Source organism: Streptosporangium sp. NPDC051022 (assembly GCF_040683035.1).
In the GTDB taxonomy this organism is placed as follows: Bacteria; Actinomycetota; Actinomycetes; order Streptosporangiales; family Streptosporangiaceae; genus Streptosporangium.
This window is the reverse complement of sequence record NZ_JBFBCF010000007.1, coordinates 1-57,268: the sequence shown is the minus strand read 5'-3', so window position 1 is coordinate 57,268 and position 57,268 is coordinate 1. Positions and strand designations below refer to the sequence as shown.

Sequence of the window (57,268 nt, the reverse complement as noted above, 5' to 3'; positions counted from 1 at the left end):
GACCCGCCTCCAGATCGCCCTGTCGTCGTGGCCGAGCACCAGCGCGAGGGCGAACAGCTTGGAGATGCTCTCGATGGTGAACGGTGTCGTGGACTCGCCGCCCCCGTGGACCTCGCCGTCGACCGTGGCCACGGCGAACCCGAACTGGGCGGGGTCCACCTCGCCGAGGCTGGGGATGTAGTCGGCGACCTTCCCCGCGCCGATGTGCGGCCGTACGGCGATCATGACCTTGTCGACGACGTCCCGGTAGTTCGTTGCGGACATGGCCTCTCCCTGGGAACGTGCGCGCGGCGCCCCGTCGGTGTCCGTCAGTGGTGGAAACCGGGCTGCTGCCTCGCCCCGCCCCCGCCGCCGCGGCCGAGCCGGTCGATGGATCGGCGGATGTCCTCGGCGAGCAGCCCCATCTCGTCGCGGCCGATGCCGTGCCGGATCAGCACCCGCTGGACGACGGTTTCCTGCCGGTCGGGGGGCAGCGGGTAGGAGGGCACCTGCCAGCCGCGTGCGCGCAGCTGCTCGGTGAGGTCGTAGAGGGTGAAGCCGGCGTTCTTGTCGGCCAGGGTGTAGGACACCCCGGGCAGGGCGCCCTTGCCGTCGTACAGCAGCTCGAACGGTCCCATCTTCTCGATCTGGGCGGCCAGGAACCGGGCGGTGTCGATGCAGGACTGCTGGACCCTGCGGTAGCCCTCCCGGCCCAGCCGCAGCAGCCAGTAGTACTGGGCGATGACCTCGCCGCCGGGGCGGGAGAAGTTGAGCGCGAAGGTCGGCATCTCGCCGCCCAGGTAGTCGACGTCGAAGATCAGCTCCTTGGGCAGCAGGTCGGCCGAGCGCCACACCACCCATCCGACGCCCAGCGGTGCCAGGCCGTACTTGTGGCCCGAGGTGTTGATGGAGGCCACCCGCTCAAGACGGAAGTCCCACTCCAGGTCCGGCTGGACGAACGGGGCGATGAACCCGCCGCTGGCGGCGTCGACGTGAATCGGGACGTCCAGTCCGGTCTCGGCGTGGATGTCGTCCAGTTCCCCGGCGATGGCCTGGACCGGCTCGAAGTCGCAGGTGTAGGTGACGCCGAGGATCGACACCACGCCGATGGTGTTCTCGTCGACGTACTGGCGCAGCTGGTGCGGGCGCAGCCCGGTCGCGTCCGGCTCCAGGGGCACCTGCCGCAGCTCCACGTCGAAGTAGCGGGCGAACTTCTCCCAGCACACCTGTACGGGGCCGCACACCAGGTTGGGGCGGTCGGTCGGCTTGCCGTCCATCTGCCTGCGCCGCCGCCACCGCCACTTGAGCGCCAGCCCGCCGAGCATCGCGGCCTCGCTCGATCCGGTGGTCGAGCAGCCCATCGTGTCCCGGCCGGACGGGGAGTTCCACAGCTTCGCCAGGATGTGCACGCAGCGTGACTCGATCTCCGCGGTCTGGGGATACTCGTCCTTGTCGATCATGTTCTTGTTGAGCGACCTGTCCATCAGCCGATGGACCTCCTCGTCGCTCCACGTGGTGCAGAACGTCGCCAGGTTCTGCGCGGCGTTGCCGTCCAGCAGCAACTCCGACCGGAGCAGGTCGTAGACCACGCGCGGATCGGACTGCGCGTCCGGGATGTTGTACTTCGGGAGCACCCTCTCGCTCAGCGGTGACGTGTACAGGTCACCGAACTCGGTGACCTCCTTGCTCGTGACCTTGTGCAAAGCCATGGAGATCTCCTGCTCACCGATCGGGAGGGCCGACGGCTACATACCCGGCTGCCAAATACCAGAAGGCCCACAAAAGCCAATAAAACGGTCAATCGGTTCTGGTTGCCCGCTCTCCGTAACGGCCCGGTGAAATCTCCGCCGCCTGACAGGTGAGATCCCGCCTCCGGGGCGGGCGTCAGTCGGACGGCCCGCGCAGGGCGCGCAGCAGCGGCGTCTCCAGGTGGTGGAGAGCCGCCCGCGCCCGCTCCGCGTCCCGCTCCTCCTGCGGCAGCCGGTGCATGAGCCGGAAGACGAGCAGCCCGGCCGCGACCATGAGCAGGCCCAGCGCCACCGGCCGCCAGCCGAGTGAGGGGAACTGCGCCAGGCAGGACAGGGTCCCGATCACCGGGATGGCGACCCCGCCGGGAAGCTGTGTCCCCTCGCCGGGCCAGCCGCGCAGGGCCAGTACTCCCGCCGCCATGTTGACCACGACCATGGAGACCAGCGCCCCGACGTTGGCCAGCCCGACGATCGTGGTGATGTCCGAGGTGAGGATGAGCACCACCGTCACGGCCCCGATGAACAGGACGCTGATCAGGGGGTGGCCGCGCCGGGTGGCGCGGCCCGCGATCGGCGGCACGTCCCCCCGCGCCACCATGCGAAGCATGATCTCGCTGGCCCCGAGCATGTTGGCGTTCGCCCCCGACAGGGTGGACAGGCAGGCGGCGAAGGCGATCATGTAGCCGCCCCATGCGCCCATCAGCGCCTCCGCGGCCTGGCCGACCCCCGCGGCGCCGAACGTGCGGATGTCGCTGGCCAGCATCGCCAGCACCACCCCGATGTAGAGGGCCGCCGAGAACAGCACCGAGCCCATCACCGCGATCGGCACGGTCCGCCGCGGGTTTCGCACCGAGCTCGCCATGTTGGTGACCACGTTGAAACCGGTGTAGGCGGTGAACAGCAGCGCGCTCGCGCTCAGCACCCCGCCGGTTCCGTGCGGGGCGAAGGGGGTGAACCGGATGGAGGTGAAGCTCGCCACTCCCCAGGCCACGAAGACGAGCAGCAGTGCGATCTTCAGGGCGACGACCAGCGTCTCCGTTCTTGCGACCAGGTCGGCGGGGCCGAGGTTCAGCCAGGTGATGAGCACGCCCGCGAGCAGCGCGGCGACGGTCACGCCCAGATTCGGCAGGAAGTAGTGCCGGAGGTATTCGCCAAAGGAGACCAGCAGGAAGGCGATGATCGTCAGGCCGTTGAGATAGAACCCCCACATCACCACATAGCGCCACAGCGGGCTGAGGAGGTCGCCGACCGGGCCGTAGCCAGACTCCCCGGGGCCGGCCCTGGAGGAGATGGCGACGAAGGACAGCGCGGACAGCAGCATCACCGTGCCGGCCACCAGATAGCTCACCAGGGCGGCGGGCCCCGCCTCGTTCAGCGCGGTTCCGGAGAGTGTGAACACCCCGCCGCCCACCATCGTGCCCACGGCGAACGCCAGACAGGGCACCAGCCCGATTCCCTGGGAACCCTTCACGGCATCTCCTCACGCCCTGGAAGAGAGATCTTCCCCGGGCCGGGTGATTCGAGGGTCAAGCGACTGCTCGGATTGCGCGGTGTGGTGTGCTGTCCCAGCCATGGCAGGAATCCAGTGATTAATGGCTGAAATATGGATTGTCCGGCCATTTGTGGCGTGATTACGTAGTCGGTGTCGAACCTTTGATCGGCGGCCGTCCGATCTCCGGGCTCGCGTCGACGCCCACGGGAGGCGTGGCGGAGGTCCGTGGGACGGTCATCACGGGGCCATGTTCTTCACTCGCCGGAGGTTTTCGCGCCTTCGGGCCCCGCCATGGCGGGCGCGTGTTCACACGGACGCTGTTCCGGCACTCCTGAAAGACACCGTGAAGGATAAGATCATGAAAATGGCGCAGGATGGTCATGGCGGGGGTGACGGTCCTCTTTCCCCGTTTTTCCGGGAAACGGGCACCGTTGTGGCGGCCGTGTCATGATCTGCGCGAAAAACGTCCACGACGCCGCGGACGGGTGTTGACCTCCACCGGCAGGGGTGGGGGAGTCGGGGACGATGAGAGCCGCCTCGGAGGCGGTGGAAAACGAACGGGACACCACTCCGGTATATCGTCGGGCCGAAAAGTGTCACGGTGAGGCGGGAAAGTCCGTTCTCAAAATAGAGACGATGTGTTCTCGGGGGCTCTCCGTATTCTGCCGAAAACCGGCGAAGAACGCCGCTCCGGACGGAAGGAAACGCGGCCGGGACGGTTCCGGCTGCTGAGGAAGTGGCCATGAGATTCTTGGTGGGGCTGCTGGCGGCCGCGCTTGTCGCGGCTGTTTCGGCTCTGTCACCGGTGTCCGTGGCGCAGGCCGCGCTGTGCCGGCACCGTACGGGGGTCAATCACGACGGTGGCATATTTCCGGATCCGTCTACATGGTGTACGACCGCACCACCGGGACGTCCACCCGAGGTGACGGGCACCGGCGGTTCCGGTCCGCCTCGCCGGTGAAGCCGCTCATCGCCCTCGACTACCTCGAAGGCCGTGGCCCCGGGACGACCGTTCCGCCCGCGAGACCGTCCGGGCGCTTCCCCTCCGCATCTCGGAAGCGCCCGGATGCTCCACCCGGCGGAGGGAGCGCGGGGATTGACGCGGTGAGGGCGGAGAGTCGTCTCGTTATGCTCGGGGCATGTCACACGCCCACGAACCGGCCGGTCCCGTCACCGCGGACGACGTCCGGCATGCCGTCCGGCTGGCGGTCGCCACCCTGCGCGGAGCGGCCGAGGCGGACTGGGACGCCAGGGCCGGATCGCTGGAGTGGAGCTGCTGGGAGACCGTCGAGCACCTCGCCGACGACCTGTTCTCCTACGCGGCCCAGTTCGCTCCCGAGACACCCCCGCTGGACGATCACGTCCCGTTCGCATGGGTCCGCCGGAAGCCGGACGGCCCGGCGAACGTGATCTTCGCGGAGCGCCGTCTCGGTCCCGCCGGGCTGCTGAGCGTGCTGGAGGCCAGTGGAGCCCTGCTGGTCGCCATGGTCCGTACGGCTCCGCCGGACGTCCGCGCGTTCCACGTCTTCGGGGTGGCGGACCCCGAGGGGTTCGCGGCCATGGGCGTGGTGGAGATCCTGGTTCACACGCACGACGTCGCCGAGGGACTCGGCCTGGCCTGGGAACCCCCCGCCGACCTGTGCGCCCGTGTCCTGACCCGGCTGTTCCCCGACGCCCCCGCCGGCACCGCCCCCTGGCCCGCCCTCCTGTGGTCCACCGGCCGCGCGGCCCTTCCCGGCCGCCCCCGCCTCACCACCTGGCGCTGGCACGGCGCCCCGAGGCCGGTCGGTACGCCGTAGGCGTCGGCCAGGCGGAGGAGAACGGCGGTCGCCGGTGGATCGTCGTGGCCGCGGTGTTCCTTGGCGTGCAGTTCCTGGTCGCGGGGTGCGGGTTGTTCTACGGGACGTCGCGTGTTGATCCGGCCGTCCTCGACGAGGTGCGTGGCATCGGCAGGGTGCTGGGGGAGGCCACCGTCGAGGGCGACTACGGAGCGGGGGCCGAGGTCACGGACATGCTTGTCATCGACGTCGGAGGCGCGAACGGTCAGGAGGCGGCCGACAGGGCCGATGCTCTCCTGCTCGAACGTGAATGGACGGTTGTCGCGCGGATGCCCCCTCACGGGACGCAGATGAGGTCGACCATATGGGATGGCGTTTATCTGGACTTTCATCCGTTCTATCCCGAGGAGGACAAGAGTTATCCGGATGAGATCGCGAAGGTGATCGAGGCATCGGCCAAGCCGGAAACGCTTCTGATCGTGAGTCTTGACCAGACCTGACGGTGACGCGGGTCGTCCGAGAGGTCATCGGGCCCGAGAAGGCGGAAAGCGTGCGCCGCTTCGGCTCTGTCCGGCCTCGCCTTTCAGGGCAGGGTTCCGGGGACGAGGCGATATCGCGGAATGTGGCCGCCGTGCCACACAGCGCTCAACTTACTTTGTAAAGGCGGCCGTCGGCGGGCATCCCGCGGCCCGGCCCGTTCCCCGTTTCCGGCGGCATCGCCGAAAGGCGACTGTCACCGATCGGTTCGGGCTGGATGGGGTGGGAAAAGGGGAGGTGATCTGTTTTGACTCCGCCGGGTGAAGGGATGTGACAGATGGTAATGGGGTGATGTGCTTCAAAGGGCCGTCCGGGGTTCGGTATCGTCGTTCTCAGGTCGAGAGGCGCTGCAACGGGTTCAGGCCCGCCACGCTCGGCCTCCCGATGACCATCAAGGGCGCCTCCCAGAGCGGGAGGTGGTCTGATGAACAAGTCGTTCGGTCCCAAAGCGCAGGCGCTGCGGGAGCTTCTGGACCGGCGCGTCGTGGTTCTGGACGGGGCGTGGGGCTCTCTGCTCCAGGGCGCCTCGCTGACCCCCGCCGACTACCGCGGCGACCGCTTCGGCGATCACCCGTGGGACGTGACCGGTGACCCCGACCTGCTGAACCTGACCCGGCCGGATCTCGTGCTGGACGTGCACCGGCGCTATCTGGCGGCGGGCGCGGACATCACCACGACCAACACCTTCACCGCGACCAGCGTCGGGCAGGCTGACTACGGGCTGCAGGCGTACGTGCGGGAGATGAACCTGCGCGGCGCCCAGCTCGCGCGGCAGGCCGCCGACGAGGCGGGCGGGCGGTTCGTGGCGGGCTCGGTCGGACCGCTGAACGTCACGCTGTCGCTGTCGCCGAAGGTGGAGGACCCTTCCTACCGCGCGGTCTCGTTCGACGAGGTCCGCGAGGCGTACGCCGAGCAGATCGAGGGGCTGGCCGCGGGCGGGGTCGACCTGCTGCTGATCGAGACGATCTTCGACACGCTCAACGCGAAGGCCGCGATCGCCGCCGCCCGCGAGGTCGCCCCCGACCTGCCGCTGTGGATCTCGGTGACCATCGTCGACCTGAGCGGACGGACCCTTTCCGGGCAGACCGTCCAGGCGTTCTGGAGCTCGATCGAACACGCCGATCCGCTGGTGGTCGGTGTGAACTGCTCGCTGGGCGCCGAGGAGATGCGCCCGCACCTGGCCGAGCTGTCGCGTCTGGCCGACACCTACACGGCCTGCCACCCCAACGCGGGGCTGCCGAACGCCTTCGGGGGCTACGACCAGACTCCCGAGGAGACGGCGCACCTGCTCGGCGAGTTCGCCGCCTCGGGGATGGCCAACATCGTCGGCGGATGCTGCGGGACCACGCCCGAGCACACCGCGCGGATCGCGGCCGCCGTGTCCGGGCTCGCGCCGCGCGCGATCCCGGCGCCGCCGGCGGCCACGCGCTTCAGCGGCCTGGAGCCCTTCGAGATCGGCCCGGACACCGGCTTCGTGATGATCGGGGAGCGCACCAACGTCACGGGCTCGGCCCGGTTCCGGCGGCTGGTCGAGGCCGACGACCACCAGGGCGCCGTGGACGTCGCGCTGGAGCAGGTGCGCGGCGGGGCCAACATCCTGGACGTCAACATGGACGCCGACCTGCTCGACAGCGAGCGGGCGATGACCACCTTCCTGAACCTGATCGCGACCGAGCCCGAGGTCGCCCGCATCCCGATCATGATCGACAGCTCGCGGTGGAGCGTGCTGGAGGCGGGCCTCAAGTGTGTGCAGGGCAAGGGCGTGGTCAACTCCATCAGCCTCAAGGAGGGTGAGGGGCCGTTCCTGGAGCAGGCCCGGCGGATCAGGACGTACGGCGCCGGCGTGGTCGTCATGGCCTTCGACGAGCAGGGACAGGCCGACACCACCGAGCGCAAGGTGGAGATCTGCGCCCGCGCCTACGACCTGCTCACCCAGAAGGCCGGCTTCGTCCCCGAGGACATCGTCTTCGACCCGAACGTGCTCGCGGTCGCCACCGGCATCGCCGAGCACAACGGCTACGCCAAGGCGTTCATCGAGGCGCTGCCGCTCATCAAGCGGCGCTGCCCGGGCGCCCGCACCAGCGGCGGCATCTCCAACCTGTCGTTCTCCTTCCGCGGCAACGACGTCGTGCGGGAGGCCATGCACTCGGCGTTCCTGTTCCACGCCGTACGCGCCGGGCTCGACATGGGCATCGTCAACGCCGGGCAGCTCGCCGTCTACCAGGACATCCCGGCGGACCTGCTGGAGCTCGTCGAGGACGTGCTCTTCGACCGGCGTGACGACGCCACCGACCGGCTCGTCGCCTTCGCCGAGACGGTCAGCGGCTCGGGCACCCGCCGTACGGTCGACCTGTCCTGGCGCGACGCGCCGGTGGAGAAGCGTCTCGCGCACGCGCTCGTGCACGGCATCGTCGACTTCATCGAGGCCGACACCGAGGAGGCCCGGCAGCGGGCGGTCCGTCCCCTCGACGTGATCGAGGGGTCGCTGATGGACGGCATGAAGATCGTGGGCGACCTGTTCGGCTCGGGGAAGATGTTCCTGCCGCAGGTGGTCAAGAGCGCGCGGGTGATGAAGCGGTCCGTCGCCTACCTCGAGCCCTACATCGAGGCGGAGAAGGCGGAGAAGGGGGCGGAGGCCGGGACCTCTCGCGGCAACGGCAAGGTGGTGCTCGCGACCGTCAAGGGAGACGTGCACGACATCGGCAAGAACATCGTGGGCGTGGTCCTGGGCTGCAACAACTACGAGGTCGTCGACCTCGGCGTCATGGTCCCCGCCGCCACCGTGCTGGACACCGCCCTCGCCGAGGGCGCCGACGCGGTGGGCCTGTCGGGGCTGATCACCCCGTCGCTGGACGAGATGGTCGCCGTCGCCGCCGAGATGCAGCGACGCGGGCTGAAGCTGCCCCTGCTGATCGGTGGCGCCACCACCTCGCGGCAGCACACCGCCGTGCGGATCGCGCCCGCCTACGACGGCACCGTGGTCCACGTGCTGGACGCCTCCCGCGTCGTCGGCGTGGTCTCGGACCTGATGGACGACGGCCGGGCCGGGGAGCTGGACGCGGCCAACCGGATCGAGCAGCAGCGCCTGCGCGAGCAGCACGAGAACAAGCAGCGCAGCCCCCTGCTGACCATCGCCCAGGCCCGCGCCAACCCCGAGCGGGTCTCCTTCGACGGCCTGCCCGTTCCCGCCTTCACCGGTGTGCGCGTCATCGAGCCGGATCTGGCCGACCTCCGCGCGATGATCGACTGGCAGTTCTTCTTCCTCGCCTGGGAGCTGAAGGGCAAGTATCCGGCGATCCTGGACCAGCCGGAGGCCCGCGAGCTGTTCGACGAGGCGAACGTCCTGCTCGACGAGATCATCTCCGGTGACCGCTTCCAGGTCCGCGGCGCTTACGGCTTCTGGCCCGCCCGCTCCGACGGCGACGACATCCTGATCGAGCCCGGGCCGGGCACCGCCACCCTGCGCATGCCGATGCTGCGGCAGCAGACGGTCAAGCCCGAGGGGCGTCCCAACCGGTGTCTGGCCGACTACCTGGCCCCCGGGGGCGACCACCTCGGCGGCTTCGCCGTGTCCGTGCACGGCGCGGGGAAGCTCGCCGCCGACTTCGAGGCGCGTCACGACGACTACCGGGCCATCATGGTCAAGGCGCTGGCCGACCGTTTCGCCGAGGCCTTCGCCGAGTACATCCACCTGCAGGCCAGGCGTGACTGGTACGAGCCGGACATCGACCCGGCTCTGGAGGACCTGCACGCCGAGCGGTTCCGGGGCATCCGGCCGGCCCTCGGCTACCCGGCCAGCCCCGACCACAGCCTGAAGCGGGATCTGTTCGAGCTCCTGGACGCCGAGAAGCTCGGCATGACCCTGACGGAGTCCTTCGCGATGACCCCCGCCGCCAGCGTCAGCGGGCTGCTCTTCGCCCACCAGGACTCGCGGTACTTCACCGTCGGGCGCGTCGGCAGGGACCAGGCCGTGGACTACGCGCGGCGGCGGGGGCTCGGCCTTCCCCAGGTCGAGCAGTGGCTGCGCCCCAACCTCGCCTACGACCCCGAGTGACGATCGCGCCGCGGATCACGCCGGTCGCCGTCCCCCGCCGAGGGACGGCGACCGGCGTGGCTTCGGGTGCCTTCGCCGTGGAACGAGCCGTGGAACGGCCGGCAGGGGGCGGTGAGGCTCAGGGCCGTCACCACGCCACGGGGAAGGCGCGCACGCCGAAGACCACGCCGTCGTAGCCGAGGGGACCGCGTGTTTCCGATCGCCCCTTTGCGGCCTCTCGTCGCGGAACCCCGCTCGCTCCGGGGCGTGCCGGGCCGTCCCCTCGCCGGCGGTGGGCGGAAGGTCAGCCGCCCAGGGGGATCTTCTCCTCGGGCGTGGGGGAGGGCTTCTTGGTGGGCTTCTCCGTGGCGCCCGGCTTGGACGAGCACAGCGTCCAGCACTTGGGGGAGGAGCCGACCCGGTTCATCACGGCCCGCGTCTCCTCGGCGGGCGACAGCGTGCGGTTGCCGTCCATCCAGGCGTCCAGGTAGTCCCAGGGGTTGACCATGCCGCGCCGTACCCACCAGAGCGAGGGGTCGGTCTTCCAGGAGATCGCGAAGTAGAGGTTGCTGGCGGTCGAGCGGGCGTTGCCCGAGTTGCCGATCCGGCCGAGGACCTGGCCCGCGGAGACCCGCGTGCCCGGCTTGAGCCCCGAGGCGACGCTGTCCAGGTGGCCGCCGAGGTAGCGCACGCCGTCATCCCCGACGACGGTGACGAAGCGGCCCTCGCGGTCGGAGCCGTCGTCGGTCGAGGGCTTCCAGCGGTTCTTGGCGTTGACCTCGTCGACCACGCCGCTCACCGGGGAGACGAAGGAACACCCCTTGCCGGTCCAGATCGTGGTCTTGGGCAGCACGAGCAGCCTGCTCTCGTAGCTCACCTTGCAGTCCTTCACCGGGAAGACGTAGGTGAACTTCGACAGCTTGGGCGGCGGAACCTGCACCGGCTCCTCGCCCGGCGGAGGCGTCACCACCGCCTGCGGTGCGGGAGTCGGGGTCGGGGTCGGAATCGTCGCCGTGATCGCGCCCGGCGCGGCGGCCGCCATCTCCGCCGCGGGAGGCATGGTGCTGATGCCCGCCACTCCGCCCGGCGACGCACAGGCCCCGGTGACGAGCAGCGCGCCGGTCACCACGGTCAGTCGAGCTATGTGCCCCGATCGCATGATCTCCACCAGGGTAACGTTATCGAGAATCAGCCTTTACATTTGTAACCGACCTTCCGGTTGGTCATGACCTGTTCGGGAAAGTCGGTGCCCTGTCCCGTCGAGCCCCAAGCTGTCGGGGGACCCCACTAGACTCACGGCGTGGCAGGCCGGATCAGTGACGAGGACATCGCGCTCGTGCGGGAGCGCTCACCGATCGCGGACATCGTGGGTGAGCACATCCAGCTCCGCAACGCGGGCGGCGGCAACCTGAAGGGACTGTGTCCCTTCCACGACGAGAAGAGCCCCTCCTTCAACGTCACCCCCACCCGTGGCTACTGGTACTGCTTCGGATGCGCCGAGGGCGGGGACGTCATCACCTTCGTCAGGCGGCTGGAGCACCTGTCGTTCGGCGAGGCCGTCGAGCGGCTGGCCAACCGCGCGGGCATCCAGCTCCGCTACGAGCAGGGCGGCTACGTCCCCGGGCGTGAGCAGGGCGAGCGCAGCCGTCTCATCGAGGCGCACCGGGCTGCGGCGGAGTTCTACGCCGGGAGGCTGTCGTCCCCCGAGGCCGCGATCGGCCGCAGGTTCCTGTCGGAGCGCGGCTTCGAGCGCGTCGACGCCGAGCACTTCGGGGTCGGTTACGCGCCCGCCGAGTGGGAGGCGCTCTGCCGTCATCTGATGGGCAGGGGTTTCACCGCCGCGGAGCTGATCAAGGGCGGGCTGGCCAAGGAGGGGCGGCGGGGGCCCATCGACCGGTTCCGCGGGCGGCTCGTCTGGCCGATCCGCGACATCACCGGTGACGTGATCGGCTTCGGCGCGCGCAAACTGAACGACGCGGAGGACGGCCCGAAATACCTCAACACCCCGGAAAGCCCGCTCTACAAGAAGAGCGAGGTCCTCTACGGGGTCGACCTGGCCAAGCGGGAGATCTCCAAGCGGTCCCAGGCGGTGATCGTCGAGGGATACACCGACGTGATGGCCTGTCATCTGTCGGGGGTGCCGACGGCGGTGGCGACCTGCGGCACCGCGTTCGGCCAGGAGCACATCAAGGTGCTGCGGCGGCTGCTGCTGGACCAGTCGGGATCGCAGGGCGAGGTGATCTTCACCTTCGACGGCGACGCGGCGGGGCAGAAGGCGGCGCTGCGGGCCTTCGCCGACGAGCAGAAGTTCGTCACCCAGACCTTCGTGGCCGTCCAGCCCGACGGGCTCGACCCCTGCGATCTGCGCGTCAAGCGCGGCGAGGCCGCGGTGCGGGACCTGATCGCGAGCCGCGAGCCGCTGTTCGCGTTCGCCATCCGCAGCATGATCTCCCGTTACGACGTGAGCACGAACGAGGGCAAGCTGTCCGCGCTGGACGCCGCGGCGCCGATCGTGGCCGGGATCAAGGACCGGGCGCTGCGTCAGCTGTACGCCGTGGACCTCGACCGCTGGCTCGGTTTCAACAACGAGCGGTTCGTCATGGACCGGATCGCCGAGACCGCCGTCACCGCCCAGGGAGCGGTCTCGGCGCGGGAACGGCGGCCCGCGGGGCCGCGCAAGGTCGCCGAGCTGACCGACCCCGGGGTGCGGACCGAGGCCGAGGTGCTGAAGCTGGCCGTGCAGCGTCCCGCGCTGCTCGGCCCCGGCTTCGACGCGATCGGTCCGGAGGCGTTCACGCTGCCCGAGCACGTCGCCCTGCACAAACTGGTCGTCGACGCCGGCGGTACGGCCGCCGCGGGTCACGGCGGGCGGGAGTGGGTCGACCGGCTCCTCGACGGTGTGCCCGAGGCCATGCGCCCGGTGGTCACCCGTTTCGCGGTCGAGGAACTGCGCGCGGACCTGTCCGGTGAGGAGAGATACGCCTCCGCCATGCTCGCCGCGCTGGAACTCGTCGCGGTCGCGCGGACGGTCGAGCAGCTCAAGTCGCGGATGCAGCGCACCAATCCCGTCGAGGAACAGCAGGAGTACAACCGGCTGTTCGCAGAGCTGGTCGCGCTGGAGCAGCAGCGGCGTGTGCTGAAGGAACGCGCCTCCGGAAGCTGATCACGTAATTGGCTTTAATTTCCAAGCGTCGATTCGACCAAACCCCAATAAGGTCTCGGTTCGATAATGATCGTCGTCTTACCTTGGGTGACAAAAATAGGTCTGCCATTTAGGGGACCTAATACAGCAGACTGTCTCCCGTGGGTGCATCGGTGCTGCCAAGTGGGCCGCCATCGGTAGACCAGGTGGCCGACCTCGTCGCGAAGGGAAGGGAGCGCGGAAGCGTCACGGTCGATGACGTGGCCGCCGCTCTCGACAAATCCGAGCTGCCGTCCGACGCGCTTGAACGCGTCGTCCGCATGCTCGCCGAGCACGGAGTGGAGGTTCTCGAGCCCCAGGGAGACGAAGACACCGCCCGGTCCGATGAGGAGGACGTCGGTAAACGGGCCCCGACCAGCGATCTGGTCCGCATCTACCTGCGGGAGATCGGCAGGGTGCCCCTGCTCACGGCAGAGGAGGAGGTGGAGCTCGCCAAGTCCATCGAAGCGGGCCTGTTCGCCGAGGACAAGCTCACCAGCGTCGTCTCCCGTCTGGCGTTCCCGGAGTTCAAGGAACTCGTGTGGGAGGGCACACGGGCCAAGCAACGGCTGATCGAGGCCAATCTTCGGCTCGTCGTCTCCATCGCCAAAAGATACGTGGGACGCGGCATGCTGTTCCTGGATCTCATCCAGGAGGGCAACCTCGGGCTCATCAGGGCGGTCGAGAAATTCGACTACACCAAGGGATACAAGTTCTCCACGTACGCCACGTGGTGGATTCGCCAGGCGATCACGCGGGCCATCGCTGACCAGGCGCGCACCATTCGCATTCCGGTGCACATGGTCGAGACGATCAACAAGCTGGTCCGGGTCCAGCGGCAGCTCCACCAGGACCTCGGCCGCGAGCCCGCGCCCGAGGAGATCGCACTGGAGATGGATCTCCCGATCGACCGTGTGATCGAGATCCAGCGCATCGCGCAGGAACCCGTCTCGCTGCAGTCGCCCATCGGTGAGGAGGACTCCGACCTCGGAGACTTCATCGAGGACGCGGACGCGGTCGTGCCGATGGAGGCGGCGGCCTTCATCATGCTGCAGGACCAGCTTGACGACATCCTCGCGACGCTGTCCGAGCGGGAGCAGCGGATCATCCAGCTGCGCTTTGGTCTCGCCGACGGACATCCCCGGACGCTGGAGGAGGTCGGCCGGGAGTTCGGAGTGACGCGGGAGCGCATCAGGCAGATCGAGTCCAAGACGCTGGCCAAGCTGCGTCACCCGACCCGCGCCCAGATGCTCCGCGACTATCTCGACTGAACGTCGTACGGCGGAGGCCCCCGGGAACGGCGCTCCCGGGGGCCTCCGCCGTTCCCGGGACCTTCGGCGACTCCCCGGTTCCCCCGCTTCCCCCGGTTTCCCCGGTTCTCCGGCACCGATGTCCGGACTTTCCCCGGCAGCAGGCCGGTGACCTGCGTGTTCACCGGCAAGTCGCCGGGGTCCGGCGGTGAGGTTGCAGCATTATGGACCCCTCACGACACCCAGGAGCGTCCATGTCCGCCGTTCTCCGTCCCGTCGCGGCCTGTGCCCTTCTCGCCCTCGCGCTCACCGCGTGCGGCTCGGCCGGTGACGACGCGGCGCTCCGGAACGTCACGGCCCGGGGCGAGTCCGGAGTCCAGGCCGACCGGCTGGCCGCACGCGCCGTCAGGGAGTACCGCTCCTACGCGGCCGACCAGGTCTACGACACCCTCGCCAGGACCGACGACTTCGTCGCCGCGCTCAAGAGAGGTGACGTGCGCGGGGCCAGGGCCCTGTACGCGCCGAGCCGTATGGGCTGGGAGAGCATCGAGCCGGTCGCGGAGGCGTTCCCCGACATCGACGCCAAGGTGGACGCCCGGGAGTCCGACCTCGAGGAGGGGCAGACCTGGACGGGCTGGCACCGCCTGGAGAAGGCGCTGTGGCGGGCGCCGAAGACGGTGCGGAAGGAGGCCGTCCACGGCGACACCCTGCTGGCCGACCTCAGCACGCTCAGGGCGGTGCTGCCCCGTGCGGAGATCACCGTGACGTCCATGGCCCAGGGGGCGAAGGAACTGCTCGACGAGGTGGCGACCGGCAAGGTGACCGGTGAGGAGGAGGCCTTCTCCCACACCGACCTGTGGGACTTCAAGGGCAACGTGGACGGCGCGTTCAAGGTCTACGAGCTTCTGCGGCCGATCGTGCGGGAGCGGAACGCCGAGCTCGTCACCACGCTGGACACCGAGTTCGGCGACCTGAGGGCCGTTCTCGCCAAGCACGCCGACGGCGAGGGGTTCGTCCCCTACACCGACCTGTCCAGGGAGCAGGTCAAGGAGCTCGTCGACGCCCTCAACGCGCTGGCCGAACCGCTGTCCGGCCTGTCCGCGGTCATCTCCTCGGGCTGACCCGCCCGCCGGTCCCGCGGAGACCGGTCACGCCCCTGCCCGGAGGGGACCTCCCCGCCCCGGGCCGCCGGTCGGCCGAAGGCGTCATGCCGCGCCGTCGCCCGAAACGGCGATGACAGACGCCGGAGACGATCATAGGGTGGACCTTGATCGTCGGCTCGGGACCCCGGACGTCGGCTCGGGACCCCGGCGCACCGCAGCGGGACGTCTCCGCCGCGCCCATTCACCGATCACGTGGGGGTGGACAGTGACAATCCGGGAACGCGGCGCCGCGACCGGCGCGTCCGTGCCGGGTCGCGATCCGAGGACACTGCCCAAGGCCGAGTTGCACCTGCACCTGCTGGCGGCCATGCGTCCGGCCACGCTGGCCGAACTCGCGGCCGAGGACGGGCGCACGGCGCCGGATCCGCGAGCCTTCACCACCTTCACCGAGTTCCAGCGGATCTTCCAGGCGGCCTACGACGCGACCTCGGCCCGGCCGGGCAATCTCCGGCGGGTGGTGGCCGAGTTGGTGGAGGACGTCGCGGCCGACGGCGGCGTCTGGGTCCAGCCGCACTTCGATCCGCACAGTTACCAACACTTCGGACCGGCCGAGCACGTCCTCGAGCTGGTGCTCGAGGCGGGCCGGCAGGCCGGAGAACGCTGCGGCGTCGGGTTCGGCCTGACGATCGCGGTCTCGCGCCACGGAAGTCCCGAGGAGGCCGTCCGCCTCGCGCGCTTCGCCGTCCGCCACGCCGGGCGCGGAATCCACGCCCTGGGCCTGACCGGGGACGAGGGAGCCTGCCCGGCCGAGCCGTTCGCCGAGGCGTTCGCCGTGGCCAGGGAGGCCGGGCTGACCTCCGCCCCGCATGCCGGTGAGCTCCGCGGCCCCGACAGCGTCCGCGCCGTGGTCGAGCACCTCGGCGCGACCCGGATCGCGCACGGCATCCGCGCCGCGGAGGATCCGGCCCTCCTTGAGTCGCTGGCCGAGCAGGGCGTTTCGATGGACGTCTGCCTGACCTCCAACCGCGTCCTGGGCGTGGTCCCCGACCTGACCCGGCACCCACTGCCGGACCTGCTGGCGGCCGGGGTACGGTGCTCGCTCGGCACGGACGACCCGCTGATGTTCGGCTCCTCGCTCGCGGACGAGTATCTGATCGCCCGCGACACGCTCGGGCTCACCGACCAGCAGCTCGCCGAGATCGCCCGTACCTCCGTCGAGACCGGCGACGCGCCCGCAGACCTGATCGCGGTGGCCGTCGCGGGAATCGACGACTGGCTCCGGCGGGACCCGGACCCGGCCCGCCGGTCTCCCACCGACCGGATCGTCGCCTGATCTGGCCGGTGATCGACGCGGCGGCACGGACGAGGCCGTCGTCCACGCCTGTCCGCTCGCGCGCCCGTTCGTGAGGGGGAGGGGCGCGAGGCGGTGGGGCCGTTCCTTCGTGAAGGGGAGGCGCGGGGCGGTGGGGGCCGTTCCTTTGCGAGGGGCGACGTCAACGATTGCGAACATCGGGTGGATCCGCGGCTCCTTCTCGCCGAAGGTTGGCGATGGTCTTGGCGGCCCCTTAAGGCTCTCCTCGCATCCTGAAAGGGACAACGGGGAGGGCGGGGGAGACCATGCGGGTGCTGCTGGTCGAGGACGAGCCGAGGATCGTCGACATCGTGCGCAGGGGGCTCGCCGTACACCACGTCGCCGTGGACGTCCGGGCCGACGGGGTCGGCGGGCTGCGCGCGGCCGTGGAGAGCGACCGTTACGACGTGATCGTCCTCGACATCATGCTGCCGGGGCTCAGCGGCTACGACGTGCTCAGGAGGCTTCGGGAGCTGCGGGTGTGGACGCCGGTGCTCATGCTGACGGCGAAGGACGGGGAGTACGACGAGGCCGACGCCTTCGACCTCGGCGCCGACGACTACCTGACCAAGCCCTTCTCCTTCGTGGTGCTGGTCGCCCGGCTGCGGGCGCTGGTACGGCGCGGCGGTCGTGAACGCCCCGCCGTCATGGCCGCGGGCGACCTGACGGTCGATCCCGCGCTCCGCCGGGTCGCCCGGGGAGAGGTGGAGATCGGCCTCACCCCGAGGGAGTACGACGTGCTGGAGTTCCTGATGCGGCGCAAGGGGGAGGTCGTCGCCAAGAGCGACATCCTGGCGGGGATCTGGGACGCCGACTACGAGGGCGGCGAGAACGTGGTCGAGGTCTACGTGCGTTACCTGCGCAGGAAGCTCGACGAGCCCTTCGGCCGGTGCGCCATCCGCACGGTCCGCACGGTGGGGTACGCGCTGGACCCGGCCGGGGGCTGACCGTGGCCCGGCTCTGGGACGGCGTGGGGGTGCGGCCGCGGACGGCCGCGGCGGCCGTGCTGGTCACCGCCCTCGTCCTGGTGCTGGGGGCGGCCGGCGGGGTGTTCGTGCTGCGGCGGACGCTGCTGGAGTCGACGACCGACACCCTGGTCACCGCGGTCCGGGACCTCGCGGGCGAGGCCGGTCAGTCCGAGGAGGGGGATCTCGGGGAACTGGAGTGGACACTGGGCCGGAGCACGGGGGCCGCCCAGATCGTCGACGCGCGGGGCGGGGTGGTCTGGGGGTTTCCCGGCCGGGCTCCCTTCACCGCCTCGCGCCCGGCGGCCGGGGGAGGGATCGCCGTGGAACAGGCCGGAGGCATGCTCGTGGCGGCCCAGACCGTCAACGTCGGGGAGAACCCCTACACGGTGATCGTCGCCGACTCGCTCCAGCCCGTCGACCTGACCACCTTCACCGCCGCGGTCCTGCTGGCCGTGGCCGTACCGGTGTCGCTGCTGTTCGTCGGCGGGCTCACCTACCGGCTGTCCGGACGCGCGCTGGCGCCCGTCGAGGAGATCCGCCGACGGGTCGCCTCCATCGGGGACGACGACCTGTCGGCCCGGGTGCCGGTGCCCGGGACCCGGGACGAGGTCGCGGAACTGGCGACGACGATGAACCGGATGCTGGACCGGCTGGAGTCGGCGCGGGGCGCCCAGCGGCGGTTCGTCGCCGACGCCAGTCACGAGCTGCGCAGCCCCCTGACCAGCGTGCTGGGCGGGCTCGAACTCGCCGAGCAGGACGGCTGGCGCACCGATCCGGAGACCCTGCGCACGATGCGGGCCGAGGCGGTACGGCTGCGCGGCCTGATCGACGACCTGCTGCTGCTCGCCCGCGCGGACGAGCGGGGGGCGGGCGGTCCCCGGGAGGAGGTCGACCTGGACGACGTCGTCGCCCGGGAACGGGCCAGGCTACGCCGGACGAGCACGTTGCCGGTACGGGCCCGACTGGTCCCGGTCAAGGTCACCGGGGACCGTCAGGCGCTCGTGCGCCTGGTCCGCAACCTGGTGGACAACGCCGTGCGGTACACGCGCACCACGGTCACGCTCGCCGTACGGCCCGACGGCGACACGGCGGTCGTCGAGGTCGCCGACGACGGCCCCGGCGTGCCGGTCGCGGACCGCGAGCGCATCTTCGGCCGTTTCGTCAGGGCGGACGGAGCCAGAGCCCGGGAGGCGGGCGGTGCGGGGCTCGGGCTCGCCATCGTGGCCGAGATCGCCCACAGGCATCACGCCCGGGTGGAGGTGGACGACGCACCCGGTGGCGGCGCGCTGTTCCGGGTTCGGTTCCCCCGCCGTACGGGGTGACGCGTCCGACGGTGGTGCGTTGTTCCGCGTCCGCTTTCTCTGCGGTACGGGGGGACGTGTCCGGCGGTGGCGTGTTGTTCCGTGTCCCGGCCCCCGGCACGGGGGATGATGCTTGGCGATTGGATTGGTAAATCAGTGGATTTGTCGGCTGGAATCTGGCGATGAGTTCTTAGTCCATTAAATGCCGATATATGTATTTATATAGATTTGTGGTGCCGGATACAGGCTTTCGACGCTGGTGAGCCGGACCGGCGCCCGGCCGCCGGGCGCTGGTTCCGCGCGTGTCACCACCCTCCGCCGCCGTCGCCTCCCCGGCCGCCACCGCCACCGCCACCGCCGCCACCGCCGCCACCTCCGCCGTCGCCGCCGTCGCCTCCCTGGCCTCCGCTACCACCGTGGCCTCCGTTGCCGCCGTGGCCTCCGCTGCCCTGGCCTCCGTTGCCGCCGTGGCAGCCCTGGCCCTCATGCCGGCCCCAGCCCCGGCCGTCCTGCCCGTCCCGGCCGTTCTGGCCGTGCTGGTCGCTCCAGCCGCCTCCGTTGCCGCCCCGGCCTCCGCGTCCGTTCTGGCCGTCCTGTCCATCCTGGCCGTTCTGCTGGTTCTGGCCGTGCTCGTTCTGCTCGTTCCGGTCGCATTCCTTGTTCTGGGGAGTCTGCCCGTCCTGCCCGTTCCGGCCCTGCTCCCCCCGCTCCCCCCGCTCCCCCTGGTCGGGGCTGGTCGGGGCGGTCGTGCTTGCGGGGTCGGATGTCTGGGGTGGGGGAGTGTCGGCGTCGGCGGCGGACAGCGTGGCCGCCGTTCCTCCCGCGGCGGCGAGAGACAGTGCACCGATCAGGATTTTCCGCTTGATATCCATGAATGCCCCCTTTGGGGTGTTCTGCCCGATGGTGAGCGCTTGCAGTCCCAGGCTGCACGTGGAGGCGGGGGGAACGGCAACGCCTCTCAGCGGCCGTTAAGCCTTCCGGGGCGTCCCGGAGCAAGGGAAACGGGGCGTCCGGCCATGTCGGGGGGACAAAACCCTGTTCTCCCAGCGATTACAGGCGCAGACTGGGCGAATGGAAGGGCGGCCGGCAGTGGACGACACCGCGCTCGGACGCGAAGCGTGGTCCGTGCTCGACGCGAACTGGACGGGGACGGCGACCGTGCCCGCGCCCGGCCTCTACCCGCACCAGTGGAACTGGGACTCGACCTTCGTCGCCATCGGCGTGGGCCGCCGTGACACCCGCAGGGCCGGAGCGGAACTGCTCAGCCTGCTGGCAGGGCAGTGGCGCACCGGTATGGTGCCGCACATCGTGTTCCGCGCGACGCACGCGGACGCCTATTTCCCCGGGCCGTCCGTCTGGTGTTCCCAGGACCATCCGGCGGCCCCGAACGGCGTGCCCACCTCAGGGCTGACCCAGCCGCCGCTGCACGCCCTGGCGGTCTGGTGGATATGGCGGCACGCGGCGGACCGCGACGAGGCGCGGGCTCTGGTCCGCCTGCTGTACCCGATGCTGGTGGCCCAGCACGACTATCTCGCCACGACCAGGGATCTCGGCGGCGGAGGGCTCGCCGCGATCGTTCACCCGTGGGAGTCGGGGATGGACGACAGCCCCGTGTGGGACGCCCCGCTGGACGCCCTGGCCTCGGTTCCACGGGGCTACCGGCCCGGGCGCCTGCCCGGCCGTCCCCTCGACGACCACGACGACCGCTACGTCTGGCTGGCCCTGCGCTACCGCGACTCCGGCTACGACGGGACCTACCTGCGTGAGGACCACCCGTTCGCGATCGAGGACCCCATGTTCAACGGGGTCTGGCTGGCCTCCTGTCATGCGCTCGCCGAGCTGGCCCCGCTGGCCGGAGCCGACCCCGGGCCGCACCGGGAGGCGGCCGAGCGGATCCGCGAGGGACTGCGGCGGCTGTGGTCGGGTGACGCCTTCCACGCTCTCGACCTGCGTGCCGGGCGTCTCAGCCCGGTCTGCACGGTCGGGGCCTTCGGGCCGATGCTCGATCCGGGCCTGCCGTCGGACCAGGTGGCGAAGCTGGTGAGCCTGCTGGAGTCGCCCCGGTTCATGGGGGCCGCCGGGTACCCCGTACCCAGCTGTGAGATCCGCGCCACCCAGTTCGACCGGTCCCGCTACTGGCGGGGGCCGTCCTGGGTGAACACCAACTGGCTGCTGCGGCGGGCGGCGGCCGTACACGGGCTGGACGACCTGGCCCGGCTGCTCGGCATCTGCACCCTGCGCCTGGTACGGCAGGCGGGCTTCCGGGAGTGCTTCGATCCCTTCGACGGCAGCGGCAGGGGCAGCCGTGACTTCTCCTGGTCGGCCGCGCTCACCCTCGACCTGCTCGCCGATAACGTGGACGTATGAAGCTCTTCAACCGGACGCCCGCCGAGGTCCGCGCGGCCGTCGCGCCGACCGACAGGGTGCTCACCTACGCCGAGGGGCCGGACGGCTACGTGATCGCGACGGACAAGGCGCTCTATCTGGGCGGGAGCCGGTTGCCGTGGTTCCAGGTGGACCGGGGCACATGGGACGAGGAGGGGCTGACGGTCGTCACCACGGCCGGGCAGACGCACAGGGCGTTGCTGCCCGAGCCCGGGAGGGTCCCGGAGGCGGTCCGAGAGCGGGTGACCGCCTCGATCGTGGTCAGCCAGTACGCCCCGCTGGACGCCCGCGGGGGCGTGCGGCTGGTGGCGAGGAGGACCGACGACGACCGGATGATCTGGGAGTTCGTCTTCGACCCCGGCATGGATCCCACGGATCCCGGCCTCCGGGCCCTCGCGGAACAGGCGCTGGAGGAGACACGCCGCAGTTTCGGCGTCTGAGCGGTGCCGGGGCCGGGGGAGGGGCCGAGGGAGGGGCTCGACGAAAGGGGCCGGTGGTACGGCTCACCGGCGCGTGAGAAGCCCGCGTGAGAAGCCCGCGTGAGAAGCCCACGTGAGAAGCCCGTGAGAGCCCGCAGCGGGCTTGCGGCCCGGGAGGCGGCTTTCCGGTAGGCCTCCGCCTAGAAAGCCCGTGGAAAGCCCTCAGAACGCGCGAAAGGCCCCCGAGGGGGCCTTTCCCATCGCCCCCGTCGTCACCCGTCACCGTCCGGATCGTCGCCGGCCGGTGACCTTTCCGGCTCTTCGTGGGGGAGCGTCGTGGCCGATGCGGCTAGTGGGGCGTGACCGCTTTCTCCTCCTCCGGCCATCCGGTGCCCGTGTCGTCGTGTTCGTCGATCTGCCGGCCGTTGTGCGACTGCAGGAAGGGCAGCCGGTTCCTGGCCACGTCGCTCACCTTCGTCTTGGCCACGCTGGTGACTTGGGAGACCCTGGCGCCGACCAGCCCGGCGGCCTCCTGGACAGCGGGGCTGTCCGACACCCGCTGGGCCATCCGTTTGAGCTGCTCGTAGCGTTCCCGGCCCGCGCGGCTTCCGAGGACGTAGCCAATCGCGAGACCCACGCCGAACATCAGTCGGTAACGCATATCCACCTCCACAACCGTCCTAGGCCGGACCCTACCCACGGATCGGGAGTTCTCTCGGACCTACCCCGGAGCATCGATGCGACACACACTCCCGGAGTGCGCTAATCTATTCCTGCGCCGCAAGGAACGGGGAAAACGCCCAGGCCGAGCAGCGCGAAGCACGATCCCGTGTAGCTCAATCGGCAGAGCAGCCGGCTGTTAACCGGCAGGTTATAGGTTCGAGTCCTATCGCGGGAGCCAAAGCGCAAGGCCCCGGGAGCGCAGCTCCCGGGGCCCTTGTCGTTCTCCGGGGCCCTCGCCGTTCATGTCCCTATTTCGCGGACAAATCCCGGTGAATCACAGAAAATGGGGAACGTTGCGTCCCGTGTCGCCGTGCTCGCGCTCGGTGATCCGGGCGTGGCTGCCGCGGACCACAACGATCGCAGTGGGGTTGGGGACACTGTGCTGAGGGCACCGTGCCGCCCGGAACGGCACATCGTGCCCGTGATTCGTACATGGATGGTTTTTCTGTGCCGACCTGGCCGAGATCCTGGCGTCACGCGCCGGAGAACATGCGAGGAGTCCGTGCGGGGGCTCATGAGGAGATCCACCGGGGAGTTCACGAAAGGGGGCCGGAGCTCCCGGAGTCACCGGTGAACGTGGCGGTGGCCGAGGAGTACCTGAGGCTGTTCCACGAGGAGAATCCGGCCGCGGGGCCGGTACGGTTCCGGCTGCGTGAGGTGCGCGCCGAGATCGCGAGGACGGGAACCTACACGCACACGCCGGACGAGCTCGCCTTCGGGGCCCGGGTGGCCTGGCGCAACAGCGGCAGGTGCATCGGGCGGCTCTACTGGAGGTCGCTGCGCGTGCGCGACCGGCGCCGGGTGCGCACGGCCGAGGGGGTCGCCGTCGAGTGCGTGAACCACCTCCGCGAAGCCGTGTCCGACGGCCGGATCCGGCCGACGATCACGGTGTTCGCCCCCGACCGTCCTGGGGCTCCCGGGCCGAGGATCTGGAACGAACAGCTCATCCGCTACGCCGGATACGGGATGGACGACGGCTCGGTCGTCGGCGACCCCCGCTACGTCGGCTTCACCACGCTGGTGCGCAAGTTCGGCTGGCAGGGCGGTGCGGGCACGCCGTTCGACGTGCTTCCCCTGGTGATCTCGATGGGGGACGGGGCGCCGCTGCTGTCCACGGTCCCCGGGGACGCCGTGTTGGAGGTGCCGCTGTCCCACCCCGCCTACCCGTGGTTCGAGCGGCTGGGGCTGCGCTGGCACGCCGTACCGGCCATATCGAGCATGTGCCTGGAGATCGGCGGGATCTGCTACCGGGCGGCCCCCTTCAACGGCTGGTACATGGGCACCGAGATCGGGGCCCGCAACCTGGCCGACGCCGACCGCTACGACCTGGTGCCGCTGATCGCCGGGCATCTCGGCCTGGACACCCGCAGCGACCGCTCGCTCTGGCGCGACCACGCCCTGGTCGAGTTGAACGTGGCGGTCCTGCACTCCTTCGACCGGGCCGGAGTGACGGTGACCGACCACCACACCGAGGCCCGGCGGTTCCTGACCCATCTGGAACGCGAGGAGAAGGCCGGCCGGGTCTGCCCGGCGGACTGGACCTGGATCGTCCCGCCGATCTCCGGCTCCGCCACGCCGGTCTTCCACCGCTACTACGACGCCGCGGAACTGTCGCCGAACTTCGTCAGCCACCCCGACTCGCTCGAACGGGCGCTCGGCCGGCGGCCCCTCACGGGATGAGCCGGGGACCCGGGAGAAGGCGGGGATCCGGGAGGAGGGGTCAGGAGATCAGGGCGAGCCAGCGGGCGGCCGAGGAGTCGAAGGGGGCCGTGGCCGCGGCGACGGCCTCCAGCAGCGTGGCGGCCGAGGCGCGGGCGTTCGCGACGACGTCGGGGGGATAGGCGTAGCGGACGCGGTGCTCCTCGAACTCGTCCTCGTCGTCCAGGAGCACCCGGCCGTCCTCGCGGAGGCGGATCACGTCGAGGTCGAGATCGACCATGGTGACCTCGCCGTCGCTCCAACTCGGCACGGTCGAGATGTCGCAGTAGATCTCCAGCCTGTGCGGTGCCGGGTTGAAGGTGGCCGTCCACCATGACTCGCGGGGGAACAGGAGCACGAAGGGGAGCTCCCAGGTGACCGGGGGCTCGCTCCCCCTGCTGCCGACGGTGCCCGCCGGGCAGCCGGTCCACACCCCGTGCTCGTCCTCGCCGAGGAGCAGGGCCGGGTGGTTCCAGTGCAGGGAGCCGTCGTACTTGCGGTAGACCACCTTCATGATCTCATGAGACATCCCTCAACTTTAAGGCTTGACAGAGATTCATGTATTTCCTACCGTCTAACTAGGTTAAGAGTGTCAGTGCAAAGCCCCGGCTGGCTGGCCGGCAACCCTCGCGCCGCGGCGGGGTGCCCCCGGGGGAAGACCAGGCGGCACGGTGGGCGTGCCGCAAGCGCGGACCCGCAGCGGGTCACCGAGGCATGCCTGGGAGCGCCACATGTCCGAGATCACACTCAACTACGCGAGCCCCGTCGACCTGGACGCCTACGGCCGTTACCGGCCGGGCGGCAGGCCGGGCCTTCGCTACCCCTTCCAGGGGCGGATCACCGACGACGGCACCGGGGAGTTCCCGGCCGAGCCGGGGCGCTACCACCTCTATGTCGCGGCGGTCTGCCCCTACGCGCAACGCGCGGCGATCGTGCGCTCCCTCAAGGGCCTGCAGGACGTGGTCTCGCTGTCCTACGTGGACGACGACCGCGACGGCCGCGGCTGGGCGTTCCGTGAACGGCGCGGGGCCGACCCGGTGAACGGCTTCGCCACCCTCAGGCAGGCCTACGAGGCGACCGAGCCGGGCTTCGACGGGCACGTCTCGGTGCCGGTGCTGTGGGACAGGCGGGCAGGGCTCATCGTCAGCAACAACTTCCCGGACATCACCCTCGACCTGGGCGCCAGGTTCGGCGGCGATCCGGAGGTCGACCTCTACCCCGAGGAGCTCAGGCCCGACATCGACGCGCTCAACGCCCGAATCTACGAATACGCCAACACCGCGGCCGGACGCGTCGCCTCGGCCACGACCGAGGCCGGATACCACGAGGCCAGGCGGCCCGTGATCGCCTTCCTGGAGGAGCTCGACGCCAGGCTCGCCGGCCGCAGGTTCCTGTTCGGCTCGGCGATCACCGAGTCGGACGTACGGCTCTGGCCGACGCTGCTCAGGTTCGACCTGAGCGACAACCCGGCCGCCAGGATCAGCGAGCGCCCGCTGACCGCCTTCCCCAACCTGTGGGCCTATGCCAGGGACCTCTACCAGCACCCCGCCTTCCGCGGAAACACGGACTTCTCCGCGCTCTCCGTCCCCGACGGGGAGACCGACCCCTGGCGGATCCCGGTGGAGCCCTCGCACGCCGACTGGAACCAGCCCCATCGCAGAGCCGCCCTGTGAACCCTGTCAGCGACCCCGTCAGCGGCGCCGTCAGCGGCGCTGTCAGCGGCCCCCTCGGCGGCCGCGGTGGCCCCTTCGGTGGCCCTCTCGGCGGTCGCGGAAGACCCGTGGCGGGCCACGGGGGCGGAGGAACGGCATGAGCGCCTCCATCGCCGTCATCGGCGCCGGACCGACCGGCACCTGCCTGCTGGAGCGGATCTGTGCCAACGCCGCCGAACTGCTCAAATGGCCGTCGCTGGACGTCCACGTGATCGACCCCTATCCGCCGGGCGGCGGCCGGGTCTGGCGTGAGAACCAGCCGGAGCTGCTCTGGATGAACTCCACCGCCGCCGACGTGACGCTGTTCACCGACGAGTCCGTCCAGTGCCGGGGACCCATCCACCCCGGCCCGTCGCTGGCCCAGTGGCTCGGTTGCGAGCCGGGCCGGTTCGTCTCCCGCCCGGTCCAGAACGCCTACCTCACCCACGTCTTCCGGCGCGCCGTCGACACCGCCCCGCGCGGCGTCCGGGTCCACGTGCACGCGACCCGCGCGGTGGACCTCGCCGACGTCTCCGGTGGCCAGATCGTCAAGCTGGAGGACGGCCGGACGATCGAGGTGGACGCGGTGATACTCGCCCAGGGGCACGGCGACGTGACCCCGGCGGCGGAGGAGCGGCGGCTCGGTGCCCTGGCCGAGGAGAGCGGGCTGCGCTACCTGCCCACCGGCTACACCGCCGACCTCGACCTCGGCCAGGACCGGCTGCCCGCGGGCGAGCCGGTGATCGTGCGCGGCCTGGGGCTGGCGTTCGTCGACCTGATGGTGCTGCTCACCTCGGGGCGGGGCGGGCGGTTCGTGCGCGAGCACGACGGGGAGCTCGTCTACCTGCCCAGCGGGCGCGAACCGCTGCTCCACGTGGGGTCGCGCCGCGGCGTGCCGTACCACGCGAAGACCGCCTACCCCTTCAGGGGCGCCCGCCCGCCGGTACCACGCTTCCTGACCGCGCGGGCGCTGGGGGAGGGGCCGTGGAACTTCCGGCGGGACGTGTGGCCGCTGGTCGCCAAGGAACTGGCCTACGCCTACTACCACGAGCTGATCACCGCCCATCCGGAGCGGTCCAGGCTGGGCTGGGCGGAGTTCGAGGAAAGGTTCGCCGCGGAGAGGTGGGGCGGCTCCGGCATGCGGGCGATGATCCGCAGGGCCGTGCCCCGGTACGCCGACCGCCTCGACCTCGACCGGCTCGACCGGCCGCTCGACCGGATGCGGTTCGGCGACTCGGCGGGGCTGCACAGGTGGATGGACGGATACATGGGCGCCGACCTGGAGCGGCGCTCCGACCCCGCGCACAGCGCCGATCACGCCATGATCCTCGGGCTGCTCTCCGTTCACGGGGTCCTCGCCGAGCTGGGGATCTCCGACCCGTGGTTCAGCGGTTTCTTCGGCTACGTCGCCAGCGGCCCGCCGGGTCCCCGCCTGGAGGAACTACGGGCTCTGGCCAGGGCGGGCGTGGTCACCTTCCTCGGTGCCGACCTCAAGGTCGACCACCGGAACGGGCGGTGGACGGCGCAGAGCCCGACCGTGCCCGAAGTCACCGTCGCCGAGACCCTCGTCGAGGCCAGACTGCCCGCGCCCAGCGTGAGCCGGGCGACCGACCCGCTGATCGCCGCGCTCCGCGGCCGGGGCGAGGTGGACGAGGCCTCCGGCCTGCTGAAGGTACGGCCCGCCGACCGGCGCCTGCTCGACCGCTCCGACACCCCTCACCCCCACCGGTTCGCCTTCGGCCCCTGGGTCGTCGGCGGCCGGGCCACCGGCGGCTTCGCCAGGCCCGGACTCAACGCCCCGCTCTTCCGCCACGCCGACGCCCTGGCCCGGATCGTGCTGTCCGAGGCCGTCACCACCCAGATCCGGCACGTCGCCTGAGACGACGATCGACCCCTTCCGAGGAGAAGTACGTGAAAGTGCGATGGGGTGCCCTGGCGCTGGCCGGGGTGCTGACGCTCACGGCGTGCGGGACCGGCACCGGGACCCCGGACGCGGCGGCCGGTGGCGGTACGGGCGGTGGCGGTACGGGCGGTACGGGCGGTGACGGCGGGGGCGGATCGCTGGTCTGGGCGGTCGAGACGCAGCCCATCACGTTCAACCCCCAGCAGTGGGGCCAGAACAAGGCCCGCCTGCTGGTGCACAACCAGTTCGACAACCTGGTCGCCCGCGGTGGCGACGGCGGGTTCCTGCCGTGGCTGGCCAAGTCCTGGGAGGTCTCCAAGGACGGCCTGACCTACACCTTCCGGCTCCGCGAGGACGTGACCTTCCACGACGGGGAGAGGTTCGACGCCGCGTCGGTCAAGGCCAACCTCGACCAGCTGGTCTCGCCGGGCTACAACGCCGCGGTCGCCGCGATCCAGCTGCGCGACTTCGTCTCCGCCGAGGTGACCGGCCCCTTCACCCTGAAGGTCGTCCTGAAGGCGCCGGACGGGCTGTTCCTGGACTTCCTGGCCTCGCCGTACACCGGCCAGGTCTCCCCGAAGTCGCTGAAGAACGCCAAGGACCTCAAGGCGGGCGGCCCCGACCTGGTCGGCACGGGACCGTTCATCCTGGACCGCTTCACCCCGGGGCAGGAGGTCCACTACCGGCGCAACCCGAAGTACAACTGGGCGCCTCCCACCGCGGCGCACCAGGGGCCCGCCCACCTGGCGGAGATCACCTACCGTTTCCTGCCCGAGGCGGCCGTCCGCGTCGGCGCGCTCACCTCGGGCCAGGTCCAGGCGATCGAGGGCGTGCCCGCCACCGAACTGGCCCTGATCAAGGGCGACCCCAGGCTGAAGGTCGAGAGCAGCCTCAACTCCGGCAGCGCGTTCTCCTACTACTTCAACGTCTCCCACCCCCCGTTCGACGACAAGCGGGTGCGCGAGGCCTTCCGGGACGCCGTCGACGTCGACACCGTGCTCAACTCGGTCTACCAGGGGACGGCCAGGCGCGCCTGGAGCATCGTCGGCCAGGGCAGCCCGCGGTTCTACGACGCCTCCCTGGAGAACACCTACGGGAACAACGCGCAACGGGCCAACAGGCTGCTCGACGAGGCGGGCTGGAACAAACGCGACGCGGAGGGGTTCCGGGTCAAGGACGGTAAGCGGCTGACCGTCCGCTCGGTCGAGGCGGCGCCGTACGTCCGGGACCGCCGCGACATCCTCGCCCAGGCCGTCCAGGCGGCGGTCAAACAGAGCGCGGGCATCGACTTCCAGCCCAAGATCGTCGACCAGGGCACCCAGCAGAAGGCGCTGGCGGACGACCAGTACGAGATCTTCCAGAACTCGCGCGGCGACACCGACGCGGGGGCGGCGCTCAACCTGATCCTGCCGAAGGGCGCCGCGATCAACCGCACCCACTTCGAGGACGCCGAGCTGGACAGGCTGCTCGCCGAGGCCTCGGCCGCCTCCGACGTGGCCGCGCGCAAGGAGCTCTACGCCAAGGTGCAGAAGACCGTCGTCACCGACGAGGCGCTGCTGCTGCCGCTCTACGTCCCCGCCGACCAGATCGCCTACGGCGCCGGAGTCACCGGGATCACCTTCGAACCGGTCTCCGGCACCCCCAACGGTGCCTACGACGTCCGGACAGGGACGTGAGCACCCTCACACTCACCCGGCGGCGGGGGCTGGCCGCCGCCGGGTGGCTCGGCCCGGTGGCCAGGCGGCTCGGCGCAGGCGTAGCCGTGCTCTGGGCCGCCGCCACCGCGGCCTACCTCGCACTGCTGTTCGCCCCCGGCGACACCGTGGACGTGCTCATCGGCGACGGCGTCGACACGCCCGAGCGGCGGGCGCAGATCATCGCCGAGTGGGGGCTGGAGCGCTCCGCCCCGCGCCAGTACGCCGACTACCTGCTGCGGCTGCTCCACGGGGACCTCGGCCGCTCGTACGTCCTGCAGCGCGGCGTCGGCGAGGTCCTGTCCTCGCAGATCGGGCCGACCGTCAGGCTCGCGCTCACCGCCGCGCTCTTCGGCGTGGTGATCGCCCTGGTGGTCGCGCCGGCCACCGCGGGCCGCCGCTCCCGGCTCGCCGGCCTGGCCGGGCTGGCGGAGCTGGTGGCGGTCTCGATGCCGCCGTTCCTGGTCGGGCTCCTGCTGCTGGCCGTGTTCTCCTTCACCCTCGGCTGGTTCCCCGTCTCCGGCGACCGCGGTCTCGCCTCGTTGGTGCTGCCCGCCCTGGCGCTGGGCCTGCCGGTCGCCGGCGTGCTCGGCCAGGTGCTGCGCGAAGGCCTGGAACGGGCGCTGGAGGAGCCGTTCGCGGTGACCGCCCGCTCGCGCGGCATCACCCGGTGGCGGCTCGTCACCAGACACGCCCTGCGGCACGCGCTGCTGCCCGCCGTCACCCTCACCGGCTGGTTCGTCGGCGTCCTGCTCGGCGGCGCGATCGTCGTCGAGGCAGTCTTCGGCCGCCCCGGACTCGGACAGGTCACCCTCTTCGCGGTGAACGGCAAGGACATGCCGGTGGTGATGGCGGTCATCCTGCTGGCGGCCCTGGTCTACGTGACGGTCAGCACCGTCGTGGACCTCGCCTACCTCCTGATCGACCCCCGCCTGAGGAGGAGCCGATGACGACGGTCGCCCAGGCGCCGCCGGTCGCGGCCGCCCCCGCCCCCCGCGTGCGCCGGTACGGCGTGCGCCCCGCCCTGATCCTCCCGCTGCTGTTCCTGGCCGTCGCCGCGGTCGCGGCCCTGGCTCCCGGGCTGCTGAGCGGGACGGACCCGCTGGCCGCCGACCCGCTGCACGCGCTCGCCCCGCCGAGCGCAGGCCACTGGTTCGGCACCGACCACCTCGGCCGGGACGTGCTGGCCCGCGTCGTCCACGGCACCGGGCACTCGCTGGGCATCGCCGCCGCGGCGGTCCTGTTCGCCGCCGTCTCCGGCGCGCTCCTCGGCATGCTGGCCGGGCTGTCCCCCCGGGTCCTCGACGAGCTGCTCAGCCGCCTGTTCGACACGCTGGCCACCTTCCCCGAGGTACTGCTGGCCCTGCTGGTCATCAGCGTCACCGGACCCGGCACCGGCAACGTGATCTTCGCGATCGGGCTGTTCCACCTCTCGAACTACGCCCGCGTGACCAGGGCCCAGACCTTCGTGGTCCGCCGCTCCGGCTACGTCGAGCAGGCCGTCACCTTCGGCCTGCGCCGGCCGGTCCTGGTCCTGCGCCACGTGCTGCCCAACGTCCTGGGGCCGCTGCCGGTGCTCGCCACGATCGGCATGGGCACCGCCATCGTCGCTACCTCGGGACTCAGCTTCCTCGGCCTGGGGCCGCAGCCGCCCAGTCCGGAGTGGGGCTCGATGCTGTCCGAAGCCCGCAACTACCTGCGCGTCGCCTGGTGGACCGTGCTCTTCCCCGGCCTGGCCGTCACGCTGACCGTCGTCAGCCTGACCCTGGTCGGGCGACACCTCCAGCGGCGTTTCGAGGGGAGACTGCCGTGAGCCTCATCGAGGTCGAGAACCTGAGGGTCTCCTTCCCCAGGGCCGGGGTGGAGGCCGTACGCGGGGTGAGCCTGTCGATCGCCGAGGGCGAGTGCGTGGCGATCGTCGGGGAGTCCGGCTCGGGCAAGAGCGTCACGGCCAGGACCCTGGTGGGACTGGCCGGCCTCGGCGCGACCGTGACGGCGGAGAGGCTCGCCGTCAGGGGCAGGGACGCGCTCCGGTTCGGGCCGCGCGATTGGCGGCGGCTGCGTGGCCGGTTCGCCGGGCTGGTACTGCAGGACGCGCTGGTCTCGCTCGACCCGCTCCGCAGGATCGGCGACGAGATCGCCGAGGTGCTCGCCGCCCACGATGTCGTGCCGCGCGCGGGCCGTACGGCGAAGGTGCTCGAACTGCTCGACGCGGTCGGTGTGCCGGAGCCGGAACTACGCGCCAGGCAGTACGCCCACCAGTTGTCCGGAGGGCTCCGCCAGCGCGCGCTGATCGCCTCCGCCATCGCAGCCGACCCGCCGCTGCTCATCGCAGACGAGCCGACGACCGCGCTCGACGTCACCGTACAGGCCCAGATCCTGCGCCTGCTGGCCGCCCGCAAGGCCGAGGGCACCGCACTGCTGATGATCAGCCACGACCTGGCCGTGGTCTCCTCCATCGCCGACCGGGTGCTGGTCATGAAGGACGGCGTGGTCGTCGAGGAGGGCCCGACCGCCCGGGTGCTGACCGAGCCGGACGACGACTACACCAGGTTGCTGCTGGCCGCCGTACCCTCCGCCGCCTCACGCGGCACCCGCCTGTCGGCGATCGCCACCGGGGGCGTCTCCCTGCGCGCCCCGCTGCCCGAACGGAGGGTGGACCACGGCCTGCCGATCGTGGAGGTCTCCGGCGTGTCCGCCCAGTACGGCTCCCGCCGGGTGGTCGACGACGTCTCCTTCGAGGTCCACGCGGGTGAGAGCGTCGGCATCGTGGGGGAGTCGGGCTCGGGCAAGACGACCGTCGCCCGGCTCCTCCTCGGCCTGATGGAGCCCGTCTCCGGACAGGTGCGGCTGAACGGCGCCCCCTGGTCGGGGATCCCCGAACGCAGGCGCCGCCTCCGCCGTTCGACCGTCCAGCTGATCTCGCAGAACCCGCTCGACTCCTTCGACCCCCGCTACACCGTGGGCCGTCTGATCACCGAGCCCCTCGGCGGGCCGTCCCGGGAACGCGGGGCCCGGGTGGCCGAGCTGCTGGCCAAGGTGGGGCTGCCCGCCGACATCGCCGGACGGCACCCGCGCCGCCTGTCCGGCGGCCAGCGCCAGCGGGTCGCCATCGCCAGGGCCCTGGCCCCCAGGCCCCAGGTGCTCGTCTGCGACGAGCCGGTCTCCGCGCTGGACGTCTCGGTCCAGGCGCAGGTGCTCGACCTGCTCGGGGAGATCCAGGCGGCCGACGGGACCGCCCTGGTCTTCATCTCCCACGACCTCGGGGTCGTCCACCACATCAGCGACCGGGTCCTGGTCATGCGTGACGGGCGGGTCGTGGAGGACGGGCACGTGGACGAGGTGTTCTTCCTGCCCAAGCACGACTACACCCGGGAACTGCTCGGCGCGGTGCCCAGGCTGGTGTCCGCCGGGTCCTGACCGAGACGGCGGATGTCGGGCAGGAGCAGGAGCCCGAGGCTGGGGAGCGCGATCACGGCCGCCGCGCCGTACAGGGTGGCGGCCGAGCCGGTCACGCCCGCCAGCGGGCCCGCCGCGGCCATGCCGAGAGGCGTCAGCCCGATCGAGAGCAGCCAGTCGTAGGCGGACACCCGCGAGATCGCCTCGGCCGGGATGTGCTCCTGCACGGCCGTCTCCCACATGGGGGACATGAACGCCAGGCCACCGGCCATCAGCCCGTTGGCCACCGCGACGACCAGGGCGGGCGCTCCGGCGGCGAGCAGGACCAGGGGCAGCCCGCCGAGCGCCAGCGCGAGGTTGGCCACGACGAGCGGCCGCCTGGGCCTGGCCCGCAGCGCGAGCAACGCGCCGGCGAGGGCCCCGACCGTGCCGCCCTGCACGATCGTTCCCCAGGCCAGCTCGCCGCCGAGGCCGCCGACGGCGACCACGGGGCCGACCGTGATCAGAGCGCAGCGGCCCAGGTTCCACAGGGAGTGGCCGACGAGGTTCGTCCAGTACCAGCGGTGGCGGCGCAGTTCCGCCCAGCCCTCGGCGAGCTGCCCGGCGAACCGTTCACGCGGTACGGACGGGACCGGCGCGAGCCTGAGGCGGCCCAGCAGTATGGCGCTGACCGCGAACGTCACGGCGTCCAGGATCAGGGCCCAGCCCGCCCCGGCAGTCAGCGCGACGGCGGTGGCGATCCCCGGTCCGAGCAGCACGGAACCGCGTTGCGCGATCGCCATGAGCGCGTTCGCCCGGGAGAGGTGCTCGGGCGCGACGGTCGCGGGCACGAGGCCGGTCGTTGCGGGCAGGAAGAACGCCGACGCGGCCCCCGAGACGGCCGCCAGCGCCGCTAGATGGACGACGTCGACCGTGCCGGTGATCAGCTCGGCGCCCATGACGGCGTGTGTGAGCCCGCGGACCAGGTCGGCGGCCAGCATCAGGCGCTGGCGGGGAAGCCTGTCGGCCCAGACCCCGCCGGGCAGCATCAACGTCACCATGGTGACCGACTGGGCCGCCAGCACCAGGCCGAGGTCGGTGGCCGAGCCGGTCGTGGTGACGATCGCCAGGGCGAGGGCGACCGAGGTGACGGCGTCGCCGACGTGCGACAGGCTCTGGCCGGCCCACAGCAGGCGGAAACGGGGGTCGCGCAGCGGAGCCCAGACGGCTGGGAGAGGGGACATGGGGCAGAAATTACTATGAAATCAAAATATATGCATTCGTATTAATGGCGGGCCGGAGTTCGGGGGCTCGGTGGGACGGGGACCGGACGTCGGTGGTGGGCGGGAACGGGAGGCGAGGAGTGAGGGCGACGAGGCGGGGATGGGGCGAGAAGGTGGCGGGAGGGCCGGGGTGAAGGCGGCCGTTACCCTGTGGGACATGCCAGAGCCCGACTCCATCGACCGGCACATCGCGTACTGGTCGCGTGAGCTGTCCGATCTCGATCCGCAGCTCGAGGGGATCGTCACCCGCATGCAGATGCTCGTACGGCTGCTGAAACGGAACAAGGACGCCTGGCTGGCCAAGGGCGGCCTCAAGCCCTGGGAGTACGACGTGCTCCACCACCTGGTCGCGGCCGGGCCGCCCTACCGGGTGGCCCCCTCGCTGCTGGCCGAGTGGCTCGACACCCACCCGGCGACCCTGACCAACCGGCTCGACCGTCTGGAGGAGACCGGATACATCCACCGCGAGCACGACCCCGCCGACCGCCGCCGGCTGCTCGTCGCGCTGACCGCCGCCGGGCGCGCGGTCTGGCAGGAACGGATGGACGAGGGGGACAGGGTGGAACAGGCCCTGCTCGGCCCGCTCACCCCCGCCGAACGCGAGCTGCTCGACGGCCTGCTGCGGCGGCTGGTCGGTGAAGCGGAGGCCGAGGGCGGCCCGCTCATGCCCGACTGGCCTTCGAGACCCTGAGACGGGCTCGCGGACGACGGGGGCGGGGCCGGGCGGCGGTAAATCGGATGCCGGGCCGGGAAGCGGATCGTTAGCATGACGGCATGACGTCTCCGGTGATGATGCCCCGCTAGCCGCGGGTCACGGACGTCTTTTCCCAGGCCCCTGAGACGGGGCCTCGACGCTTCTCGGAGCCCCACGGAGGTTTCCGATGTCGCGCATCCTGCTGACCACCACCATTCCCTACGTCAACGCCCGCCCGCATCTGGGCTTCACCCTGGAACTCGTCCAGGCCGACGTGCTCGCCCGGCACCATCGCCTGCGCGGGGACGAGGTCAGGCTGCAGACGGGGACCGACGACAACTCGCTGAAGAACGTGCAGGCCGCCGACGCGGCGGGTCTCACCGTACGGGAACTCGTCGACCGCAACGCGGCCGAGTTCGCGCGGCTGGGCGGGCCGCTGTCGCTGTCGTTCGACGACTTCATCCGCACCAGCTCCGATCCCCGGCACCGCGCCGGGGTCGAACGGTTCTGGCACGCCTGCGCCGCCGACCTGTACCGGGCGCGCTACGAGGGGCTCTACTGCGTCGGCTGCGAGCACTTCTACCAGCCGGGCGAGCGATGTCCCGAGCACGAGGCCCCGCTCCAGCGGGTGTCCGAGGAGAACTGGTTCTTCCGCCTCTCCCGCTACGAGGACGAGCTGTACTCCCTGATCGCCGACGGCCGGATCCGCATCGAGCCCGTCGAACGGCGCAACGAGGTGCTCGGCTTCATCGCGGGCGGCCTGGCCGACTTCAGCGTCTCCCGATCTCGGGCCAGGGCGCGCGGCTGGGGCATCCCGGTTCCCGGCGACCCCGATCAGGTGATCTACGTGTGGTGGGACGCGCTCGGCAACTACCTGACCGCGCTGGACTACGGGACCGGGAGGCACGGCCACTGGTGGACCGGCGCGGACCGGCGGGTGCACGTGCTCGGCAAGGGCGTCGTGCGCTTCCACGCGGTCTACTGGCCCGCGATGCTGCTGTCGGCGGGGGAGGCGCCGCCGACGGACATCCTGGTCCACGACTACCTCACCGTGGGCGGCCGCAAGATCAGCAAGTCCGGCGGGGCGATCGTCGACCCGGTGGAACTGGTCGCGTCGTACGGCGTCGACGCGGTCCGGTGGTGGCTGCTACGGGACGTGCCCAGGGTCGGTGACGCCGACTTCACCGTGGAGCGGCTCGTCGCCCGCTGCGATGACGAACTCGCCAACGGGCTGGGCAACCTCGTCAACCGGGTCGTCGGCATGGTCCACCGCTACCGGGACGGCCTCGTGCCCGAGAGGGCGGTGAGCGCGTCCGGCGGTCCGTCCGGCGATCCGTCGAGCGGTCCGTCCGGCGGGGAGATCGCGGCTCTCGACAGAGCCAGGGCACGGGCCCGCGACACCGTCGCGGACGCGCTGCACGACTTCGACTTCCGTACGGCCACCGGGGCCGTCCTGGCGATCGTGGACGAGGCCAACCGATATGTGAACCAGGTCAAACCCTGGCGGCTCGCTCAGGAGGGCTCCCCGCTGCTCGGCCCGATCCTCGGCGCGCTCGTGGCGACCTGCCGGGAGGTGGCCGATCTGCTGGCGCCGTTCCTTCCTGACGCCTCGGCGCGCATCGCCGTACAGTGCGCGGGAAAGCCCCTGCCGCCACCGGAGCCGATCTTCCCGCGTCTCGATCAGGCCAGGCGGCGGGCCCCGGCCGACGGGGACGCCGGGTAGATCTCGGGCGCGGCCCAGCCGCGCTCGGCGTAGGCGCCCGTCACCGACTCCCGCACGGACTGCACCCGCTCGTCGGGGACCAGCGCGATGGCGGAGCCGCCGAAGCCGCCCCCGGTCATCCGGGCGCCCCTGGCCCCGCCCCTGACCGACGCCTCGACGGCCACGTCCAGCTCGGGACAGGACACCTCGAACTGGTCGCGCAGCGACAGGTGCGAGGCGTTCAGCAGCGCGCCGATCTCCCGTACGGCTCCGGCCCGCAACAACCCGATCAGCGCCTCGACCCGGTGGTTCTCCGTCACGACGTGCTGGGTGCGCCTGCGCTCGTCGCCACTGAGCCGGCCGAGCGCGCCCGCCAGGTCCGTGACGTCGCGCAGCGACGCCACCCCCAGGCGCTTGGCGGCGTTCTCGCAGTCCTGGCGGCGGCGGGCGTACCGCTCGTCGGTGAGATCGTGGCGTACCCCGGTGTCGACGATCAGCAACCGGAGGCCGTGCCCGGCCAGGTCGAACGGGATGTTCCTGGTGCCGAGGCTCCGGCAGTCCATGAACAGGGCCTTCCCCTCCTCCGCGAGCGCCGAGGCGGCCTGGTCCAGGATCCCGCACGGCACGCCGACGAATCCGTTCTCGGCCCGCCGCGCGGCCAGGGCGACCTCCATCTTGCTCAGGCCCAGGCCGTACAGCTCGTTGAGCGCCGTACCGACGGCCACCTCAAGTGCCGCGCTCGACGCCAGCCCCGCCCCCCGCGGCACATCACCGTCGACCACCAGATCCACGCCCCGTACCGGATGCCCGGCCTCGCGCAGCGCCCAGAGAACGCCGGCGACGTAACGCGCCCACCCCTCCGCGTCCTCGAGGCTCTCGAAGGTCGGCGTCCCGCCCGCCTGCAGCGAGCGCAGCCTGACGACGCCGTCCTCACGCGGTGAGACCGCCGCGGTGACCCCCCACGGCACCGCGAACGGCAGCACGAGCCCGTCGTTGTAGTCGGTGTGCTCCCCGATCAGGTTCACCCGCCCCGGCGCGCGCCACACCCCCTGGGGCTCCGCCCCGAAGGTCTCACGAAAAGCCTCAACAGCGCGCATGATCCAACACCTTTCAACAACGTTCTCCCGTAGGGTAGCGAGTCCCGCGAACCCCGGCTCCGCCGTCCAAGGTCACATCTTGGCCCCGGCCCGCTCGGCGGATGTGCGAACGGCGCCGACCTTTGGTTGAATGCGGCAGTACGGCGTGCACGAGGGGCGGTAGCTCAGCCGGTTAGAGCAGGGGACTCATAATCCCTGGGTCGCGGGTTCGAGTCCCGCCCGCCCTACCCCTCGCAACCATGAAAAAAGCGCCCCTGACCTGGTGTTTAACGGCCAGGGGCTCTCAGCGTCCTCCCGGTTGTGTGCGGCTGTCGCCGGTTGCCTGCGGGTGGCTGTGCCGAATACGTGCCGAAATTTCGAGGAGGCCGTCAGCCTCCGCCGAGTGCCTCGGAGGTCCGGCGCTTGGCCATCTCGTCCTGGGCCACGATGCACTTGGCGTAGATCTTCAACAGCACGTGCGCCACAGGACGTTCAGGCCCAGGCCTTGGACGTAGAAGGTCTCGGCGGCGGCCAGGTCGCGGGAGGGGCGCGCGATGCGGATCCGGATGGAGGCGTCGATCGTCATCGGCGCTCGTCCGTTCCGGCGATCTTGGCGGTGGTGATGGCGACGCGGTTCCAGGTGTTGATGGTGAAGATGACGGCGAGCACGTGGGCCAGCTCGGCCTCTTCGAACTGGGCGGCGGCTTCGGCGTAGACCTCGTCGGGGACGCCGGCGTCGGCGATCAGGGTGACCGCTTCGGTCAGGGACAGCGCGGCCTGTTCCTTGGGGGAGAAGAAGTGCTTCGCCTCGCGCCAGACGCCGATCATGTGGAGGCGAAGGTCGTCCTCACCGGCCTTGCGGGCGTCGGTGACGTGCATGTGCAGGCAGTAGGCGCAGCCGTTGAGCTGGGAGGAGCGGATCTGGATCAGCTCGACCAGGGCCGGGTCGAGGCCGTCGCGGGCGGCGGCGTCGAAGCCGATCAGGGATTTGAACGCCTTCGGGGCGGTGGCGGCGAAGTCGAGGCGGGGTGCGGTGTTCGTCATGCGCACTAATCTAGGGAGTTCATAGACCGCTCAGGAGGTGCATTCCACTGTCGGAATTTTGGGTCAATTCTGCGGAGCGCATCGGTTCTGACCTGCATCTTGAGCTGGCTGGGGCCGGATCGCGGCGAGCTGCTCTCGGGCGGGCGCTGCGGGCGGCGATCCAGGACGGGCGGCTCGCTCCGGGGGTGCGGCTGCCTCCTTATCGGTCGCTCGCGGCCGACCTCGGGATCGCCCGGAACACGGTCGCCGACACCTACGCCGAACTGGTCGCCGAGGGCTGGCTGACCGCGCGGCAGGGCTCGGGAACCCGGGTCGCCGAACGCGCAGCTCCCGCGAAGACGGCGCGGGTGCCGAAGAAGCCGCGGGCTGTGTCCGCTGCCCCGGTGCACAACCTGTCGCAGGGTCAGCCGGACGCGTCGTCGTTCCCCCGGAACGCCTGGTCTGCCTCGACCCGCCGCGCTCTCACGGCCGCGCCGAACGACGCGTTCGGGCCGGGTGATCCCCAGGGGCGGATCGAGCTGCGCACCGCGCTCGTCGACTATCTGGCCCGTGTCCGTGGGGTGCGGGCCGTCCCGGAACGCATCGTGATCTGCGCCGGTTTCGCCGACGCGCTACGCCTGCTGTTCGGTGGCGGCGTGCTGCGCGGCACGCTGGCCGTCGAAGCATATGGGCTGGCGTTCCACCGTTTCCTGCTGGCCGCCGACGGGGTCCGGACGGTGCCGCTCGGCTTGGACGACCACGGCACCAGAACCGAGGATCTGGCCGGGCAACGGGGCGTCCGCTCGGTGCTGCTCACCCCCGCCCACCAGTTCCCCATCGGTGGTCCGCTCACCCCGGCACGCCGCAACGCCGCCGTCGACTGGGCACGCGAGCGCGGCGGTGTCGTGATCGAGGACGACTACGACGGCGAGTTCCGGTACGACCGGGAACCGGTGGGCGCGGTACAGGCGCTCGATCCCGAGCACGTCCTGTACGTCGGCTCGACGAGCAAGAGCATCTCGCCCGCCCTCCGGCTCGGCTGGATGGTGCTCCCCGAACGCCTGGTCGACCCGGTCCTGGCGGTGAAGGGCCAGCGCGAACGCTGGACCAGCGTCGTGGACCAGCTCACGTTCGCCGACCTGATCGTCTCCGGCGCCTATGACCGGCACATCCGCCACATGCGCCAGCGTTACCGCGAACGCCGCAACCGTCTGGTGGAGGCCCTCGCCGACCAGGCTCCGCACATCGAGGCGGCTGGCATCGCCGCGGGCCTGCACGCCGTCCTGCGCCTGCCGCCCGGCACCGAGGCCTCTACCTTGAAGGCCGCCGCTTGGCGCGGCGTATCCCTGGACGGCTTGGCCGCCTTCCGTCACCCCGACACCCCCGCCCACCTCGAGGGCCTCGTCGTCGGCTACGCGACCCCGTCCGACCACGCCTACGCCGCCGCCCTCGCCGCCCTCTGCGAGATCCTTCCACCTGCCCCCTGACCCGCCGGATCTCGCCCATGCGGACGGCGAAGGCCCCGGCCGCGGCCGGGCCGCGATGCCGGGTGCGGTCAGAGCGGTCAGAGCGGTCATGATGGAGTCCTTCTTCGTGGAGGGGGTTCAGCGCTGGGCGAGCTCCCGCTGCCAGACGGGGCTGTCGAAGTAGTGGTTGTCGAAGTGCTCGGAGCTGTCGCGGATCTCCTGGACGGAGGCTTCGCCGCGGTAGACGCGCTCGAGCAGCCGGTAGTAGTCGAACCGGTCCATCCCGGGCGTGAAGACGACGAGCATCTCGGCCTCGGACCCCGCCGACGGGGCGAACGCGTGCGGGACGGTCGGCGGAACGGTGAGGAAGTCGCCCTGGCCGAGGGTCACGATCGTGTCGTCCAGCAGGATCCGCATCGAACCGCTCAGGACGTAGAACATCTCCGTGGCCCGGGTGTGGAAGTGCGCGGGCGCACCCGGCGACCCCGTCCGGAACGTCGCCTTGTTGGCGGTCAGCGCACCGCTGGTGTCCCCGGAGTCCGCGAGCAGGGTGATCAGGCTGCTCGCGCCGTCCCGCAGGGCCTCGGCCTCGGCGGACCGGACGAGAACGGGCTGGTCAGCGGTGGCAAAGTTCATGATCTCTCCGATGTTCGGTGATGCCACCGGAACGTTTCTCCGTGGCGGCATCACCGAATCTAGGGCCCGAAAAGACCTGCCACATGGTTCATTTTGGCTATGAAAATATGGGTCAATCTACGTCCCGGCCTCCCTGCGCGGACCCCGCGGAGGCGGGAAGATCGACGGAACCGTCCTGGCGGTAGCCGAGATGCCGCCGGGTGCCGGATCGAGGGCTCGGACCCCTCCCGTGCGCCCTCGGCATGCGGCATGAGCGGGCGTCGTTCACCGCCCCCTCATCCTGAACATTTGGGGCATCTCGGGCGCATTTCGAATACCGGATCGAATCTCTTGAGGGTCGTGCCCGGCTGTCTCGCGTTGATGTGGTGGCCAGGGAGTCCGCGGCGGCTGATCTCGATGCCGTAGAACAGGCGGCCGGCTGGGGCGTTCTGCATGGAGAACGGGAAGACGCGGCGGGCCGGGCGCTCGCTGTCGGACTTGCCCTGTTCCGGTGAATTTCACATGAATTTCACATCCTTCTCAACCTGGCGAGGGGTTCGTGTGTTGAGAGGGGTGGAAGGAGGCCCGCGAGTGACGGATGAGGACAAGTGACCGATGAGGACGAGAAAGCCTTCGACGAGTTCGTGGCCGCGCGGAGCACCGCTCTGCCGCACACCGCTGTCCTGGTCTGCGGCGCCTCCCAACACGATGCCGCCAATCGCTCTTCGGAGGTTGATCGACCGATGCGCTCCCTTGCCCTGTCCACCGCCGTGGTCTCCACGATGGTGGCCCTCAGCGTGGCTCTCGCGCCCGCCGCGGGTGCCGCTCCGTCCCCTTCCGCCTCTCCTGCCGGACGCACCGGGCAGACCCCGCCGGCCGGCAAGCCCTGCGTGACTCACCTGACCACCGACCCGTCCACCAACGGGAGGGTGAGCTGTTACGACACCTTCACCGAGGCCATTGCCGACGCCACCGGCGGGAGGATCACCGACGCTCCCCGTGACGGCGCCTCTGCCGTGGCCGACCCCGCCTTCGGCCGCCGCATCAACGCTCTCGCCCAGGCCAACGGCCGGCCGGCGGCACAGGCCTCTGAGTTCGTCATCGGTATCGAGTATGTGCACGCGAACTACGATGGCGGCTACCTGATCTTCGCGGCTGGCGCTCCCTGTGACGATGACAACGAGGTTGAGTGGAGGCTTCCTTATCTGGACTCAGGTTTCAACGACAAAATCTCCTCCTTTGAAAGCTATTCGGACTGTGAGGCCAACCACTATGAGCACTTCGAGTACGGAGGCTCCAGTACCGGTTGGCGCGGCCACACCAGCTACATCGGCTCGGCCATGAACGACCAGACCTCCTCCATTGAGTGGCGCTGAGAGACCGAGGTCATCGGGTCAGGGCGGCGCGTGCTCCCGTGGGTGTCCTCCTTGAGGTGAGGGGGGCGCGTGGCGCCCGGGAATGACGGGCGCAACGGGACCGGACAGCAGAGCGCCCCGCTTGCCCTCCACTCGGGAGGACGAGCGGGGCGCTCGTTCGGTCAGTGCGCCTGGTCGCCGGTCACGCCACCCTCATGCCCGGCCGCGGCGGCCTTCAGCACCGCCTGGTGCACCTGCTCGACGGTGCGGCCCTTGAGCGGGATGGGGGAGCCGGTGAGGGTGTACCACTCGTCGGCGCCGACGTACTGCACGGTCACGTGGGCGGCATCGTCGGTGGCCTCGGTCCGGATGGTGAGGTCACCGGTGACGACGCCGACCTCATCGGTCATGACGCCGCCGGGGCCGGCGACGACCTGGCCCTCGTAGTGCTCGGTGACCGCGTCGCTCATCTGCTCTCCCATCCGCTCCGCTGGACTGCCTATTTACTATTTACAGGTGTCCAGCATTTCACGGAGCGTGGCCACCTCGGTGGAGGTGACGGTGAGCGCGTAGTACTGCTTGACCTGGATCCAGGCCCTCGCGTACTGGCACCAGGCGGTGCGCAGCGGCGGCCTCCACTGGTCCGGCGACTGGTCGCCCTTGGACCGATTGCTGGCGGCGCTCACCGCGAGCAGCTGCGGCCTGCTGAGGTCGTTGGCGAACGCCCGCCTCTTCTGGGGAGACCAGTCGCCGGCGCCGGACCGCCACGCGTTGGCGAGCGGGACAATGTGGTCGATGTCCACCTGGGAAGCGGACGACAGAGACTTGCCGTCATAGAGCGACTTCCAGGTGCCGGAAACGGCCTTGCAATCGTCGTCCTGCTGTACGTTCCGGCCGTCCCTCTTCAGGATGACCTCTCGCGTGTCACAGCCCGCGCCTTTACGGCTCTGGCTCTGCCAGTGGGGGAATTTCCCCCTGCTGTATCCGGCCATCGAGCGCGGCGCGGCCACCACCAGCTTGCCCAGCGCGTCGCGGGCCTTCGCCGCAGGGATCGGCGTCGGCAAGGAAGCGGTGGAAGCCTGTGCCGGCGTGGGGGCGAGCACGGCGACGGCAGCCAAAGCGGCGGTAGCAGCAGGAAGCAGAGAAGAACGCACCAGACCTCCAAAAACGGGGGAAACCGTATGGAAGACGGCTATGTGCCCTGCTGGGTTGACCATGGAGAAGTCCCTGCTTGATCTCACAGAGCAGGGCCGGCGGTACTTCAGGGTCCGGTGCGGCGGTCGGATGCTCCCAGGGGTGTTATGAAATGCCGCTTAATGTCCGCTTTCGGCCATGGTGGGGCGAGAATCGCTGCCGTGGACGCAACCTCTGGCGCATGAGGCCGAGCCCGTCGGTACCGCGACGGCCCGGGGCGCCGCGGGCCCGGGGCGGGTCAGCGGAACGCGGCGGCGTTGCGTGTCGCCCAGGCGGTGAACGGCGCGGCCGGACGGCCGAGAACGCGCTCCACGTCCGGGCTGACCGCCTGCTCGGACTCGGTGGGCTCGCCGAGGATGGACAGCGTGCCCTCCACCACCGGGGCGGGCATGAACGCCGACATCTGCGCGTGCGCCTGCTCGCGGGTCTGCTCGACGAACGTCACCGGCTCGCCGATCGCCTGCCCGATCGCCTCGGCCCGCTGCCGTGGCGTGGTCGGCGCCGGGCCGGTGAGCACATAGGTCGCCCCGTCGTGGCCGTCGCCGGTCAGTACGGCGGCGGCCACCGCCGCGACGTCGTCGGGGTCGATGAACGGCAGCCCGACCTCGGCGAACGGGGCGGCGGCGGTGCGGTGCGCGCGGATCGGCTCGGCCCAGGCCAGTGCGTTGGAGGCCATCCCGCCCGAGCGCAGCACCGTGAACTCCAGCCCGGAGGCGGCCACGGCCTGCTCGAACCCGGCGGCGTGCGCGTAGGCGCCGGGCCGGGTGCCCACGCCCTGGGAGGACAGCAGCACCACCTTGGTCACGCCGGCGGCCTTCGCCTTCGCCAGCACCCCGGCCGGATCCTCACCGGCGACCAGCAGGAACAGCGTCTTGGCGCCGGAAAGCGCGGCGGAAAGGCTGTCGGCGTCTCCCAGGTCCGCGGCGACGGCGCGGGCCCCGGCCGGAACGTCGGCCGGTTCGATCCGGCGGGCCACCGCCGTCACGTGCTGCCCGGCCTCGGTGAGCATCCGCACCAGCGCCCGGCCGACGTTCCCGGTGGCACCCGTCACAACGATCATGATTTTCTCCATTTCGAGACGGTGGAAGCGAAGGTCATCGCCGCGCCGACTTGTTAGTTAGTTGACTAACTGAAATTCAAGTTAGCGGATCACGTCGCGCTTGTCTAACCTCAGTTAGGTGACTGACTCAGAGCGGACCGCGAAGCCGGCCGCCTCCCGCGGCGGCAAACGCGAACGCCTGGCCGCCGCAGCGGCCCAGGTGTTCCACCACCAGGGCGTGGAGAAGACCACCCTCGGCGACATCGCCCGCGCCGCCGACGTCCCGCTGGGCAACGTCTACTACTACTTCAAGACCAAGGATCAGCTGGTCGAAGCCGCCCTCGGCGCCCACCGTGACCAGCTGCACGCCATCACCGAACGGCTCGACCGGATCCCCGCACCCGCCGACCGCCTCAAAGCCCTCATCGGCGGCTGGGTCGATCAACGCGAGACCGCCGCCCGCTACGGCTGCCCGTTCGGCACCCTGGCCACCGAACTCGACAAACGCGACGACGGCCTGGAGCGCGGCGCGGCCGGCGTCATGCGGGCCCTCATCGACTGGGTCGCCGACCAGTTCGCCCAGATGGGGCGCGACGACGCCCGCGACCTGGCGATCGAACTCGTCGCCGCCTACCAGGGCATGTCGGTGCTCACCAACACCCTGCGCGACCCCGAGGTGATGAGCACCCAGGGCCGCCGCCTCGCCGGCTGGATCGACGGCCTCACCTGACCGGTGACGTCCTCCCGCCGGAATCGGCGATCCGGCTGGGAGGCGCTCCGGTGTTGGGCCGGAGGGGGCGGTCGCGTGCCGACGTCCCCGGCCGATCGTTCTTGGGGCGGCTGGGAGGATCGGGGGTTTCGGTTTGACGCGTGAACGATTTTCGGTGGTCATATCGAGATTCGGTCTGGGTCCGGAAAGGGGGCTTCGTTCGAGACCGGATTGAGTTGGAACGGAAAGGGTACGCCGTCGCGACCTGGCTTTTTCCGTGCGCCGCAGATCGTCGGGCCTTCAGTGATGTCGCAACATCCATGACGATCCTTGATGAAAGCGACAATGTGCGTGGTAGCGGATAGAAAAGACGATCCGTACACTATGGTCGCGAACTAAGTAAATATCAATGGAAAAACGGACGGAGCACCAGGACCAGAATCCTCCTTAGGAGCCCTCTGTGACCATCAAGCGATTCGTGTTGTATGCCCTGCTCGTCACGTCGACCGTCAGTTCCTCGGTCGCCGTCGCCACGCCGTCGATCGCGGGGACGGCGGAGAAGAGCGGCGCCGCGTTCACTCTGACAAGCACCGCCTTCTCCCCGGGCGGGGTGATTCCGAAGGTCCACGAGTGCACCAGCAGCGGCAGCAACGACCCGCGCCAGAAGAACGAATCCCCGCCGCTGGCGTGGGCCGGCGCACCGGCCGCCGCCCAGAGCTACGCGATCGTCATGCGCGACCTCGACAACAACAACCTCATTCACTGGGTGATCTACGACATTCCGGTGAGTACGACCTCGCTCCCGCAGAATGTCCAGCACGCCTACAATCCCGCGGTTCCCGCGGGAGCCAGGCAGGTCTACTACCGCGGAAGCGCGAGCCTTTTCGGCTATCAGGGGCCCTGCTCGCCCACGACGGTGAACACCTACGAGTTCGTGGTCTACGCGCTCAACAAGGCCAAGCTGTCCGAACTGACCTCCAATTCATCGACGCAGACCGCGGCCAAGACCATCGCCAACGCGTCGCTGGGGTCGGCCAGACTGTCCGGGGAGTCGTGAGACGGGGCGACGCCTCATCACCACGGATCACCTCGGAGTGAGTCACCTCCGCGCGGAGGTGTCCGGATTTCCGGGCCTGATCTCCTCCTCAGGGAAACATCCCTGTTGTTCGTGGCAGGGAAGCGGCAGGGAAGTGGCGGGAAAGTGGCGGGTAGAGGGCGGCCGTGACCTCGGATGTCACGACCGCCCTTTCCCGTCAGGCTCGCCGGTCACGCCGGTGACGTCATCACGTGCGACTCACGTGGAAGTGTCCGCACGGCACCCGAATGATCCATTACCTCTCACCGGAGCATGAGCGCCTCGCTACGCTGGTCCTGGCCGGACGACACGGCGGTCGTACCCTGACCGCGACACCGGGGAGAAGCGCATGGAAGACGAGCGCACCGACGATCTGCCGAAGATCGGTGCCCCGGCACGGCGTGCTCTGCTGGGGGCAGGCTACGCCCGTCTGGAGCAGCTCACCGAGGTCACCGAAGCGGAGCTCCTCGCACTGCACGGTATGGGGCCGAAAGCCGCGCGCATCCTCCGCGTCACCCTCGAAGAGCGCGGCCTGACCTTCCGCGACGGCTGAGTCGGAGGTGACCCGACCGTGTCCTTCGAGCCGGGGTACGGAGACTCCGCTCGAAGATCACAGCGCGTCGCCTACCCCGCCGAGGAACGTGGGCCATTCGCCGGTCCGGGCCGGAGGGGACGCGTGACCTCTTCTGCCCCGTGCCGAGATGACGGACCGGGATGCCGATGACCTTCAGGCTGCCGCGCGGGGCGACAGGGTTCCGGGACGCGGGGGAGCCGTCCGCCGAGCCGATGGATCGGCGCGAGTTCGCCCGGGTCGTCCACGCCGTGGCGCGCCGTACGAACGGCGGGGTTCTCGCCGTCGATCACGCGGAGACGGTACGGAGCTTCCGTTCCGCCGTGCTCGTCCACCGGGATCGGAAGGTGGAGGTCGTGGGACACCTGCTCCTTCCGTTCCTCGCCCTCGCCCGGCCCGGGGAGGAGGGCGACATGACGGTGTCGTTCCTGGACGATCCGGACGTCGCGAGGGCGCTCGGCGAGCTCGGAGAGCTCGGAGGGTGCGGGCCGTACCGCCTGCTGAGCGTGGCCGAGCTGACCCTTTCGACGTCCCGGGCCGATCTGTCCGAACTCGCAGCGGTGGAGCTGGAGCAGCTCCGGTACTGGAATCCGGGAACGGTCGGCGAGGTGCTGTTCAACCACTGGGACTGAGGCACCGGGCGGGCTGTGTGACCGGGGCGAGGGGTAAACCATGTGCGAACTGTCGGTGGGGCAGGCAAGAATGCCATACATCATGGTCATTTCCCCGCCACTTCCGTTCGCCGCCACGACGTCGCCGAACGGTGACATCGTGGTCTTCTACCTCGGCCCCGAGCCGCGCATGACGTCGGAACAGGCCCTCGTGTTCGCCGCCCAGCTCCGCGACATGGCCGCCGAGGCGTCGCTCACCCCGCAGCCGTCGCCGGACATGGCAGGTCGAGCGAGAACGTGAAGGAGACGGGCCCGGCGGGAGTGCCGACGGTCAGCCTCCCGGCGGAGTGCGAGACCTCGGGGTCGCCGGTGCCGGGCACGACGAGGGTCAGCAGTGAGCGGGCCGCCGGGGAGAGCAGGGTCGTCGTCTCCGTGTTCCTGAGATAGCCGAGGGAGATCGTTCCCGGCTGTGCCGCCTGGCCGCCGCGCGGCCGGCAGGAGGGCATCGCGAGCTGGACCAGCGTCGCCCGCCAGTCGCCGTCGGCCAGCACCACCCTGCCGTCACGGTTGGAGACCACCCTGAGCGACGGGGCGAGGTGCCATCGGTTGCGCAGCGTCGCCCCCGGCGGGACCTCGTCCAGCACGGCCATCAGGTCGGCGCCGTGGTTGACCAGGACCGTGCGCGTACGGCTGACGCCGTACGCGTCGTCGGTGAGCCGGTAGGACTGGCGGGTACGGCGCAGCGACGACCCCACCAGGCGCGTCGCCGTACCCCCGCGGAACTCCGCGTCCACCACGAAGGGGACGTTGTGGGCCTCCGGCGAGGTCGTCCACGCCCGGTAGGCCGTCCGCTCGTAGGAGTGGAAGCCCGCCTCGACCAGGATGTCCCGGCCGTGGGCGTGGTAGGTGACGCCCAGGTGGTCCTCGTGGCCGTGGAACCCGCGTCCCGGGCCGAACCTGATCGAGTAGTACGCCGACCGCGGGTCGTTCCAGGCCGTCCTGCCGAAGACGTAGCCGTCGTCGAACACCCCGACCGTGGCCTCCTCGGGCGCGAAGCCCGCCGGGCGCGTGTCGGCGGGACTGTCGCCGATCGGCACCAGGCGGCCGTCGGGCTGGGTGGCGTGGCCGATGTAGGCCTCCAGTGCCGCGCGCCGCTCGGCGAGACCCGCGGGGATCTCCGCACCGGACCTCCGGAGGGCCTCCAGAGCCGTGCCCAGCCGCCGGTGGACGTAGATTCCGTACCGCGGTGCCTGCTCGCGCAGCGCGCCCTGCGCGTCGATGGCCAGTTCGGCCGAGGCGGTCATCCGCCGGACGGCCAGGTCCCTCCACGGCTCGTGGCCGAGACGGCAGCCGATCGCCAGCAGTGCGATGTCCTGGTCCAGGCCGTGGTTGTGCCCCTGCCGGTAGAGCGCGGGGTCGGACAGGAGCCGGGCGTGCTCGACCAGACTGTCCGACAGCCAGGCGGTACGGACGTGCGCGCTGAGCCGGACCAGCGCCGGGGCGCGCAGCGCGATCGGGTGCTCGGCCCAGGCCCAGGGGCTGACACCGGCTCCACCCCGGGGGTTCTTCCGTACCCAGTCCTCGGAGATCTCGGCGGCACGGGCGAGGAGGTCCCGTCCTCCCGAGCGTTCGTGCTCCACCACCAGCCGTCCCACCCACCTCAGCGCGTGGAGGTTCATCGCCCAGGAGCGGTTGCCGTGCGGGTCGGAGCACCAGTCGACGTCCGTTCCCAGGTCGACGGCGGGCAGACCGACGAACCTGACCCGGCCCTCCATGACCTCGGAGACCTTGATCCCGGGGAACTCGTCCGGCCCGCCGACGATCAGACCCTCGCAGGTCGCCAGGGAGGGGACGGCGGTACGTCTCGTGATCGTTCTGAGCGCGGCGCGGGCATGTCGAAACAAGCGATTGCTCCAAGAGTGGGTGGGCGGCTCCGTGCCGTGACCGGTGGATCCCGTGGCCGGTGGAATCGCCCCACCGGCGCCGCGGGGTGGGAAAGCCGCGGGGTGGGAAAGCCGCGGGGTGGGAAAGGGGCGGGGTGGGAAAGGGGCGGGGACGGCCTACGGAAGGGCGGGGACGGCCGGTCTCTCGTCGGTCCAGCCCGCCTCCAGGACCAGTTCGACCTGGTCGCCGACGGTCCCCGGCTGTCCGGTGACGGTCGAGGAGAGCACCTGGGAACTGCGGGGATCGATGATCAGCGTTCGCCGGACGCCCATGGCGGCCTGCGGCGCGAAGGAGAACGCCGCCCCCGTCCTGCCCCGTTCGTCCGTGGCCTCGCCCAGATATCTGACGTTCGGCAGCTCGGCGAGCGCCCGGTAGGCGGCCGCCCGCACGTCCGGCGGCGACGGCTTGCTCCACAGCAGGCCGCTGAGCGCGTCGGCGACGACCCCGTCGGACGGACCGGCCGGTGCGTCGCGTACCGTTTCGGCGACCCGCCTCAGCAGCGCGGCGGGGTCGGCCGGCAGCCGCCGGATCTGCTCGAAGGTCATCTCCCGGCCCGCCATGCTGAAGGCCGCCCCGCCGGTGACGGCCTTGAGGCTCCCCTCGCCCGGCGACGCGGACAGGACACCCTCGCGGACCGGCCAGCGGGTGGGGGAGCCGTCGCGGCGCCAGGCGGCCTCGTCGGCCCCGCTCCTCGGGCGTGTCCCCAGCGCGCGGGAACCGGACCAGACCCTGCCGTCCCCGGAGACCCACTGCTCGGTGAGCCGTGACTCCACCACCCAGTAGCGGTCGCCGCCGCTGCCGAGCCGTTCCGGATACGTCCGCCGGTTGAGCTTCCTGACGTGCCAGTAGGCGCCCGTCGCCGCGCCGCCCGACTCGGCGGTCGCCGCCGCGGCGAGCAGGATCGACTGCCCGGAGACCGTCGTGGCCGGGCCCGGCACCCGCGTCCCCCCGCCTTCTCCGGTCTCCCCGGTCCTCCCCGTCGTCGTGGGAATCGCCGTCGTGGGAGCCGTCGTCGTGGGAGTCGCCGTCGTGAAAACCGTCGTCGCGGGGACCGCGATCGCCACCGCCGCGGCGGCAGTGGCGGCGGCGACGAGACCGGCCATCGCCGTCGTCCACGGCAGCCGCCGGCGGCCTCGCCGGGACTCGGCGTTCAGCCGCTCGCGAACCCTGGTCTCGAGGAGGGGGTCGGGACGCGGCTCGCCGTACAGTTCGCGGAGCGTGCTGAGCTCATCCACGGTCGGCCTCCTCGGCGTCGAGCATCGGGTTGGTCTCGCCCAGTGCGGCGCGCAGCTTCCGTCTGGCCCGGTTCAGCCGTGATCCAACGGTTCCGTATGGGATGCCCAGGGCCGTGGCGATCTCCTCGTGGCTCAGGTCGGCCAGGGCGACGAGGAGCAGGACGTCGCGATCCCGCCGGTGAAGCCCGGCCACGGCGGCCGCGAGACTCGGCCGCAGGCTCTCCGCACTGACCTGTACGGCGACGCGTTCCTCGTGCCCGGGGGTGTCGGGATCCGGGCCGTGGCGTCCGAGCGCGCGCAACGTGCGCACCTCGACGCGGCGGTGTCTGCCGATGAGGTTGGTCGCGATGCCGTACAGCCAGGCCCGCACGCTGGCGCGGGAGGAGTCGTAGCGCGCCCGCTTGCGGAAGGCGGTGAGGAATGTCTCCGCGACGACGTCCTCGGCGTTGTCGGCGCCCAGCCGCTGGGTGACATAGCGGTGGATCTCCCCGAAATAGGTGTCGAAGATCGCACTGAACTGCTCGGACTCGTCGAGGGAACGCCGGACGACCTCGGCGTCGTCCACTGGGTGAGTGGCCCAGGACATCGTGGTCACGATGGTCTCCCGGTCATGCGCGGCCTTCCGGAGGCGATCGGCGGTCATCCTTTATCACCCGATCCACCGATCCGCTTTCACGGCCGTGAGGCGCGTTCGCCCCGATTCCGGGGGAGACGTTCCCCTCCGCTACACCCCGAGGGCCAGACGGTGCTCCCAGGCGAGCTCCAGTACGGCGGCTCCGGCCGCCTGCATCGGCTCGTCACGGACGTACCGGGTCACCTGCTCCGCGCGGAAGGGGATGCCGCCCGCCCCGACGACCCGTCCCTCCTCGTTCTCCTCGACGATGCCCCCGAGGAGCGCGTCGAACGCCTCCGCCTCGAACACGCTCACCGCCAGGATGTCCGTCGCGAACGTCAGCGGATCGACCCCCAGCCCGAGCACGAAGGAGCGCAGCAGCCCCTCGGCGCGCGCCTGTTCCATCCGGCGGTGGAAAGGCCACGTGTCGTAGGCGAACGCCTCGCCGTACAGCTCCGCGTGCCCGAGGAACTCCTCGCCGTACTCCCGCACGGCGCACCTCCACAGGTCGAAATCCTCGGCTTCGGCCGCCTGCCCGTCGCCTCTCGGCTGGAAGACGCCCACCGGCATGACCTGGTGGAGACCGCCTCCGTGCGCGACCAGCGCGGGATCGCGCCAGTGCAGGACGAACGTCGTCTCCCCGGTACGGCCGTCGTGCCGCAGGGTCAGCATCGACACGGCGGGCACGACGACCCGGCCGCCCAGGTCGGTGGGATCCTCCACGAGAGATCGGAGGGGCAGGTGGTCGTCCCGCAGCAACTGCGCCGCCGCCAGCTCGTGGGCCGCGGCCTCGCCGACGTTGACGGCGTCGAAGTAGGACCCCCGGGTGAAGTGCAGCGTCGGCCACGCCGCGTCGAGCAGCCGGTAGCACGGGCGGTTCTCGAACAGGTGAGGTCTGCCGTGGTTCGCCATGGCCTCGGCGTAGGTGCCGCTGTCCTCGGGGAGGATCGCCCGAGCCTGCGGCTCGGTGCCGGTCACGGTGGGCGCGGGAGCGCGGTCGGTCCACTCCAGGACGACACGGTCGAGCCCGAGTGGCTCGTCCGGCAGCCAGCCGTCACGGGTCAGCAGGGGCGTCGATCCGGCCCGCTTCCACCCGGGATAGAACCGGTCGGCGACGCGGGCGAGGTCGTGCCGGTGCCCGTTGAGGTGGTCGCGCACCTCCCGCCACGTCGGAGGGACATCCTTCGCCTGCGCGTTCGCGTTCATCGAGGCCCCAGCGGAAGACGGCGTTGCCTCCGACACCCTACGGCCACGACGGCACCGGCGCGGCACCACCGCCGACGGCCGGTGCCCCCTTCCCGGCACCCGCGCCGCCACGCGTTCCCCGCACCATGCTGGAAGGTCCCGTGGCGCCGGTACGGCGAGTGGTGACGCGGGCCTGGCCGGCGCCCATGGGCGGCGCGTGACCCGGTGAACGTTCCAGTTCCCGCCTCCGGTGCCGGGCATCCGGGTATCCGGATCAGGCGAGTGCCGGGGTGCGCATCAGCTCGTTTCGGTAACGGGCCAGGGCCGACGGGAAGCCGATTATGACGACGCCGATGAGCTCGCCGCCGTCGTGGTAGCCGACCACGACCTCTCCGTCGAGGTCGCCCTCCAGCACCCGGATGTCGGCGCCGCCCAGCGCGGGAGCGCCGAAGGACTGGATGCGCAGGCCGTACTGGTCGCTCCAGAACGTCGGCAGCGGCGCGAACGGGGCCGGGTCCCGCTCGACGTGCCCAAGATCGGCCAGCAGGCTGACCACCGCGCGCTTGGCCGTGTCCGTGGGGATGCTCCAGTGCTCGACCCGCCGCGCCACCTCGTCGTAGCGCGGGTTGGGGAAGCGTGCGACGTCGCCGACCGCGACCAGGTGGGAGCGTCCCTCGACGCGCAGCGCGTTGTCGCACAGTACGCCGTCGGACAGGTCCAGGCCGTTGCCCTCGAGCCACTCGGTGTTGGACGCCGAGCCGACGGCCTCCACGACCACGTCGGCCTCGACCACGGTGCCGTCGGACAGCTCCGCGCCGCCGACCCGCTCGGTCTCGCTCGCCGTGGCGTCGTCGTCCCGGCCGTCACCCGCGGGGCCGGTGCCGAGGAACCGCCCGATCGTACGGCCGAGCAGGAACCGTACCCCCTCGGCCTCGTGGCGCCGCTGGAGCGCGGCACCCAGCTCGGAGCCGAGCGGGCGGAGCATCGGCACCGCCTCCGGGGCGACCACGGTGACCTGGCAGCCCAGCACGCGGGCGGTCGCGGCGACCTCACAGCCGATGAACCCGGCACCGATCACCAGCACCCGGGCCCCCGGCAGCAGCTCCGCGCGCAGCGCCGCCGCGTCCTCCAGCGTCCGCACCACATGCCGCCCGAGCACCGGGCCGGGCACGGGCAGCCGCCGCGGACGCATCCCGGTCGCCACGACCAGACCGTCGTAGTTCAGCTCGGCGCCGTCGGCGAGCCGTACGGCACCCGCGGCCAGATCCGCCGAGGCGATCGGGACGCCGAGCTGCCAGGTCACGTCGGCCACGGCCGGACGGAGCCGGAAGGCGACCGCCCCGTGGGTGACCTCGGACGCCAGGGCCTCCTTCGACAGCGGCGGCCGGTTGTACGGCAGGTGCGTCTCGTCGCCGATCGCGACGATCTCACCGGCGAAACCGGCCGCCCGCAACCGCTCGGCCGCGCGCAGGCCACCCATGGACGCGCCCGCGATCACGATGCGCTGGCTCATTGTCACTCTCGCTTCCTCGGCTGTCGGCCGTACCGGGGTGTCCCGGGAAAGGACCTGGGCCTAGCCCTCGACCGTGATGGCCTGGAGCGGGCAGACGTCGGCGGCCTCCTCGACGGCGTCACGCAGCGCCTCGTCGACCTCGGACTCGTAGACCAGGCGGCCGCTGTCGTTGATCTGGAAGACCTCGGGCGCGGCGAAGACGCACTGCCCGTGGTCCTTGCAGACGTCCATGTCGACGATGACCTTCATTGCACAACTCCTGGTAGATCTTGATGGAACCGGTGGATCTGGTGGATCTGGTGGACTAGCGCCGGGGGGCGCGGATGCCGCGGAACTCCCAGTCGCCGCCGAAGGTGGTGGAGATGACCTCTTCGGATTCGGTGGGCTGGGCGCCGCAGTCGTCGCGGATGGGGGCGGGGCCGGTGACGATGTGGTTGGTCAGGGTGCCCAGGCCTTCGACCTCGACCTCGACCACGTCGCCGGGCTGGACCGGGCGGGAGTTGGCCGGGGTGCCCGACAGCAGTACGTCGCCGGGGTGGAGGGTGATGGTGCGGGCGATGTCGGCGACCAGGTAGTGCATGTCCCATTCCATCTCGTCGGTGGAGCCGTCCTGGGCGACGGTGCCGTTGACGAGGGTGCGCAGCCGTTTGCCGCGGAAGTCCCAGCCGGTGACCAGGCCGGGGCCGAGGGGGCACAGGGTGTCCGATCCCTTGACGCGCAGCATGGAGCCGGCGTCGGTGTCGCGGAAGTCGTGCAGGCCGTAGTCGTTGCCGATGGTGTAGCCGGCGATGTAGTCGCCGGCTTCGGCGGGGGAGATGTTGCGGGCGGTGCGGCCGATGACGATGGCCACCTCGCCTTCGTAGTTGAGGTACTTGCAGCGTTCGGGGCGGACGACGGCGCCCTTGTGGGCGTTGAGGGAGGAGGTGGGCTTGTGGAAGTAGGTGGGGGCGTCGGGCAGGGAGGTCATGAACTCCTCGACCCGGCTGCGGTGGTTGAGGTGCACCGCGATGATCTTGGAGGGGACGACCGGCGGCAGGTGCACGGCCTCCTCGACGCCGACTGTCCGGCCGTCGGCGCTGACGAGCTCGTCGCCCTCACGGCGCACCTGGGTGGCGGCGCCGTCGAGCAGGATCCTGCGGTACTCGGGCATCGGTGTCTCTTTCAGGCTGGAGGTCAGGCGGGGTATGGGTAGGGGTAGGGGTCGGTGGAGGGGTCGGTGCGGTGCGGGGCGGGGAACCCGCCGGCCGGCCGGTCGAACCACAGGTGTACCTGGCCGGTGCCGACCGAGTTCTCGTAGTGGCCGTACTGGCGGCCGGGCACGGCGCAGTCGCTCTCGCCCAGGGCGCCGATCATCATCAGGTAGTGGCCGAAGCGGGCCTCGGGCTTGACGCGGGCGAAGTCGTCCATGGTGTCCAGGACCCGGGCGTGGTCGCCGGCCTTGAGCCAGCCGATGCGTTCGTAGTCGGCCGCCCGGGCCTCGTCGCTGATGATGTGTTCGGGGTCGGAGGCCTCGTGGGCGCGCAGGTGACGCAGTGGCCAGAAGGTGTGTGACAGCGCGCCCGAGGCGATGAGCAGTACCCGCCGGTCGGTGGCGGCGATGGCGTCGCCCAGGGCGCGGCCCAGCCGCAGGTGGTCCTCGGCGTCGCCGGTCTGGCACACCCCGATGCTGACCCAGCGTTTGCCGGCCACGCCCAGGTGGGTCCACAGGTTGATGGTGGCGTAGAAGATCGGCAGGTAGGGGTCCTCGATCGCGGTGATCCAGGTGGCGTGCTCGGGTGCCCGGGCGGCGATGGCGTGGGCCAGTTCCTGATCGCCGGGGAAGTCGTACGGCATGCGGCACATGCCGCGGGGGAGTTCCTCGGAGGTGAACAGGCCCGCCCGGTGTTGCTGGGCGGCGACCACGAACTCCACCGTGGTGGCCCAGTGCGAGTCGAGCACGACCACGGTGTCGTACTCGACGGTTTCGAAGACGTCGGCGCGCAGTTGTTGCAGGCCGGTGACCAGGCTGATCTCGTGGCCGCCGTTGAGCTCGCGGCGGGTGTGCTCGGGCAGGACGATGGTGGGCACGTGGGCCAGCAGGCCCGCCCCGACTACTTGGCCCATGGTGCGCTCACCGTGTTCTTCACATCGCAGTAGAAATCGAAGCTCCAGTCGCCGCCCTCGCGGCCGACGCCGGAGTGGCGTGCGCCGCCGAAGGGGGCCTTCAGGTCGCGCACGAAGAAGCAGTTGACCCACACGGTGCCGGCCACCAGCCGGCCGCTGACGCGTTCGGCTCGTTGCGGGTCGCCGGTGAGGAGGGTGGCGGCCAGCCCGAACCGGGTGGAGTTGGCCATCGCCACGGCCTGGTCCTCGCCGGTGAAGGTCTGCAGGGTCAGGACGGGGCCGAAGACCTCCTCGTTGACGATCTCGCTGTCGGCGGCCGCATTGGTGATGAGGGTGGGCCGGTAGTACAGGCCGCCCAGGTCGGTGTTGGGGCCGCCGCCGAGTGCGGCGGTGGCGCCGGCGGCCAGGGCGCGGGTGACGAAGCCGTCGATGCGGGCCAGGTGGTCGGGGTGGATGTTGGGGCCGATGTCGGTGGCCAGGTCACGGGGGTCGCCCTGTTTCAGGGCGGCGGCGCGTTCGAGGAAGCGGGCGGTGAACTCCTCGGCGACGGAGTCCTCCACCAGCAGGCGGCTGCCGGCCAGGCAGACCTGCCCGGCGTTGTCGTACTGCTCCACGGCCAGGTGCACGGCCAGGTCCAGGTCGCTGTCGGCGAAGACGATCAGCGGGGACTTGCCGCCCAGTTCCAGCGACAGCGGGGTGAGGTTGGATGCGGCGGCGGCGGAGATGTGGCGGGCGGTGGGTACCGACCCGGTGAAGCTGATGCGCCGCACGCGGGGGTCGGCGACCAGGGCGGCGCCGACCTCCTCGCCGTAGCCTTGCACGACGTTGAACACCCCGGCCGGCAGGCCGGCCTCGGCGGTGATGTCGGCCAGCAGCGAGGCGGTCAGCGGGGTCCACTCGGCGGGTTTGAGCACCACGGTGTTGCCGGCGGCCAGGGCCGGGGCGATCTTCCAGGTGGCCAGCATCAGCGGCGCGTTCCACGGGGTGATCAGCGCGCACACCCCGGCCGGGTCCCAGCTGACGTGGTTGGTGTGGCCGCGGGTCTCGAAGTCGGCATGCCCGAGTTGCAGCAGCCAGTCGGCGAAGAAGCGGAAGTTGTGCGCGACCCGGGGCATCACGCCGCGCAGGTGTGAGCGCAGCAGTGCGCCGTTGTCGGTGGTCTCCACGATCGCCAGCCGGTCCAGGTGCTTTTCCACGCCGTCGGCGATGGCGTGCAGTAGCCGGGCCCGCTCCGCGCGCGGGGTCGCGGCCCAGGCGGGGAAGGCGCGTTCGGCGGCGCCGACCGCGGCGTGGGCGGTGGCGGCGTCACCGCGGGCGATGCGGGCGATGACGGTTCCGTCGATGGGGGAGACGTCGTCGAACGTGGCAGGCGAGCCGATCCGTTCGCCGTCGATCCAGTGATCGCCGTTGACGGGGACGCCGGCGACAGTGGCCATCCGCTTCTCCTAATCGTTTGACTCCAAACAAATTAGAGTCGGTTTGGTCCCGTGGTCAAGATGCTGCCTGCGAAAATACGTTATCGTTTGGAGTCAAACAAACATTGAAGGAGTTTGTGATGTCCCGACGTCCGCTCATCGCGATCCCTTCGCGTTTCGCCGCGACGACCTCCGCGCTGCGGTATGCGGCGGTGGTGACCGCGCGGGCGCTGGC

50 protein-coding genes, 2 tRNA genes and 2 riboswitches (1 of these 54 cut by a window edge) are annotated in these 57,268 nt (G+C 70.8%); of the genes, 29 read left to right on the top strand and 23 right to left on the bottom strand.

Annotation, left to right across the window (positions count from 1 at the left end):
* The 3 genes from AB0N02_RS14815 to AB0N02_RS14805 all read right to left on the bottom strand — a co-directional run.
* Positions 1-264, bottom strand: partial view of a glutaminase gene (locus tag AB0N02_RS14815; RefSeq protein ID WP_363946012.1) — the start only. The gene continues 657 nt to the left of window position 1, outside the view; the window shows 264 of its 921 coding nt (coding positions 1-264); the start codon lies at positions 262-264; its stop codon lies off the left edge, out of view.
* Positions 265-308: 44 nt separating this feature from the next.
* Positions 309-1,688 (bottom strand): glutamate decarboxylase, encoded by a 1,380-nt coding sequence (locus AB0N02_RS14810; protein WP_363946011.1) that lies wholly within the window; start codon positions 1,686-1,688, stop codon positions 309-311.
* 175 nt (positions 1,689-1,863) lie between these two features.
* A complete protein-coding gene (locus AB0N02_RS14805) occupies positions 1,864-3,198 on the bottom strand; it encodes an APC family permease (protein WP_363946009.1) in 1,335 nt (444 codons plus the stop codon).
* A gap of 1,160 nt (positions 3,199-4,358) precedes the next feature.
* Here AB0N02_RS14805 and AB0N02_RS14800 point away from each other — a divergent pair.
* The 3 genes from AB0N02_RS14800 (at position 4,359) to metH (ending at position 9,588) form a co-directional block, all read left to right on the top strand.
* Complete coding sequence (locus tag AB0N02_RS14800; RefSeq protein WP_363946008.1) at positions 4,359-5,018, top strand: maleylpyruvate isomerase N-terminal domain-containing protein; 660 nt, start codon at positions 4,359-4,361, stop codon at positions 5,016-5,018.
* A gap of 44 nt (positions 5,019-5,062) precedes the next feature.
* A complete protein-coding gene (locus AB0N02_RS14795; RefSeq protein ID WP_363946007.1) occupies positions 5,063-5,497 on the top strand; it encodes a hypothetical protein in 435 nt (144 codons plus the stop codon).
* Positions 5,498-5,867: 370 nt separating this feature from the next.
* Positions 5,868-5,944: riboswitch (S-adenosyl-L-homocysteine riboswitch) on the top strand.
* Between the two features lie 14 nt (positions 5,945-5,958).
* A complete protein-coding gene (metH, locus tag AB0N02_RS14790) occupies positions 5,959-9,588 on the top strand; it encodes a methionine synthase (RefSeq protein WP_363946005.1) in 3,630 nt (1,209 codons plus the stop codon).
* 283 nt (positions 9,589-9,871) lie between these two features.
* Here the strand turns inward: metH and AB0N02_RS14785 are convergent, their stop codons facing one another.
* Positions 9,872-10,726: a M23 family metallopeptidase gene (locus AB0N02_RS14785; protein ID WP_363946373.1), complete on the bottom strand. Its 855-nt coding sequence runs from the start codon at positions 10,724-10,726 to the stop codon at positions 9,872-9,874.
* A 141-nt stretch (positions 10,727-10,867) separates the two neighbouring features.
* On the opposite strand from AB0N02_RS14785, the gene dnaG reads away from it, so the two are divergent.
* From dnaG to AB0N02_RS14755, 6 genes are all read left to right on the top strand, one after another.
* A complete protein-coding gene (gene dnaG / locus AB0N02_RS14780) occupies positions 10,868-12,730 on the top strand; it encodes a DNA primase (protein ID WP_363946003.1) in 1,863 nt (620 codons plus the stop codon).
* A gap of 185 nt (positions 12,731-12,915) precedes the next feature.
* Positions 12,916-14,019, top strand: a complete 1,104-nt coding sequence (gene rpoD / locus AB0N02_RS14775; RefSeq protein ID WP_363946002.1) for an RNA polymerase sigma factor RpoD — start codon at positions 12,916-12,918, stop codon at positions 14,017-14,019.
* Between the two features lie 233 nt (positions 14,020-14,252).
* Complete coding sequence (gene efeO, locus AB0N02_RS14770) at positions 14,253-15,119, top strand: iron uptake system protein EfeO (protein WP_363946000.1); 867 nt, start codon at positions 14,253-14,255, stop codon at positions 15,117-15,119.
* Between the two features lie 247 nt (positions 15,120-15,366).
* The gene (gene add / locus AB0N02_RS14765; protein ID WP_363945999.1) at positions 15,367-16,434 is read left to right on the top strand and encodes an adenosine deaminase; all 1,068 of its coding nucleotides are present in this window, start codon (positions 15,367-15,369) and stop codon (positions 16,432-16,434) included.
* 284 nt (positions 16,435-16,718) lie between these two features.
* Entirely contained in the window at positions 16,719-17,399 is a 681-nt protein-coding gene (locus tag AB0N02_RS14760) for a response regulator transcription factor (RefSeq protein ID WP_363945998.1), read from the top strand.
* 2 nt (positions 17,400-17,401) lie between these two features.
* Positions 17,402-18,742, top strand: coding sequence for a HAMP domain-containing sensor histidine kinase (locus AB0N02_RS14755; protein WP_363945996.1), 1,341 nt, complete (start codon positions 17,402-17,404; stop codon positions 18,740-18,742).
* A 284-nt stretch (positions 18,743-19,026) separates the two neighbouring features.
* Here the strand turns inward: AB0N02_RS14755 and AB0N02_RS14750 are convergent, their stop codons facing one another.
* Entirely contained in the window at positions 19,027-19,593 is a 567-nt protein-coding gene (locus AB0N02_RS14750; RefSeq protein ID WP_363945995.1) for a hypothetical protein, read from the bottom strand.
* 199 nt (positions 19,594-19,792) lie between these two features.
* Between AB0N02_RS14750 and AB0N02_RS14745 the strand changes: the two genes are divergently transcribed.
* Positions 19,793-21,088 (top strand): hypothetical protein, encoded by a 1,296-nt coding sequence (locus tag AB0N02_RS14745; protein ID WP_363945994.1) that lies wholly within the window; start codon positions 19,793-19,795, stop codon positions 21,086-21,088.
* Positions 21,085-21,546: a hypothetical protein gene (locus AB0N02_RS14740; RefSeq protein ID WP_363945993.1), complete on the top strand. Its 462-nt coding sequence runs from the start codon at positions 21,085-21,087 to the stop codon at positions 21,544-21,546. Before AB0N02_RS14745 ends, AB0N02_RS14740 begins: the two co-directional genes overlap by 4 nt.
* 328 nt (positions 21,547-21,874) lie before the next feature.
* On the opposite strand, the gene AB0N02_RS14735 is transcribed toward AB0N02_RS14740, so the two are convergent.
* Complete coding sequence (locus tag AB0N02_RS14735) at positions 21,875-22,186, bottom strand: YtxH domain-containing protein (RefSeq protein ID WP_363945992.1); 312 nt, start codon at positions 22,184-22,186, stop codon at positions 21,875-21,877.
* Positions 22,187-22,350: 164 nt separating this feature from the next.
* Here AB0N02_RS14735 and AB0N02_RS14730 point away from each other — a divergent pair.
* Positions 22,351-22,426, top strand: a tRNA-Asn gene (locus AB0N02_RS14730).
* 392 nt (positions 22,427-22,818) lie between these two features.
* Entirely contained in the window at positions 22,819-23,928 is a 1,110-nt protein-coding gene (locus tag AB0N02_RS14725; RefSeq protein ID WP_363945991.1) for a nitric oxide synthase oxygenase, read from the top strand.
* Positions 23,929-23,968: 40 nt separating this feature from the next.
* Here the strand turns inward: AB0N02_RS14725 and AB0N02_RS14720 are convergent, their stop codons facing one another.
* Complete coding sequence (locus tag AB0N02_RS14720; protein WP_363945990.1) at positions 23,969-24,475, bottom strand: DUF402 domain-containing protein; 507 nt, start codon at positions 24,473-24,475, stop codon at positions 23,969-23,971.
* 52 nt (positions 24,476-24,527) lie between these two features.
* A riboswitch (SAM riboswitch) is annotated at positions 24,528-24,641 on the top strand.
* Positions 24,642-24,677: 36 nt separating this feature from the next.
* Here AB0N02_RS14720 and AB0N02_RS14715 point away from each other — a divergent pair.
* From AB0N02_RS14715 to AB0N02_RS14690, 6 genes are all read left to right on the top strand, one after another.
* Positions 24,678-25,619, top strand: a complete 942-nt coding sequence (locus AB0N02_RS14715; RefSeq protein ID WP_363945989.1) for a glutathione S-transferase C-terminal domain-containing protein — start codon at positions 24,678-24,680, stop codon at positions 25,617-25,619.
* Between the two features lie 136 nt (positions 25,620-25,755).
* Positions 25,756-27,516, top strand: coding sequence for an FAD/NAD(P)-binding protein (locus tag AB0N02_RS14710; protein ID WP_363945987.1), 1,761 nt, complete (start codon positions 25,756-25,758; stop codon positions 27,514-27,516).
* Positions 27,517-27,548: 32 nt separating this feature from the next.
* A complete protein-coding gene (locus AB0N02_RS14705) occupies positions 27,549-29,216 on the top strand; it encodes an ABC transporter substrate-binding protein (RefSeq protein WP_363945985.1) in 1,668 nt (555 codons plus the stop codon).
* Positions 29,213-30,184, top strand: a complete 972-nt coding sequence (locus AB0N02_RS14700) for an ABC transporter permease (protein WP_363945984.1) — start codon at positions 29,213-29,215, stop codon at positions 30,182-30,184. Before AB0N02_RS14705 ends, AB0N02_RS14700 begins: the two co-directional genes overlap by 4 nt.
* On the top strand, positions 30,181-31,047 hold the full coding sequence (locus AB0N02_RS14695) for an ABC transporter permease (protein ID WP_363945983.1): 867 nt from the start codon (positions 30,181-30,183) through the stop codon (positions 31,045-31,047). The genes AB0N02_RS14700 and AB0N02_RS14695 overlap by 4 nt, the downstream gene beginning before the upstream one ends.
* Positions 31,044-32,654: an ABC transporter ATP-binding protein gene (locus AB0N02_RS14690; protein WP_363945981.1), complete on the top strand. Its 1,611-nt coding sequence runs from the start codon at positions 31,044-31,046 to the stop codon at positions 32,652-32,654. The genes AB0N02_RS14695 and AB0N02_RS14690 overlap by 4 nt, the downstream gene beginning before the upstream one ends.
* Here AB0N02_RS14690 and AB0N02_RS14685 read toward each other — a convergent pair.
* Positions 32,600-33,856 carry an MFS transporter gene (locus AB0N02_RS14685; RefSeq protein ID WP_363945979.1) on the bottom strand — a complete coding sequence of 419 codons (1,257 nt, stop codon included), beginning with the start codon at positions 33,854-33,856 and terminating at the stop codon, positions 32,600-32,602. The two genes, AB0N02_RS14690 and AB0N02_RS14685, sit on opposite strands and share 55 nt — an antisense overlap.
* A 196-nt stretch (positions 33,857-34,052) precedes the next feature.
* Here AB0N02_RS14685 and AB0N02_RS14680 point away from each other — a divergent pair, with 196 nt between their 5' ends.
* Entirely contained in the window at positions 34,053-34,586 is a 534-nt protein-coding gene (locus tag AB0N02_RS14680) for a MarR family transcriptional regulator (RefSeq protein ID WP_363945977.1), read from the top strand.
* Between the two features lie 190 nt (positions 34,587-34,776).
* Positions 34,777-36,312, top strand: coding sequence for a methionine--tRNA ligase (locus AB0N02_RS14675; protein WP_363945975.1), 1,536 nt, complete (start codon positions 34,777-34,779; stop codon positions 36,310-36,312).
* Here the strand turns inward: AB0N02_RS14675 and galK are convergent.
* A complete protein-coding gene (galK, locus tag AB0N02_RS14670; protein ID WP_363945973.1) occupies positions 36,270-37,388 on the bottom strand; it encodes a galactokinase in 1,119 nt (372 codons plus the stop codon). The two genes, AB0N02_RS14675 and galK, sit on opposite strands and share 43 nt — an antisense overlap.
* 153 nt (positions 37,389-37,541) lie before the next feature.
* Here galK and AB0N02_RS14665 point away from each other — a divergent pair.
* A tRNA-Ile gene (locus AB0N02_RS14665) sits at positions 37,542-37,615 on the top strand.
* A 334-nt stretch (positions 37,616-37,949) separates the two neighbouring features.
* On the opposite strand, the gene AB0N02_RS14660 is transcribed toward AB0N02_RS14665, so the two are convergent.
* Positions 37,950-38,411, bottom strand: a complete 462-nt coding sequence (locus AB0N02_RS14660) for a carboxymuconolactone decarboxylase family protein (protein ID WP_363945972.1) — start codon at positions 38,409-38,411, stop codon at positions 37,950-37,952.
* A gap of 41 nt (positions 38,412-38,452) precedes the next feature.
* Here AB0N02_RS14660 and AB0N02_RS14655 point away from each other — a divergent pair, with 41 nt between their 5' ends.
* Positions 38,453-39,877 (top strand): PLP-dependent aminotransferase family protein, encoded by a 1,425-nt coding sequence (locus tag AB0N02_RS14655; protein ID WP_363946371.1) that lies wholly within the window; start codon positions 38,453-38,455, stop codon positions 39,875-39,877.
* Between the two features lie 117 nt (positions 39,878-39,994).
* Here the strand turns inward: AB0N02_RS14655 and AB0N02_RS14650 are convergent, their stop codons facing one another.
* A complete protein-coding gene (locus tag AB0N02_RS14650; RefSeq protein WP_363945970.1) occupies positions 39,995-40,492 on the bottom strand; it encodes a cupin domain-containing protein in 498 nt (165 codons plus the stop codon).
* A gap of 587 nt (positions 40,493-41,079) precedes the next feature.
* Here AB0N02_RS14650 and AB0N02_RS14645 point away from each other — a divergent pair.
* Positions 41,080-41,847, top strand: coding sequence for a hypothetical protein (locus AB0N02_RS14645; protein ID WP_363945968.1), 768 nt, complete (start codon positions 41,080-41,082; stop codon positions 41,845-41,847).
* A 161-nt stretch (positions 41,848-42,008) separates the two neighbouring features.
* Here AB0N02_RS14645 and AB0N02_RS14640 read toward each other — a convergent pair whose 3' ends face one another.
* The 3 genes from AB0N02_RS14640 to AB0N02_RS14630 all read right to left on the bottom strand — a co-directional run bounded on the left by AB0N02_RS14640 (position 42,009) and on the right by AB0N02_RS14630 (position 44,080).
* Positions 42,009-42,296, bottom strand: coding sequence for a hypothetical protein (locus AB0N02_RS14640; protein ID WP_363945966.1), 288 nt, complete (start codon positions 42,294-42,296; stop codon positions 42,009-42,011).
* Between the two features lie 36 nt (positions 42,297-42,332).
* Positions 42,333-42,890, bottom strand: a complete 558-nt coding sequence (locus AB0N02_RS14635; protein WP_363945964.1) for an HNH endonuclease family protein — start codon at positions 42,888-42,890, stop codon at positions 42,333-42,335.
* A 368-nt stretch (positions 42,891-43,258) separates the two neighbouring features.
* Positions 43,259-44,080: an NAD(P)H-binding protein gene (locus tag AB0N02_RS14630; protein WP_363945963.1), complete on the bottom strand. Its 822-nt coding sequence runs from the start codon at positions 44,078-44,080 to the stop codon at positions 43,259-43,261.
* A 118-nt stretch (positions 44,081-44,198) separates the two neighbouring features.
* Between AB0N02_RS14630 and AB0N02_RS14625 the strand changes: the two genes are divergently transcribed.
* From AB0N02_RS14625 to AB0N02_RS14605, 5 genes are all read left to right on the top strand, one after another.
* The gene (locus AB0N02_RS14625; protein WP_363945961.1) at positions 44,199-44,789 is read left to right on the top strand and encodes a TetR/AcrR family transcriptional regulator; all 591 of its coding nucleotides are present in this window, start codon (positions 44,199-44,201) and stop codon (positions 44,787-44,789) included.
* Between the two features lie 439 nt (positions 44,790-45,228).
* A complete protein-coding gene (locus AB0N02_RS14620) occupies positions 45,229-45,825 on the top strand; it encodes a YbhB/YbcL family Raf kinase inhibitor-like protein (RefSeq protein ID WP_363945960.1) in 597 nt (198 codons plus the stop codon).
* Positions 45,826-46,192: 367 nt separating this feature from the next.
* Positions 46,193-46,396, top strand: a complete 204-nt coding sequence (locus AB0N02_RS14615; protein WP_363945958.1) for a helix-hairpin-helix domain-containing protein — start codon at positions 46,193-46,195, stop codon at positions 46,394-46,396.
* A gap of 167 nt (positions 46,397-46,563) precedes the next feature.
* Entirely contained in the window at positions 46,564-47,046 is a 483-nt protein-coding gene (locus AB0N02_RS14610; RefSeq protein ID WP_363945956.1) for a hypothetical protein, read from the top strand.
* Positions 47,047-47,086: 40 nt separating this feature from the next.
* Entirely contained in the window at positions 47,087-47,326 is a 240-nt protein-coding gene (locus AB0N02_RS14605) for a hypothetical protein (RefSeq protein ID WP_363945954.1), read from the top strand.
* Here the strand turns inward: AB0N02_RS14605 and AB0N02_RS14600 are convergent.
* From AB0N02_RS14600 to AB0N02_RS14560, 9 genes are all read right to left on the bottom strand, one after another.
* Positions 47,280-48,929 carry a heparinase II/III family protein gene (locus AB0N02_RS14600; protein ID WP_363945953.1) on the bottom strand — a complete coding sequence of 550 codons (1,650 nt, stop codon included), beginning with the start codon at positions 48,927-48,929 and terminating at the stop codon, positions 47,280-47,282. The genes AB0N02_RS14605 and AB0N02_RS14600 overlap by 47 nt on opposite strands.
* 156 nt (positions 48,930-49,085) lie before the next feature.
* Positions 49,086-50,204: a CU044_5270 family protein gene (locus AB0N02_RS14595; protein ID WP_363945951.1), complete on the bottom strand. Its 1,119-nt coding sequence runs from the start codon at positions 50,202-50,204 to the stop codon at positions 49,086-49,088.
* The gene (locus AB0N02_RS14590; protein ID WP_363945950.1) at positions 50,197-50,847 is read right to left on the bottom strand and encodes an RNA polymerase sigma factor; all 651 of its coding nucleotides are present in this window, start codon (positions 50,845-50,847) and stop codon (positions 50,197-50,199) included. The genes AB0N02_RS14595 and AB0N02_RS14590 overlap by 8 nt, the downstream gene beginning before the upstream one ends.
* An 81-nt stretch (positions 50,848-50,928) precedes the next feature.
* The gene (locus AB0N02_RS14585) at positions 50,929-52,023 is read right to left on the bottom strand and encodes a hypothetical protein (protein ID WP_363945948.1); all 1,095 of its coding nucleotides are present in this window, start codon (positions 52,021-52,023) and stop codon (positions 50,929-50,931) included.
* A 253-nt stretch (positions 52,024-52,276) separates the two neighbouring features.
* A complete protein-coding gene (locus AB0N02_RS14580; protein WP_363945947.1) occupies positions 52,277-53,515 on the bottom strand; it encodes an FAD-dependent oxidoreductase in 1,239 nt (412 codons plus the stop codon).
* Between the two features lie 60 nt (positions 53,516-53,575).
* Entirely contained in the window at positions 53,576-53,764 is a 189-nt protein-coding gene (locus tag AB0N02_RS14575) for a ferredoxin (RefSeq protein ID WP_363945945.1), read from the bottom strand.
* A gap of 55 nt (positions 53,765-53,819) precedes the next feature.
* Entirely contained in the window at positions 53,820-54,665 is an 846-nt protein-coding gene (locus tag AB0N02_RS14570; protein ID WP_363945943.1) for a fumarylacetoacetate hydrolase family protein, read from the bottom strand.
* 23 nt (positions 54,666-54,688) lie between these two features.
* Complete coding sequence (locus AB0N02_RS14565; RefSeq protein WP_363945941.1) at positions 54,689-55,618, bottom strand: catechol 1,2-dioxygenase; 930 nt, start codon at positions 55,616-55,618, stop codon at positions 54,689-54,691.
* The gene (locus AB0N02_RS14560) at positions 55,606-57,054 is read right to left on the bottom strand and encodes an aldehyde dehydrogenase (RefSeq protein WP_363945939.1); all 1,449 of its coding nucleotides are present in this window, start codon (positions 57,052-57,054) and stop codon (positions 55,606-55,608) included. The genes AB0N02_RS14565 and AB0N02_RS14560 overlap by 13 nt, the downstream gene beginning before the upstream one ends.
* Between the last annotated feature and the right edge of the window lie 214 nt (positions 57,055-57,268).

Bases quoted from the DNA above. Each gene is read 5' to 3' on its own strand.
- efeO (WP_363946000.1), top strand. From the start codon at position 14,253: ATGTCCGCCGTTCTCCGTCCCGTCGCGGCCTGTGCCCTTCTCGCCCTC.
- AB0N02_RS14750 (WP_363945995.1), bottom strand. From the start codon at position 19,593: ATGGATATCAAGCGGAAAATCCTGATCGGTGCACTGTCTCTCGCCGCC.
- AB0N02_RS14610 (WP_363945956.1), top strand. From the start codon at position 46,564: ATGACCTTCAGGCTGCCGCGCGGGGCGACAGGGTTCCGGGACGCGGGG.
- AB0N02_RS14675 (WP_363945975.1), top strand. From the start codon at position 34,777: ATGTCGCGCATCCTGCTGACCACCACCATTCCCTACGTCAACGCCCGC.
- AB0N02_RS14580 (WP_363945947.1), bottom strand. From the start codon at position 53,515: ATGAGCCAGCGCATCGTGATCGCGGGCGCGTCCATGGGTGGCCTGCGC.
- AB0N02_RS14590 (WP_363945950.1), bottom strand. From the start codon at position 50,847: ATGACCGCCGATCGCCTCCGGAAGGCCGCGCATGACCGGGAGACCATC.
- AB0N02_RS14715 (WP_363945989.1), top strand. From the start codon at position 24,678: ATGTCCGAGATCACACTCAACTACGCGAGCCCCGTCGACCTGGACGCC.
- AB0N02_RS14640 (WP_363945966.1), bottom strand. From the start codon at position 42,296: ATGAGCGACGCGGTCACCGAGCACTACGAGGGCCAGGTCGTCGCCGGC.
- AB0N02_RS14785 (WP_363946373.1), bottom strand. From the start codon at position 10,726: ATGCGATCGGGGCACATAGCTCGACTGACCGTGGTGACCGGCGCGCTG.
- AB0N02_RS14660 (WP_363945972.1), bottom strand. From the start codon at position 38,411: ATGACGAACACCGCACCCCGCCTCGACTTCGCCGCCACCGCCCCGAAG.
- AB0N02_RS14745 (WP_363945994.1), top strand. From the start codon at position 19,793: ATGGAAGGGCGGCCGGCAGTGGACGACACCGCGCTCGGACGCGAAGCG.
- AB0N02_RS14630 (WP_363945963.1), bottom strand. From the start codon at position 44,080: ATGATCGTTGTGACGGGTGCCACCGGGAACGTCGGCCGGGCGCTGGTG.
- AB0N02_RS14605 (WP_363945954.1), top strand. From the start codon at position 47,087: ATGTGCGAACTGTCGGTGGGGCAGGCAAGAATGCCATACATCATGGTC.
- AB0N02_RS14575 (WP_363945945.1), bottom strand. From the start codon at position 53,764: ATGAAGGTCATCGTCGACATGGACGTCTGCAAGGACCACGGGCAGTGC.
- AB0N02_RS14800 (WP_363946008.1), top strand. From the start codon at position 4,359: ATGTCACACGCCCACGAACCGGCCGGTCCCGTCACCGCGGACGACGTC.
- AB0N02_RS14760 (WP_363945998.1), top strand. From the start codon at position 16,719: ATGCGGGTGCTGCTGGTCGAGGACGAGCCGAGGATCGTCGACATCGTG.
- AB0N02_RS14720 (WP_363945990.1), bottom strand. From the start codon at position 24,475: ATGTCTCATGAGATCATGAAGGTGGTCTACCGCAAGTACGACGGCTCC.
- AB0N02_RS14695 (WP_363945983.1), top strand. From the start codon at position 30,181: ATGACGACGGTCGCCCAGGCGCCGCCGGTCGCGGCCGCCCCCGCCCCC.
- AB0N02_RS14570 (WP_363945943.1), bottom strand. From the start codon at position 54,665: ATGCCCGAGTACCGCAGGATCCTGCTCGACGGCGCCGCCACCCAGGTG.
- AB0N02_RS14710 (WP_363945987.1), top strand. From the start codon at position 25,756: ATGAGCGCCTCCATCGCCGTCATCGGCGCCGGACCGACCGGCACCTGC.
- AB0N02_RS14615 (WP_363945958.1), top strand. From the start codon at position 46,193: ATGGAAGACGAGCGCACCGACGATCTGCCGAAGATCGGTGCCCCGGCA.
- AB0N02_RS14650 (WP_363945970.1), bottom strand. From the start codon at position 40,492: ATGAACTTTGCCACCGCTGACCAGCCCGTTCTCGTCCGGTCCGCCGAG.
- galK (WP_363945973.1), bottom strand. From the start codon at position 37,388: ATGCGCGCTGTTGAGGCTTTTCGTGAGACCTTCGGGGCGGAGCCCCAG.
- AB0N02_RS14735 (WP_363945992.1), bottom strand. From the start codon at position 22,186: ATGCGTTACCGACTGATGTTCGGCGTGGGTCTCGCGATTGGCTACGTC.
- AB0N02_RS14740 (WP_363945993.1), top strand. From the start codon at position 21,085: ATGAAGCTCTTCAACCGGACGCCCGCCGAGGTCCGCGCGGCCGTCGCG.
- AB0N02_RS14680 (WP_363945977.1), top strand. From the start codon at position 34,053: ATGCCAGAGCCCGACTCCATCGACCGGCACATCGCGTACTGGTCGCGT.
- AB0N02_RS14810 (WP_363946011.1), bottom strand. From the start codon at position 1,688: ATGGCTTTGCACAAGGTCACGAGCAAGGAGGTCACCGAGTTCGGTGAC.
- AB0N02_RS14685 (WP_363945979.1), bottom strand. From the start codon at position 33,856: ATGTCCCCTCTCCCAGCCGTCTGGGCTCCGCTGCGCGACCCCCGTTTC.
- AB0N02_RS14585 (WP_363945948.1), bottom strand. From the start codon at position 52,023: ATGAACGCGAACGCGCAGGCGAAGGATGTCCCTCCGACGTGGCGGGAG.
- AB0N02_RS14560 (WP_363945939.1), bottom strand. From the start codon at position 57,054: ATGGCCACTGTCGCCGGCGTCCCCGTCAACGGCGATCACTGGATCGAC.
- metH (WP_363946005.1), top strand. From the start codon at position 5,959: ATGAACAAGTCGTTCGGTCCCAAAGCGCAGGCGCTGCGGGAGCTTCTG.
- AB0N02_RS14565 (WP_363945941.1), bottom strand. From the start codon at position 55,618: ATGGGCCAAGTAGTCGGGGCGGGCCTGCTGGCCCACGTGCCCACCATC.